We start from the raw sequence: 43531 nt of genomic DNA on the forward strand, positions 1-43531 counted from the left end.
AGGGCCGAGTCGTGGGTCTTCTCCCAGGTCCGCTGCGCCTTGTCTGGGGAGCGTCGCAGCGTGCTGGGCATATCCTCCCGCCCGGGCATCTCGATCCTCCTCCGCATCGATGGGTCTCCAGTGATCTTTCCCCACGGCCGATGCGACAAACCGGAGCTGGCCCGGGTTTACCCCCGGAGCCCGTCGGGTAGCGCAGAAGACATGGAACGCGGCAGCAGCAAGCACGGACCGAGGCTCGACGACGAGATGGAGAGCGAGGTCAGCGGCCTCGTACAGGGTCCGGGGGCGGGCGGATCGCGGGTTAACGAGTCCCGTCAGCCGGAGCCGGCGGGCGAGGACCAACCGGAGCCCACGACAGCGCCGGGCGGCGCGCTGCGCAGCGGCAACCCGCAGGGCATGAGCTCCGATGATGTCGAGGCTCGTAGCCGGCTCGGACGGTTCATCACGATGACCGCTCTGCCGGGCGACCGCGAGACCTTGGTCGCCAACGCACGGGACAACGACGCTCCGGCTGACCTGGTCGCCGAGCTGGAACGCCTGCCCACGGGAACCCGCTACCAGACGGTCTCGGAGATCTGGGCCGCGCTCGGCCACCGCAACGAAACGACCCGCTGGTAACCGGGCCGTCACCCGGCCCGCGCCGCCACGGCGGGGAGGAGGAGCTGATGAGTGGTGTCATGGAATACGTGGACGTCTCCGTCCCGGTCCGCACCGCCTACGACCAGTGGACTCAGTTCGAGGAGTTCCCACACTTCATGGAGGGGGTACAGGAGGTGCGGCACCTCTCCCCGACGATGACCCACTGGACCGTGGAGATCTCCGGGGTGCGGCGCGAGTTCGACGCCGAGATCACGGAGCAACTCCCGGACGAGCGGGTCGCGTGGCGCTCGATCGGCGGCACCCAGCACGCGGGGGTGGTCACCTTCCACCGGTTGGACGAACACACCAGCCGGGTCACGCTACAGCTCGAGTTCGAGCCGAGTGGTGCGGTGGAGCACGCCGGCGACACGCTCGGCGTCGTTGACCACCGGGCCAAGGGCGACCTGGAACGGTTCAAGCATTTCATCGAAGAGCGCAACCAGGCGACCGGCGCCTGGCGGGGCAAGGTCGACCGCCCGCAGCCCTAACCCAGAACGCTCCCCGCCGACGGCCCCCGCCACCGACGGGGGCCGTCGGCGGGTTTCGCGCGGGGTGAAGTCGGGTACCGCCGGAGGTATGACCGACGACAAGGCGTGGCGTGACGAGGAGCGGACTCCCCTGGCGGAGTTGGACCGGGCCATCGCTCGTTCGGCGATGGACGGCCAAGCCGACGACGTAACCGCAAACGACGCCGGAGAGGAGGCCGCGTTCGGGCACGGACCCCAGGCAGTGGACCGCGGCGGCCAGGCGGCCGGGACCGGCCGGGAACCGACCGACCCGGACCGGGCCTACCGCCCGTCCACAACCGGACGAACCGGACCGGACACCATGTGATCTCGAACACCGACCTTCGTCCACCGGGGTCGGTTCTCGCGACCGGCCCGGTGCCGGTGCGTCCCCGCCAACGGGACGCACCGGCGGTGGTGCGAGCGCTGACACACCCCTCGGTAGGCCCCATCTCACCTCGGCAGGACCGGGATACCGACCCGGGTCGGCCAACCGGTCGAGGAACACCGTCGCTGACCGGGCGAGGTCAACCGCCCGTTCCGCGGGTTAATCTCGTTCCCCATGCGCGCACCGTTGGAACGGGTCAACCCCCGCATGCTTGTTGACGCCGCCCGCTCGACGCTGGCGTCGCTGTCCAGCACCGTGGGCACCGACGGCCTGGCTGCGGCGGCTGCGCGGCCCGGGCTCCTCGCCCTCGTCGACCAGCACGCCGCGGCGGTCCGGGACAGCCTCGACGGAGATCGCCGGCCGCTCACCGTCGCTGCCCTGGCCGGCTACACGGAGGGGATCCGCGCCGCTGCCCGGGAGCACGACTGGCATCCGCCGGCTGGGCCGGTCGACTGGGCGGCGCCGGACTGGCTCCTCACCCGCCTACTCGCGGTCGCCGCCCTGGCCCGATCCCTGGACGCTCCCCGGCCGGCCCCGCTCCCGCCGCTCTGAACCGAATCGGGGGTGGCCACCCGCGGCGACCACCCCCGTCCTCCGGTCGCCGCTCAACGGTCGAACTGTTGGGTCTCGTCGCCCGTACCGCCCGACTTGCGACCACCGCTACCCGCGGTCGCCGCCTCGTGGGTCTTCTCCTGCGTCCGTTCCCGTTCGCGCCCGGTCCGATCGGCCATCTGCCGTTCGACGTCGCTACGGCCGGCTCCCTGGGCCTGCCGGTGCTGCTGGACGGCCCGACCTTCCTCGGCCATCCGGTTCAGCCAGCCCTCCCAGCGGCTCTGCATCGGCTTGACCAGACCACCACCGACACCCACGATCAGGATGCCGGCCACCGTGGCGAGCACGGCGATCAGCACCGGCGTGGTCACCGTGGTGGCGATGCCGACCTGGTTCAGCGCCGCGATCACACCGAGGGCCAGGATGAAGACGGCCGCCGCGTCGGCCAGGACCCGGCCGTACGTCAGACCGCCGAGCGCACCGCTGACGAGGTCGCGGACCGCGCTCGCAATGGCCGCGGCCACCACGACGATGACGATCGCCACGAACGCCCGCGGAATCCAAGCCACCACACCACTGATCAGGTCACTGATCGCGTTGGGTCCCCACACCCCGAACGCGAACTGCAGCGTGAACAGCAGTACGGCGTAGTACGCAAGCCGCGCGAGGATGTCGCTGGCGTCGTACTTGGTGCGCGCCAGGGCGCGTTTGATGCCGCCACGCTCCACGGCGCGGTCGAAGTTCACCCGCTCCAGCGCCGCGTCCACCGCTTTGAGGACGGCTCGGGCGATGAGCCATCCGATCACGAGGATCACGATGAACGCGACGGCTCTCGGTATGAACAACAGCACCGCCCGCCACATATCGGTCACGGCGGCCCCGATGTCGACCTGCCGTACCGCGAGGGTTTCCGGCATGATGCCCTCCTTCGCATGGACTACCTCGCGCGCATACCCCGTCACCGCAGCGGCACTCCGCAGCGGTCCTCGGCGTTTTCCGACCGTCGCCGGGTCGCCTTGACCTGACCCGAAGACCGTTCCGGTTAGCCGTTGCCCGCCGAACCCGTCCTGGGGATGCGGGGAGACCGGACGCGCACCGGGAACACGCCACCACGGGAAGACGATCTTGTTACGCTGACGAAGTCCGACGCCACGGCGGGCAGCGGCGCTGCCTTACTGGTCGGCCTGGCGCGCGAGAAGGGCACGGGCCAGGTCGTGGCCGGAGCGCCAGGCGGTCTGGGCGCGGGGCGGGCCAAAGGCGTCACCGGCCAGCCCGATCCCGTCGGCGTCCAGGTGATACGTCGCCGTCACTGCCACGGTCGGCCGCGCGTACCTCCACCGGTGCACGTACCGCTCCTCGGCCGACATCGGCAATGCGAGCAGGTCCCGAACGGCCAGCTCGATGGCGGAGGCAGCAGCGGCGGGCCGAGCCAGGTGCGCGGCGGCGAATTCCGGGGTGGTGTGCGCGACGAGAACCGGTGCTCCGTCACCCCGACGGTCACCGTCATCACAGACCAGTGCAAGCACCGGATGGTCGTTGACGAAGGCACCGCGTAGTCCGCCCCAACAGCGTTCCGGGAAGCGCAGCATCGCGGCGAGCGACGGCGACCAGCCCTGGGCTCGCGTGGCCCGGGTCGCGGCGGTCAGGGCCGGATCCAGCAGTGGCGCCGCCTGCGGTCCGGGCATGGCCAGCACCACCGCCGCGCAGGGCTGCCCATCCACGGTCGGGCCGGGTCCGACGCTGCGCACCGGACGGCCGAGGCTCACCGGCAAATCCTGGGCGAGCTGCTCCACCAGCGAGCGCAGCCCGCGGGGCGCGGCCCAGCGCATGGGCCCCACCACCTCCCGCCGGCCTCCGCCACGGTACGCGAGGAAGGTGTCGGTCCACTCGCGGGCCAGGCTCGCGGCCTGCCACTGCCGCATCACCGCGGCGAAGCCCGGGTCGCTGACCGTTAGGTACGCGGCGCCCAGGTCTACCGGGCGCCCCGCGAAGCGTCGGCTGGCCATCCGTCCGCCGGCCACCCGCCCACGTTCGCGAAGCTGCACCGGTACGCCCGAGCGGGCCAGTTCACGGGCGCAAGCCGTCCCGGCCAGACCCGCACCGATCACCACCACGCCTGCAGCTTTCCCGGGCACCGGTCGAGCCTACTGGTCACCGGTGCGCCGCCACCGCTGGTTCGGGCTCACCGGGGGCACGAGCACGGGTTACCCCCTCAGCCAACGGGGAACATGGATGGTTGACGAAGGAGGAGGCTCATGAACACACCTTCGCGTCCGACCTCAGCCTGGCGTCCCGGATTACCGGGCGGCGACACCATCCCCTCCGGTCCGGCGGGTCATCCGTCGCCTCCCAGTGGCGACGGCGACGGGCCGGGGATGGGGCCGCCGACGGTGACTATCGGCTCATACCCGGACTACCGCACCGCCCAGCGGGTCGTTGACTACCTGGCGGACAACCGGTTCCCGGTGGAACACACCGCCATCGTCGGCACCGACCTCACCCTGGTCGAGACGGTCCTCGGCCGGCTGAGCACCGGGCGGGCGGGGCTGCTCGGTGCCGGTACCGGCGCATGGTTCGGTCTCTTCATCGGGCTGCTGTTCGGCATCTTCACCGCCGGAAACTGGCTCGCGGTGGTCCTCGCCGGTCTGGTGATCGGTGCGATCTGGGGCGCGGTGTTCGGGGCGGTGGCGCATGCGATGACCGGCGGTCGCCGCGACTTCACCTCGGCCAGTTCGCTCCGCGCCAACCAGTACGCGGTGATCGTGGATCAGCAGTATGCCGAGCAGGCCCGGCAACTGCTGGGCCGGCTACACCTGCAGGCGCCGCAGCAGCAGCAGCAGCAGCAGTGAGACTAACGCTCGCCGCCCGGGCCTCGGCTCCCGACACGGAACGTTGATCACGCGGGCCCCGACCCGTACGACGACCGAGTGCACCCCGGCCGCCACCGGCGGCCGGGGTGCACCGTGTCCACATCAGGACAGCACGAATATGCCCGCGACGCCCAAGAGCACCATCACCAAAACAGCCACCAGCGCTCCCCGCTCCCCCTCGGCCGCCAACGGGCGGTCTTCGGTTTCGCGGTTCCTCGTCTCACCGGGCATAAACTGGCCTCCTCGATGCTCGGGTCCGATCCCGTCCGGCTGCCGGCCGACCGGGATCTCAGGTCCGAATTCAGGCGGAGACGCCCGTTGCCGCGAGGGCTGTTGCGCTCCCCGCCGGACGCACCGAGGAATGAGTTACCCACCTGGGCAGGAGGTAACCGTGCCGAACCGCCCGCGCGGCGCGGAATCTCGTCCATGACGGGTGCCGGTGTCCTGGTGGGCAGCTGGACACCGGTCGCGGCCTCCCATCAGGCGGAAGGACCGGGCACGGGCTGAGCGGGCGGCGAGGGTGGTGGCCGGGCTGCAGCGCCCGGCCACCACCCGATCACATCAGCGGGGTTCCCGCCACATCGGCCAGAACGGCGTACCGTCGGGCAACCGGAACGGTTCGCGTACCTGGTAGCCGTGCTTGGCGTACAGTTCGACGGCCAGTTCGCTGGACGCCTCCAGGTAGCCAGGCATCCGGTTGGCGTCCAACCATGCGTGGTGGTGCCGCAGCAGGGCGGTGCCCACTCCCTGGCCCTGCCGATCCGGCTGCACGGCGAGGAAGGCGAGGTGGTGATGATCGGGTTGCGGATGATTCGCGGCGAAGAGCTCATCGAGGTGGACGAAGCGATCCGTCCACTCGCCGCAGACCGCGGCGAGCCGGGCGTCATAGTCCGGTGGTGGCGGCGCCGGATCCGCCCCAATCGAGGGGAACCAAACGGCCACCCCGCTCAGATCGGTGGTGCCGAAGACCAAGCCATGCCGCATCGCTTGGTCAACCAGGATCTCGAACTGCCCGGCGAGCACCGCCTCCCGCTTGCCTTCCTCCGGCACCAGCCAGCGCGGCGCGTCGAGCACCAGGAACGCCGCGGCGATCCGCTCCGCGACCAGCTGCGTCCGCTCCGGCCCGAGACGCTCGATACCGATACCGGTCACCGCCGGGCCTCCGCCCGCTCCGGCGCCGCCGGCAGGTTGGGCGTCTCCGCCCGGATCGTGGCGGCGGCACTCTCGGCGCCGAGCCCAATCCGGGCGTAGATGCCCGGACGGTTCGACCGCAGTACCAGCCCCCAGACCACGCCCAGCAGCGCGGCCACCAGGTACGCGATCGGGACTCCCCAGCGCAGGGTGTGGTCCGCCGGGACGCCGAGCAGATCGGCGAAGTTGAGCACCGCCAGGGTGAAGACGCCCAACAACGCCACCGCGGCGAGCCCGGGTGCCACGGCCCGCCGCCACAGCGACTCCTCCCTGCCGTCACGGGCGAAGTAGGCGATCACCGCGACCGATGTGGTGGCGATCAGCAGCAGCACCCCGAACGAGCCACTGGTGCCACACCAGAAGAAGAGCTGCACGATCGGGTCCCACCCGTTGATCGCGTACAGCAGGATCACGACCAGGCCAAGAGCGCTCTGGGCGAGGGAGGCCGTGCGGGGGGCACCGCTACTCGGCGAGGTCCGCCCGAAGGCCGCCGGCAGCACCCGTTCCCGGCCGAGGGCGAACGCGTACCGGGCGGTGGTGTTGTGGAAGGAGATCATCGCGGCCACCACTGACGTCAGGAACAGCACCTGGCCGATGGTCACTACGGTGTCGCCGAGGTGCTCGGCGGCCAGGTTGAAGATCAGCGCGACACTCTGCTCGCCAGCCTGCTCGGAGATCTGGTCCGGCCCGACCGCGACGGTCATACTCCACGACGAGAGCGCGTAGAGGCCCGCGATGATCGCGATAGACAGGTAGGTAGCCACCTTCACCGTCCGGCGGGGATCCTTGCTCTCCTCACTGAACACCACCGCCGACTCGAACCCGACGAACCCGAGGATCGCCAGCACCAGCACCGCGCCGAGGCCGGGAACGAAGAGGTTGTCCGGTGCGAACGCGGCGAAGCTGACCTGACCACCGGCGGGGTTGCCCAGCTGGGCGAGGTCGAACACCAGGACCACTGCGATCTCGGCGAGCAGCAGCACAGCAAGAACCTTGCCGTTGATGTCGACCCGAAGCAGCCCCAGCACAGCGACGATTGCCCAGGCGCCGAGGGCCACCAGCCACCACTGCACGCTGACGCCGAAGAGCCGGTCCAGGACCGGTTCGGCGGCAGCACCGATGGTGCCGTACAACCCGACCTGCAGGGCGTTGTACGCGAGCAGCGCCACCCAGGCGGCGCCGACACCGGCCGGCCGACCCAACCCGCGGGAGATGTACGAGTAGAAGGCGCCGGCGTTGGCCAGCCGGCGGGCCATCGTTACGTAGCCGACTGAGAAGAGGGCCAGCAACGCGGCGACCATGAGGAAGGCCAGTGGGATGCCGAGCACGCCGATGACGCCGTAGCCGGTGGTCACCACACCCGCAACCACGGTCAGTGGTGCGGCCGCGGACAGGACGAAGAAAACCACCGATGGCACACCGAGTCGGCCGCGGGCCAGTGCCTCAGAGACGTTGCTCGGTTTTTCTATGGTTGCTGTCGAGGGCATTAACCACTCCGGTTGAGGGATGCGAAGGATCTTGTTTCGCGATCACAAGGAACCGCGTAGCACCGCCGCCCCGACAGCGGCCTCAGTCTGCGTCGCCAGTTCCTTCAATGGCGGGGGCAGTGAGGCGACCAGTTCGGTGAACCGGTGCTCGGCTCGGGGCCCGACGCTCCACAGCACCTCCCGGCTCAGACCCGCCGCGGCGATCAGCCCGAGTAGCACCGCGTCAGCGAGGGTCGGTGGGGGGTCCGACCGTTCCAGCAGCACCCGCAGGCGGGTCGCCGGCCAGGCTGCCGCGTTCGGATCCACCGGGGCATAGCTGACCTTGCTGCGCAGCAGCCGTCGGCTCTCCTGACGACGCAGCACGCCCGCCCGGGACAGCCGCTCCCCCACGGAGGTGGCGGCGCTTTGAGCGAGGAAGCTGAGCCAGATGCGCACCGACCGATGTTGGGCCTCGCCAACCAGCTGGTCGAGCACAGTGTGGGCGAGCGCATCGGCGGGCGGCCGAGTATTGACCACCGAAACGTCGCCACCAACCACAGTGATATGTCCGCCTAGGACAAGTTCACTGAGGAGGCAGCCGGCGAGCCCGAGACCCGTGGCAGCCGAATTCAGCTTCGCCTTGCCCCGGGCGTCGCCGTGGGCGACCAGGAAGAATTCGTCGGCGACCAGCAAGCCCGGCCCTCCCACCTACTCGTCCACAGTGATCGCAACTGGGCAAGGATGCACTGCACTGCGCTGAACTGCAACTCCCAACTAGGAGGGTTGCAGTCCGTATCCGTACGACCTGGGGATCTTGTCGTGACAGACTCGGAGGGTGACCGCAAGCCCGACCGTACGCCGCCGCCGTATCGCCCGTGAACTCCGCCAGCTCCGCGAGCACGCCAACATGACCCTCGATGTCGCGGCACGCCAGCTGGACATGTCCAAAAGCAACCTGTCCCGAATCGAGAACGCCCAGATTGGAATCAAGCCGCGCGACGTCCGCGCCGCCCTCGCCCTCTACCAGGTCACCGGCGCCGACGCCGAGGCACTGATCGAGATCGCCCGCGGCGCCCAGCAGCGCGGCTGGTGGCAGAGCTACAGCGACGTCCTGCCGGAGTGGTTCGAGTTCTACGTCGGCTTGGAGGCCGAAGCCGCCGCACTGCACACGTACGAAGGCGAGGCCGTGCCCGGCCTCCTCCAGACCGAGGCGTACGCACGAGAGGTTTTCCGGCACACCGCCGGCGAGGAGGGACTGGAGCGAAAGGTCGCCGCGCGCCTGCGCCGCCAGGAGGTTTTGCACCGAGACAACCCGGTGGAGCTGTCGGTCGTCCTCAACGAGGCGGTGCTCTGCCGGCCGGTCGGCGGGAACTCGGTGATGGCCGACCAGCTAGCGCACATCGCTACGGTCGCACAGTTACCGAACGTTACTGTGCAGGTACTTCCCTTCTCGGCCGGCGGGCACCCCGCCATGAGCGCGCCGTACGTCATCCTCGCCTTCGCCGACACGGCCGACGCCGCCGTGGTCTACCTGGAAAATCTCACGACAGGCCTGGCACTGGAGGGGGCGGAGCACGTTGCTGGGTATAGCCTTGTACACGAGGAGCTGCGCCGTCTGGCACTCGATCCAGCGGCATCCCAGGCACATCTTTTGGCAGCTTCTAGTAACTTTCCGTAACGTCGGCGAGGCACGCCGACATTGACGAGAGGTACGCGATGACGGCGCTCGACCGGACTGAGTGGCGCACCAGCAGCCGCAGTGTGGGCAACGGGAACTGCATTGAGGTGTCCACATCGACTGAACAGGTCGCGGTCCGGGACAGCAAGGACCGTCGCGGCCCGGTACTCGCCTTTCCCACGCCGGCCTGGCGTGCCTTCGTCTCCGGCATCGATGGGGTCCGCGGCGACTGACCCACCGGCGGTGGGACACTCCTGCCGTGTTCTCCGACGCCCCCTTTGACCTGCCGGTCCGGCCGGTGGTGCCCGCGGTGCTGGCGGCGCTGCACGCCACCGGCACCGCGGTGCTCGTGGCGCCGCCGGGCAGCGGCAAGACCACACTGCTCCCACTCGCCGTGGCCGCGGAGGTGACCGGCCGGGTGCTGGTAGCGCAGCCCCGCCGGATGGCCGCCCGCGCCGCCGCCCGCCGGATGGCCGCGCTGCTCGGCGAGCGGGTGGGGGAGCGGGTCGGGTACGCGGTGCGGGGCGATCGCCGGGTCGGACCACGTACCCAGGTCGAGGTGGTAACGACCGGACTCCTGGTCCGCCGGCTGCACCGGGACCCGGAGCTGGCCGACAGCAGCGCCGTCCTACTCGACGAGATCCACGAGCGGCAGCTCGACGCCGACCTGGCGCTCGCGTTCACGGTGGAGGCGCGGGCCGCGCTCCGCCCAGAGCTGTGGTTGCTCGGCATGTCGGCCACCCCCGACTCGGATCGCCTCGCCACGTTGCTCGGCGGTGACGTGCCCGCGCCGGTGGTGCGAGCGTCAGCGGCGGCGTACCCGGTGACCCGGATCTGGGCACCGCCGCCCCGCCCGGTCCTCCCCGCCGGCGGCGGCCGGGTAGACCCGGCACTACTCGACCATGTCGCAGCCACCATCCGGCGAGCCCTACGCGAGCACGACGGCGACGTGTTGGTCTTCCTCCCCGGCGTTGGAGAGATCGCCGCCATCAGCGCCCGACTGGCCGGCCTGCCCGCCGAGATCGCGGTCCTGCCGTTGCACGGCCGGCAGCGCTCAGCGGAGCAGGACGCGGTGTTGCGGGCTCAACCGTTTCAGCTCGACGCGTCCGACACCCCATCCCGCGCCGGCCCCGACCGTCGGCGGGTGGTGCTGGCGACATCGGTCGCGGAGAGCAGTCTGACGGTGCCGGGGGTGCGGGTGGTTGTCGACTCGGGGCTGGCCCGCGTCGCGCGCACCGACCTCGCCCGCGGACTGGGTGCGTTGGTCACCGTCCCGGTGTCCCGGGCTGCCGCCACCCAGCGGGCCGGCCGGGCCGGCCGGGAGGGCCCGGGGCAGGTGTACCGCTGTTGGTCGGCAGCACACCACGAGCGACTTGCCGCGCAGCCGGAGCCAGAGATCGCCACCGCCGACCTCACCCGGTTCGCGCTGGACATCGCGGCCTGGGGCACGCCGGACGGACACGGTCTCGCGCTACCAGACCCGCCGCCGGCGGCGGCGCTCACCGTGGCCCAGGAGTCCCTCATCGCTCTCGGCGCGCTCGACGCCGATCGGCGGGTCACCAGCCGCGGCCGGGCGATCGCCGCGGTCGGCACGCACCCCCGGCTGGGCCGCGCCCTGATCGACGGCGCCGCCCAGCTCGGCCCGGACCGCGCGGCCGAGGTCGTCGCCCTCCTCGCCGAGGAGGGGGTCACCGGCCCCCGGGACGACCTCACCGCGGTGCTGCGACGGCTTCGCGCCGGAACGGACGCCAACGCCACCAGCCGCTGGCGTGCCGAGGTACGCCGGCTGCGTACCGCCCTGCCGCCGGGACCCGGACCGACGACGCCGGAGTCCAGCCTCCCCGACGACCTGGCCGCGGGGCTGGTCGTCGGCCTGGCGTATCCGGAACGGCTGGCCCGAATCCGACGGCCGGGCGACTCGACGTACCTGATGAGCGGCGGGACCGCCGCGACGTTGGCGCCCGGGTCGGCGCTGACCGACTCGGCGTGGCTGGCGGTCGCGGTCGCCGACCGGACGCCGGGCGCCCCGGCAGCCCGAATCCGACTGGCGGCTCCGATAGACGAGGCGACCGCCCGGACGGCCGGCGGTTCGCTGCTGACCACGGTGCGCGAGGTGGCCTGGTCCGGGACGGATGTGGTGGCTCGGGAGGTGGTCCGGCTGGGCTCCCTCGACCTCGTTGAACGCCCGCTCGTCGAGCCGGACCGGGATGAGCTGTGCAACGCGCTCGTGGACGGCCTGCGTCGGACCGGACTGGGACTGTTGACCTGGACCCCGGCGGCCCGGGCGTTGCGCGAGCGGCTGGCGTTCTGCCACACGGCCCTCGGCGACGAGTGGCCCGAGGTGGATGATGCGGCGCTGCTGGCCGCGGCGCCGAACTGGCTCGCGCCGGAGCTGGCCGGCGCCCGCCGGCGGGCCGACCTGGCCCAGATCGATGTGCTCTCCGCGCTGCGCCGCCTGCTGCCCTGGTCACTCGCGGCCCGCCTGGACGAACTCGCACCAGAGCGGCTCACGGTGCCCAGCGGCTCCCGGATCCGTGTCGACTACACGGATCCGACCACGCCGGTGTTGGCGGTCCGGCTCCAGGAGACCTTCGGCTGGCCGGAGGCACCCCGGATCGCTGCTGGTCGGGTGCCCGTCCTACTGCGGCTCCTCTCCCCCGCCGGGCGTCCGGTTGCGGTCACCGGGGACCTGGCGTCCTTCTGGCGGTCCGGCTACCCGCAGGTGCGGGCGGAGCTGCGCGGGCGCTATCCGCGGCACTCCTGGCCGGTGGATCCGACGACCGCCGAGCCGACCCGGCGGGCCAACCCGCGGCGCCGCTGAGGCTTACTCCGCCACCAGGTCGGCGACGACGGCGGTGATGTTGTCCGGGCCGCCGGCGTGCAGCGCCAGGTCGATCAACTTTCGGGCGCACTCGGCCCGGTCGGGGTACCCGGCGAGCACCTCGGTAAGCGTCTCCGGGCGGACCACGTTCGACAGCCCATCGCTGCACAGCAACCAACGATCACCAGCCCAGGGGATCATCGTCGCGTAGGCCGGGGAGACCTCCTCGCCCTGCAACGCCTGGGTCACGACGGCTCGGCGGGGGTGGCTACTCGCCTCGTCCGGGGTGATGACCCCCTGGTCAACGAGGAGCTGCACGAACGTGTCGTCCCGGGTGATCTGTTTGAGCACACCCTCGCGGAACAAGTACGCCCGGGAGTCACCGACGTGAGCCAACGCGAGGCAGCTGCCCGTTCGGGCAAGGAGCAGGGCGGTCAGCGTGGTGCCCATGCCCTGGCGCTCCGGCTCCTCGCTGACGGCCTGCCGGATTCGTGCGGTCCCCGCCCCAATGGCCCGCTGCAACGCGGCGACCAGCTCACCTTCCGGGGTCGCCACGTCGAGTGGAGCAATCGAACTGATCGCCATGGCGCTAGCAAGATCACCGGCGGCCATCCCACCCATGCCGTCGGCGACGGCGACGAGCCAGCTACCTGAGTACAGGGCGTCCTGGTTCCCACTCCGGATCAGCCCACGGTCGCTCATGCCGAACGAACGCAGCTTCAAGGTCATGGGAGGCAGCCTGCCAGGCGGAGGGGCGGTTGTCTCCAGGAGGCACCCCGACCCGGCGTGGCGCGGCGAATCTCACCGTTACCGAGCCCAACGATCACCTGGCCCGCGACGCCGCTCATCCGCCTCACTCGACGTATGCTGCCACCGACTCGGTGCGGCCGTCGCCACCAACCCACACGGTCTTGGTGTTGCAGAACTCGCGCATCCCCACCGCGGCCAGCTCGCGGCCATACCCAGAGTTCTTCACCCCGCCGAACGGCAGCTCCGGAAAGGACGTGGTCATACCGTTGACAAAGACGTTCCCCGCCTCCAGGTCAATGACGAACCGCTCCTGCTCCGCCGGATCCTCAGTCCAGGCGTTGGCACCGAGCCCAAACGCGGTGCCGTTGGCCACCTCGATCGCCTCGTCGTACGACGACACTCGGTACAGCCCGGCGACTGGCCCGAAAACTTCCTCGGCCCACATCCGCATCCGCGGGGTGAGATCGGCGACGACCGTGGGCGGGTAGTACCAGCCCTCCCCCGCCGGCAGCTCACCCCCGCAACGGAGGGTCGCACCCTGGTCAACGGCGTCGCGTACCTGGGCGGCGATCTCGGCGCGGCTCCCTTCGCTGACGAGTGGGCCCACGTCGGTGGCCTCCTCCATCGGGTCACCCACCCGCAGTGCGGACATCCGCGCGGCAAACCTCTCCGCGAAGGCGTCGAACACGTCGGTGTGCACGATGAAGCGCTTCGCAGCGATGCAGGACTGGCCGTTGTTTCGGCATCGGGAAGCGGTCGCCACCTCGGCGGCCCGGTCCAGGTCGGCCGAGGGCATCACCACGAACGGGTCGCTACCGCCGAGTTCCAACACAGTCTTCTTCAACTCACGACCGGCGATCTGGGCGATCGTGCGTCCCGTACGCTCGCTGCCGGTCACCGTCGCGGCACGAACCCGCGGATCGCGGAGAATGGCCTCCACCGCGTCGGAACCGACCAACAGCGTGCTGAACGCCCCCGGCGGAAAGCCGGCCCGGCGGAAGAGGTCCGCCAGGTAGAGAGCAGTCTGGGGGACGTTCGAGGCGTGCTTGAGCAGGCCGGTATTGCCGGCCATCAGCGCCGGCGCGGCGAAACGGAACACCTGCCAGAGCGGAAAATTCCAGGGCATCACCGCCAGGATCGGCCCGAGCGGCTGATACCGGACGAAGGCCCGAGCGGCACCGACGCTGGCCGCATCGGCGGGCTCGTCAGCGAGGAATGCCGGTGCCTTTGTCACGTAGAAACGGCAGGCATTGACGCAGCCGGCCACCTCGGCCTGAGCAGCGGCGTACGTCTTTCCCATCTCCGTTGTTATCAGTCGGGCCACGTCGTCGCGTTCGGCCTCCAATAGGGCGGCGGCCATGTTGAGCCAGTCACCGCGTTCCTCGACCGTCATGTCCCGCAGTTGCCGACACGCGTGGGAACTCCGGCTGATCGCCGCCTCCACCTGCTCGGACGAGATCGGCGCAAACGTCCTCAGCGTCTGGCCGGTGGCCGGGTTGGTGGTGGCGATGGGCATCGCGAACTCCTGTCACTCGAACAGCGAATGCCGGGTGCCCGGCTCCTCCCGGCGACGAGCGCTCCGTCGCCGCTGGATGATCACCAGGTCGACGACGGCTACCACGGCGAAGAGGACGCAGAACACCCCCAGCCAGACCACCCCCGCCCGAAACGCCAGCGCGCCGAGAACCACCATCGTGACCAGGCCGAAGCTAGCGAGCACGAGGCGAAGATTGAGCGCGCTGTAGGCATGACCGACGGTGCCACGGGCACGCCGGGGCTGCGATCTCGTCATCACCTGGACCTACCCGCCCAGGGATTCGTCTAACCAGGAGCACGCCCAGGCCAGGGCACGCCTCACCACCGACTGGAAACACGCCCAGGCCAGGGCACGCCTCACCGCCGACTAGGAACACGTCCTGGACAGGCGCCTCCCCACCGGCCAGGAGCATCTGCCGGCCGGTGTTATTCCGAGGCGTGCCGGCTGGCCGTGGTGAGTCGGCTCACCACCCAGGTTATTCGCGTTACACCGACGCACCGTACGCCAGTTGATCGGGGCTTCGGCGAGGAACATGGAGGCATGACCATGACGCCCTCGATCCCAGTGACCGTCTCAGTCGCCCGACGCACCGACCCTGCTCGAACCCAGGAGATGGTGGCGTGGATGCGCGCTGGTACGGCGTTGGCGGAGGCGTTTCCTGGCTTTCTCGGCGCCGGTTGGATCCGCAGCGCCCCCGGATCCGGCGAGTGGCACATGCTCTACCGGTTCGCCGACGACGAGACACTGCGCCGCTGGGAGGAGTCACCGCAGCGGCATTGGTGGCTGGCCTCGGCACAGGGCGTCGTCGAGCACACCCAGGTGGAACGCCGGACCGGGGTCGAGGGCTGGTTCTCCCGGCGGGGGCAGGTTGTCGAGCCGGTCAGCGGGGAGCCGACCGCTCCACCACCGTCGCCGCCGCGTTGGAAGCAGGCGATGACGATCTGGTTGGCGTTCTTCCCCCTCAGTCTGACCGCGACCCTGCTGACCGGCCGATTCATCCCGGACGTCCCGGTGCCGGCTCGCGTACTGATCATGACGCTGACGCTGACACCGCTGATGACGTACGTCGTATTGCCCCGGATCACTCAGGCGCTCGGCTGGTGGCTGCACGGCCGGCCTCCTGCCCGCGGCCCACGATGAGGACCAACCGCGGAAAGCGGTGACGACCGCGGACCGCGGTTCCCGCGGGCTGGCAGGAGCGGCGTAGCAATTCGGTGCTGCATATCCGACATTGCTCGACCAGCACCCCCACCAGACCCATAGGGTGCCGAGGCAATCACTTGCCGCTAGGCCGCTTGGGGAAGTCATGCCTCGACGCTGGGTCACCGCCGTCGTCTGTCTGCTCGCACTCGTCGCACTCGCCTGCGAGAACGGCGGAGCGACATCGCCCAGCAGCAGTCCAGGATCACCCGGCACCGAGGCCGGCGGAATCGCCGCCCTCGGCGATTCGATCAGCACTGGCTTCGGTTCCTGCCTGGTAGTGACGCCATGCGACCGCAACTCCTGGTCAACCGGGAACAGCCTCCGGGTGGAGAGCCACTACCGACGGCTACTCGACCAGGATCCAGTGATCCGCGGGCAGGCGTTCAACCACGCTCAAGCGGGAGCCCGGGCGTCCGCGCTCGCCGGCCAGGCGGAGCAGGCGACGCGGGACCAACCGGACCGGATCACCGTGCTCATCGGCGCGAACGACGTCTGTCACGGCGAGGTCGCGGAGATGACCCCGGTGGAGACGTTCCGGAATCAGGTGGACCGGGGGCTGCGGGTGCTGAGTGCGGAGCTGCCGCAGGCGCGGCTACTGGTCGTCAGCATTCCGGACCTGTACCGACTCTGGGAGGTGGGGCACACCAACGAACGGGCGGTACGGGCCTGGAGTCTGGGAATCTGCCCGGCTCTGCTCGGGAATCCGACCTCCACCGACCCGGCGGATCGTTCCCGGCGAGACGCCGTACGCGAACGAGTCGTTGCCTATAACGACCAGCTCGCCGCAGCCTGCCAGGCGTACGGCTCCCGCTGCCGCTACGACGAGGGCGCCGCCCACCGGCTCCGGTTCACGCTGGACCTGGTCAACACCTTTGACTGGTTCCATCCCAACCTCGCCGGCCAGGAGCGGCTCGCCGAGGTCACCTGGGAAGCCTGGGGACGCGACGCTTGAGTCGGTGCTTCTCCGCTCCACCACATCGGCAGCCCACCGCACTGTGCTGGCGATACAACGCCTGGGACCGCGTGGCGAGCTCCTTGGTTGCCGAGGAGTTTGCCCAGGTGCCCAGGATGATGGCGACTCCCGGGAGCACCTTCGCGACCACCCGCTTGGTGGCCCGGGCACCGGCCATCTGGGCCAGCCGGGCACCGAGGCGGAGCGTCACCTGGCCGAGCGGGGCTTGGCCGGCGCTGGAGCCAAAGAGCGCATCAGCGCGCTCCCGACCGTCAGCCACCCCGAGCGCGAGCCGTGCGCCCTGGGCGGTCTTGTGTACCTTCTGCAACACCAACAGGTCAACGGCGCGGTCGTGGTGCGTGGCGTCCAGCCCGTAGGCGGCTGCGACGTGCAACACCATCCGGGCCTGGGTCCAGGCGAGGAGACCCAGGTCGATCACCAGGCCGGGTAGGCCCGTCGCCCCGGAGGCCGCCTCGGGGAACCGGGCGTGGTTGACGAACCGGCGAACCGCCTGTTCGGCCAAGGCCTCGACCGGCACCGTCCCGGGCTGCTCGGCGCGGACCCGCCGCGCCCACTGAACCGCCTCCGGACCGAGCTGGCGCACCGCCGCAAGGGCGAGGTGCTCCGGCGCGTACTGCGGGTCCTCGCGCATCCGGTCCCACAGCCCGGCTGGCGGCCCCGCAACGGCCGGGGACGGCTCGGGTTTCTGCGGCGGGCGAACGTCGGACTGACCATCGGCGGGCGCGGCATCGGTCACGGTGGGCTCCCCGGGGTCTGCGGCTGGGCGGCCTGCTTGCCAGCTTCACGGCTGACTCGGAAACGGTCAACGATGGCGTTCGGGTCGCACGACACCCCGTCTGCTGCTGCATGACAGGCGCCGCCTCCGCCACCCCCGCTCGATGAGATGTCGTCCGCTGAGGGAACGGCGGAACACCCCGATCTGGTGGATGCGGCACCAAAGCACCCGTCCACTGTGCCGGACTGGTCGGCTAGCGTACGGCGGGTTGATGCCGGTCACCGGGCTCGACCCCCGTCGGCAGGGGCGCCCCCAGCACCGCAAACTGCCATCTGGCAGTCCCAGCCGGGACTGCGGACTCGGGACCTGGCCCGGGGGCCCGGCGGAATGCCACAGGGCTGCAGGTAGTTTCCCCAACCGGGTGCCGTCCGCGCACGACGGCCCGTAGCCACATCCAGGGAGGTCCGCACCGGTGCTCGACCCACACGAGCTTTACGAACTCACCGACGATCTGCCCGACCTCGGGCAGCCCGTCCTGATCCAGGCGCTCTCCGGCTTCGTTGACGCCGGTAACGCCACCCGGTTGGCTCGCGAGCAACTGCTCACCTCGCTCGACGCGCGGCCAGTGGCCCGGTTCGACCTGGACCAGCTCTTCGACTACCGCTCGCGCCGGCCAGTGATGACCTTCGTCGAGGATCACTGGGAGTCCTACGACGCCCCGGCCCTGGAGCTGCACCTGCTCCGGGATGACGCCGATACCCCGTTCCTGCTGCTCACCGGCCCCGAACCAGACCTGCAATGGGAACGTTTCGTCGCCGCCGTGGCCGGACTCTCCGCCCGACTGGACGTCCGGCTGACGGTCGGCCTCAACGCGATACCGATGGCGGTGCCACACACCCGCCGCACCGGCGTCACCGCCCACGCCACCCGGCGTGAACTCACCGCGGGCTACGAGCCGTGGCTGCAACGCGTACAGGTGCCCGGCAGCATTGGATACCTGCTCGAGTACCGCCTCGGCGAGCAGGGCCGCGACGCACTGGGCTTCGCCGCGCACGTGCCGCACTACGTCGCGCAGACCGAGTACCCTGCCGCGGCCGAGGTGCTGCTCACTTCCGTGTCACGCAGCACCGGGCTCCTCCTTCCCAGCGACAGCCTGCGCGCCGCGACCGAGGCGGTCCGGACGGAAATCGACCGGCAGGTCGCCCAGACCGAGGACGCCGCGGCACTGGTCCAGGCGCTGGAGGAGCAGTACGACGCCTTCACCCGTGGGCGCGGCCAGCCGAACCTGCTCAACACCGGGACCGAGGCCCTGCCGACGGCCGACGAGCTCGGTGCCGAGTTGGAACGCTTCCTGGCCGAGCAGACCCGCCCCAACGACAACCCGGGCGGCTGAGCTGGTCGTCGAGGTGGACGGGCCGCTCCGCCGACCGCAGGGATCCGCGCCGGAGCACTGAGCCGGGTCCCCGCGGTCCGGCGGGCCGCGGCGCGGGCGAGGTCGGAGAGCGGGCAAGGTCGGAGAGCGCGCGAGATCGGGGAGCGGCGCCGAGCGTCCTCCCCGACTATCCGTCGGTGACACGCCCCGGGCGGGCAGCGGGCCGGCGACAGATCGGGCAGGCTGGGAGACATGCGCTTGGCGACGTGGAACGTCAACTCCGTGAAGGCCCGCCTGCCCCGGCTGCTCGACTGGCTGGCGGACACGAAGCCGGATGTCGTCTGCCTCCAGGAGACCAAGTGCCCGGACGGCGCGTTCCCGGTCGCCGAAGTTGGTGCGCTTGGCTACGCGGTCGCCAGCCACAGTGACGGCCGATGGAACGGGGTCGCCATTCTGTCCCGGGTCGGCCTCACCGATGTCACCCTCGGCTTCCCCGGCGAGCCGGGCTTTCCCGATCCGGAAGCCCGTGCCCTCTCCGCTACCTGCGCCGGGCTACGGGTCTGGTCGGTCTACGTGCCCAACGGCCGCACCCTCGACGACCCGCACTACGGGTACAAGCTAACCTGGCTCGGCGCGCTCCGGGACACGCTGGAGGTCGAGCTGACCGGCAGCGCACCGCTGGTGGTGTGCGGCGACTTCAACGTGGCCCCTACGGACGCCGACGTGTGGGATCCGGCCCTGTTCACCGGCTCCACCCACGTCACGCCCGCCGAACGGGCGGCACTCGCGGCGCTACGCGATCTGGGCCTCGCCGACGTGGTCCCAACCCCGATGAAGGGCCCCCACCCTTTCACCTACTGGGACTACCGGGCCGGAATGTTCCATCAGAACAAGGGCATGCGGATCGACCTGGTGTACGCCTCTGCTCCGTTCGCCCGCGTGGTCCGGGCCGCGTACGTGGACCGGGAGGCCCGCAAGGGCAAGGGCCCCTCGGACCATGCTCCGATCGTCGTGGACGCCGACCTTGTCCCGGCAGTGGAGACGTTTTGAGTACCCTCCGGCGACAATTCACACCACACGCCGCGTTACCAACCAATCGCCGAGGGTAGGATTGACTTTAATTGGACCGTCGGGGATATTCCTAGTGACACGTTGGCACATCGGGACGGGAACGGTTAGACCTGGGGATTCCACCGACACCGCCCCCCACAATACGCCCAGAGATTCCCTACCTTAAAGGCGCAGACGAGGCCCCGACAATGATCAATCGAACCATAGAATTCGCCAAGCACCACAGCCCCAACCTAATGCGCCGCATGGCACGTAGAGCACAGCTCGAAGCCCACAACACAAGAAAGCGGCTCATCGTCCCGGTGGCCGACCGGTGCGAGTTCGACAACATCTACCACTGCACCGTACACAAGACGGGCAGCCAGTGGATCAAGGCCCTATTCAGCGACTCCACCGTCTACCGTCACTCCGGGCTCCTCCCTTACGACCCGCGCTTCTATAAGCGACGCAAGCTACCCGTCATTCCAGCCGGCCGCGCCGGTCTAGCATTGTTTCACTCTTATCCCCAATTCGATAAAATTGCAAAGCCCGGCACCTATCGCGCGTTCTTTGTAATTCGCGACCCACGCGACATCGTTATTTCAAGCTACTTTTCGCTGCGCAACTCGCACGCACCAATGGGCGATATCCTCCAGGTGCGGAAAACTTTACGGGAAATCCCGATGAAGGAAGGGATACTCCACGTCATCAAACGCCACTCCAAGCAAAACCTCTTCGCCCGGCTTCGGTCCTGGGCGCTCGCCCCGAGCTCCGAGACCTTCCGCCTGTTCCGCTACGAAGACCTGACCGGTGAGCGGCAGCTGGAGGAGGTGGACCAGCTGATGCGGCACTGCGGGATCGCCCTGCCCTCCGCCGAGTTGGAGCCCCTGTTGTCCCGCTACAGCTTCACCAAGATGCGGAAGGACCGGGAGAGCGCTGGGAAGATCTCCCACTACCGAAAGGGCAAAGCCGGCGACTGGCGCAACCACTTCGATGACGAGGTCTACGAGGCTTTCACGGCGGCGACCGGAAACCTCGTTGAGGTTCTCGGCTACCCGGCCCGCGACGCGGTCTCCTGACCGAGGTCACCGGACCGGGCTCAGGTCATCGCGACGCGTCTCCTGACCGAGGTCCGGGCTCAGGTCATCGTGGCGAAGGCGATGACGTTGTCGGCGTAGCCGGTGCGGCCCCCCACCCAGGCTCCACCGCAGGTGATCAGGCGAAGCCCGGCCGGCCCGGAATCGCCGTACACGCGTTCGGCAGGGAGCTGATCCTTGGGGAATCGTTCCACCGAGTCGACCCGGAATCCCACGACCGAGCCGTCGGCCCGGGTCACCTCGATCGGGTCGCCGGGGCGCAGCCGGTGCAGGTCAACGAAGACCGACGGACCAGCCCTGGTGTCGACGTGACCGACGATGACCGCCGGCCCCGGATCGCCGGGGACCGGCCCCCGGTCGTACCAGCCGGTCTCGTGAGCCCGCTCCAGCGGCGGGACCGCGATCGAGCCATCCCGAGCCTGCCCCACGGGCGCGATCGGCGCGGCGACACCGATCGCGGGTACGGCGAGGCGAACCGGAGGGCTGGTGGCCGGTTCCGGTCCGGCGCCCCCGGCGGGGCGGGCAACGTCTGCCGCGCTCGCCCACTCCAGCGGGCCGGTGGTCCGGCCCAGTCCGGCGCCGGTGGCGAAGACCCCCACCAGCACCAGAAGCACGGCGAGCGGTACGACCCACGGGCTACGACGGCCCGCCGGTCGGCGGGACGCGCGGGCGGCACGGGCCCTGGTCATCGGCGGGCAGCCCCACGGAGCCGGCGGAGGGACACCAGCCACACCACCAGACCGGCCACGGTCAGCGCGCCCCCAACCGGCAGCAACAGCCCATCGAAGAAGTGGCCGGCAGACCCGCCGAACCCGGTGGCCGGACCGCGACTGGGCGTGACCGATTTGACAACCTGGAGCATCGTTGACGCGGTCTCACCGCCGCGGCACTCCAGCTTGACCCGGTAGCTGCCGGGCAGGGTTCGTTCCCGCACCATCGCCGTCGCGGTCAACAGCCCGTTGTCCGGCTTCACCTGCACGCGGCCGAAGGCGTCGGACCAGACGACCGCCGGGATGGAGTTGTCCCGGCAACTCGCCCGGATCCCGACCAGGTAGCCGGCTTTCACCGTGCTCGGATTCACCTCAACGAAGACGGTCGACGGCTTCGGTTCCTCGGGCTGCATGGGCGCGGCAACAGGGTGGACCGCACCCTCGGCGGTCGACTCCGCAATGCGGGTGGACCAGGCCGAGGCGGCTCCAGCAGCAGCCGGTCCGGCCGACACCATCTGGGCTGACGCTGGCCCAGCCGTCGCGGTTGCGGCCCCGACGGCGAGCAGCGGACCGACGACCGCGACCGCGATCGTCGCCACCAGGCCCCCGCGGGTCACCTTCACCACTGCCCCCTCCCGACCCGGCTGGGCGGCACGCACGCCCGGCCTGTCGCACGGGGAATCCCGACATCCCCGTCGCACATCACATCCGATCCGGCGCGGTCCTCGCGTACGCTCGGATCGCTGTGACCATCACCGACTCCCACCCCACCGCGCCCGCGCGGAGCATCCGGACATTTCACCCGCGACGCGGCCGGATGTCACCGCGCCAGACCAGCGCGCTGCAACAGCTGTGGCCGCGGTACGGCCTGACCGTCCCGGAGGTACCCGGCACGCCGGTGGAGCCGGCTGTCCTGTTCCCGCGCCGCGCGCCCCTGGTGTTGGAGATCGGTTCTGGGATGGGCGACGCCACCGTGGCGATGGCCTCCGCCGATCCGGACCGAGACTATCTGGCGGTCGAGGTGCATACGCCGGGAATCGCCAACCTCCTCGACCTGGTGGAGCGGCGCTCTCTGAGCAATGTTCGGATCGCCGAGGGCGACGCACTGGACCTGGTCAGCGCCCTGCCCGCCGGCTCACTCGACGCGGTGCACGTCTTCTTCCCGGACCCGTGGCCGAAGGTCCGGCACCACAAACGGCGTATCATCCAGCCCGATCACGTCGCCCTGCTGCGCTCCCGGTTGACAGCCGGTGGCACGCTGCACTGCGCGACCGACTGGGCCGAGTACGCCACAGCGATGCGGCGGACCCTGGACGCCGATCCGGGGCTGGTGAACCCGCACGACGGGTTCGCCCCCCGCCCCGAGCACCGCCCGGTGACGAAGTTCGAACGCCGCGCCCTGACCGCCGGTCGCCCGGTCGCTGACCTGATCTATCACCGCTGCTGAGGCCCCCGCGGGGCACCGAGGACCGGCCCGGTTGGCGCGGGCGGTGATGGTCGGGGCACCATGGACCCCGCCATGACACTTACCGCCGCGCTGCCGGCCAGCGCCGACCCCGACACCCTGTACGACGCGTTCGCCGGTTGGGCATCCGAGCGCGGCCTCGATCTCTATCCGCATCAGGAGGAGGCGGTCATCGAGATCGTCTCCGGTGCGAACGTGATCATGAATACGCCGACCGGATCCGGCAAGAGCCTGGTCGCGATGGCAGCGCACTTCGCCGCACTCGCCGATGATCGGACGACCTTCTACACGGCCCCGATCAAGGCCCTGGTGTCGGAGAAGTTCTTCGCGCTCTGCGAGGTGTTCGGGGCCGACAACGTCGGGATGCTCACCGGCGACGCCAGCGTCAACCCGGACGCGCCGGTCATCTGCTGCACCGCGGAGATCCTGGCCAACCTCGCGCTACGCGAAGGAACCCGCGCGGACGTCGGCCAAGTGATCATGGACGAGTTCCACTTCTACAGCGAGCCGGACCGGGGCTGGGCGTGGCAGGTGCCGCTGATCGAGCTGCCGCAGGCGCAGTTCATCCTGATGTCCGCCACGCTTGGCGACACCACCCGGTTCGTGGCCGACCTCACCCGGCGCACCGGACGCCCGACCGCCGTCGTCCAGACCGCTGAACGACCGGTCCCCCTCCTCTTCTCGTACGCGACGACGCCGATGCACGAGACCCTTGAGGAGCTACTGGAGACCCGCGAAGCCCCGGTGTACGTCGTACACTTCACCCAGGCGGCGGCCCTGGAGCGCGCCCAGGCACTGATGAGCGTCAACGTCTGCACCCGGGCCGAGAAGGACACCATCGCCACCGCGATCGGCAACTTCCGCTTCACCTCCGGCTTCGGCAAGACCCTATCCCGGCTGGTCCGGCACGGCATCGGCGTGCACCACGCCGGGATGCTGCCCAAGTACCGCCGCCTGGTGGAGACGCTGGCCCAGGCCGGGCTCCTCAAGGTCATCTGCGGCACGGACACCCTCGGGGTCGGCATCAACGTACCGATCCGCACCGTGCTCTTCACCGGGCTGTCGAAGTACGACGGAACCCGGACCCGGCTCCTCAAGGCCCGTGAGTTCCACCAGATCGCCGGCCGCGCCGGACGGGCCGGCTTCGACACCCTCGGCCGGGTCGTGGTGCAGGCACCGGAGCACGTCATCGAGAACGAGAAGGCCCTGGCGAAGGCCGGCGACGATCCGAAGAAGCGCCGAAAGGTCGTCCGGAAGAAGCCGCCGGAGGGGTCGATCGGCTGGGGCAAACCCACCTTCGAACGCCTGGTCGAGGCCGACCCGGAGCCCCTGGCCTCCAGCTTCCAGGTCAGCCACTCCATGCTGCTCAACGTCATCGGCCGCCCCGGCGACGCGTTCGCGGCGATGCGACACCTGCTCACCGACAACCACGAGGACCGCGCCGCCCAGCGCCGGCACATCCGCCGCGCCATCGCCATCTACCGGGCGCTGCGGGCCGGTGGCGTCGTCGAGGAGCTACCCGAGCCGGACGAGTCCGGCCGACGGGCCCGACTCACCGTCGACCTCCAGCTCGACTTCGCCCTCAACCAGCCGCTGTCGCCCCTCGCCCTCGCCACCATCGAACTCCTCGACCGCGAGTCCCCGGCCTACGCCCTGGACGTGCTCAGCGTGATCGAGTCGATCCTCGACGACCCGCGCCAGGTGCTCTCCGCGCAGCAGTTCAAGGCCCGCGGTGAGGCCGTCGCCGCGATGAAGGCCGAAGGCATCGAGTACGAGGCCCGCCTCGAACTACTCGACGAGGTCACCTGGCCCAAGCCCCTCGCCGAACTGCTGGACAACGCCTACGAGATGTACCGCCAGGGGCACCCCTGGGTGGCCGACCACCAGCTCTCCCCCAAGTCCGTCGTCCGGGACATGTACGAGCGGGCGATGACCTTCGGCGAATTCGTCCAGTTCTACGGGTTGACCCGGTCCGAGGGCCTCGTCCTGCGGTACCTCGCCGACGCGTACAAGACGCTCCGGCACACCGTGCCCGAGGACGCCAAGACCGAGGAACTGGTCGACCTCATCGAGTGGCTGGGCGAACTCGTCCGCCAGGTCGACTCCAGCCTGATCGACGAGTGGGAGCGGCTGCGCAACCCCTCTGACGTCGACGAGGTCGCCGTCGCCCTGGACGACCAGCCAACGGCGATTACCCGCAACACCCGGGCCTTCCGGGTGCTGGTCCGCAACGCCCTGTTCCGTCGGGTGGAGCTGGCCGCCCTGCACCGCTGGGACGAACTGGGTGAGCTGGACAGCGCCGCCGGCTGGGACGCCGCCGCCTGGGAAGACGCCCTGGAACCGTACTTCGAGGAGTACCCGGAGATCGGCATCGGGCCGAACGCCCGCGGGCCGGCGCTGCTGCTGATCGAGCAGGGCAGCGCGACCTGGACCGTACGCCAAATCCTGGACGACCCCGAAGGTGACCACGACTGGGGAATCAGCGCCGAGGTGGACCTCGCGGCCTCCGACGAGGCGGGCGCGGCGGTCATCCGGATCACCGCGGTCGGGCAGCTCGGCGCCTAGCGCCCGGCCGAGCTCAGCAGTCGCCATCCGGGTGGAAGCCGGTGCGTTCGCCGCCCGCGGGCTCGTCATCGCGGCGTCGCCAGGACTGACGGGCGGCGAAGCCCTCCCGTCGGAGCCAGTGCTCGGTGTAGACGATCCGGTCCGCCTCGATCACCACCAGGGTGTCCCGTGGCGGTTCGGCGAGCGACCGGCCCCGTTCGGCGTGCTCGTTCTCCCACCGGAACGCCGCCCAGTAGGGCTCGCGGTCGGGGTGCTCGGGTGGCAGCACCCGAGCCTCGCCGAAGAGCTGCGCGCCACGGCTGCTGGCCAGCCCGACCAGCGGGGCGAAGACACCCACCGAGACCCGCGGGTCCGCGGCGATGTTGCGCAGCTTCGGCGACCGCGGCGCGGCGGTGAACATCACCGCAAAATCGAGCGGGTAGTAGCGCACCGGGGTGGCCAGCGGCCCGTCGGGCCCGACCGTGGCCAGCACGCACATGTTCTGCGACGAGAGCAGGTTGCGGATCCGCTCCGCAAGCCGGTCCCGCGGCAGCCGCCGCGTCGGCGCGGGCTCCGCAAGCCACGGGTTCGTCAAGGGCATCGCTGCATTCCCCCATCATGCGGTGATCACTCGCGGCCACAGTATCGATGCCGAGGTCGGCGCAGCGCTCGAGAGTGGACTCAATGGGCGCGCTTCGCATGGGCGACTGTCCGACGAGCGTCCCGCCAGGCGATCCAGGCCGTCCTGAGCCGCGGCAGGGAGACGGCTTCGCCGCACCGCCTGGCGCTGAGGTAGCCGACCAGCCAGGTAGGAGCGTTCGCCTGCTTGATGGCCTGCGTCTTGGTGAGAAGGTCGCCGTGGTCGAGGGCATGCCGGCCCCGGGCCATGGCGGAAAGACCGAGTTCAGCGATCGTGGGGTCCAGCCACCACCAGGGACGCCGGTCAGCCAAGCCCCAGTAGCCGATCAACTCCGCCCGAGCCGCTGCTCGGATGTCGGCGTCCGATACCTCAGGGAAGACCTCGCCGGGCGGCCGCCCAAATACCTCGTATCCATGTCGCACCAACTCCGCCCGGGTGACCCGGGAAAGAGTGCGGTGAACGAGGCGGCCATGGGTCCAGGTGAGATGCGGTAGCTCGAGCTCCGCAACGGTCGCGCCGTCGACGTACCCGCACCCGAGCTTGACCCCCGCGCCGCTTCCACTATCGAGGCGACGGTGGATGGCAGCGAGCGCTGCCTTCCGACCGGTGTCAACGCGCCCATCCACGAGCGCGACCAGGTCCAGGTCGCTGATGCGCGGGATGTAATCGCCGGTGGCCAACGACCCGGCAACCAGCAGATCACTGACCCAACCGAGCCCTTGCAGTTCGTTGCCCAGGTCCTGGACGGCAGCGGGTGCTATCGCCATGCTGGCGAGGGTAGGAAGCACCCGCAACCGCCAACCAGGGCCGGCGCCGGGCCAGCATCATTGAGCCACCGCCGGACCGATGCGGCTGCTACCTCTCGGCAACAACCGACGTCGCGTAGTGGGCCAGGGAGCAGTCGTACCTCGGCAGATGCTTGGCCAGGGCACCGAGTGCGAGGCTCACCGCCTCTCGTTCCCGGCCAACGTCAACCAACGCCAGCGCAAGAAACGCCGTCACCGCGTCGTCCAACTCGTCGGGACCCCGGTCGACCTCCGCCGTCAACAGGTCAATGCTCTCCTCCGGGTCACCGAGGTTGCGCAGCGTGCTCGCGAGTTGAATCACCGGGCATCTTGCCACAAGGTACTAACCCCATCAGGTCTCACACCAGCTGAGGCTTCACCGCCTCACTCTCGAAGAGTTCGTTCGGCATGTCGTAGTACTTCGTTGTTCGGCCCAGGTACGCCATGCCGAGCCGACGACAGACGGCCTGGGAGGCCCGATTGTCCGGATGCGTGACCGCGATGACCCTCGTCAGACCCCTGCTAAACGCATCGGTCAGGGCCGCCGACGCCGCTTCGGTGGCGTAGCCGTGCCCCCAGGAGTCCGGATGCAGGTGCCAGCCGACCTCGACCTCGGTCGGCGTGCCGGCCGGCTCCCCTGCCGACAGCGGGATCGGCTTGAGCAGGAAATTGCCGATCAGCCGACCGTCCGCCGCCGTGGTGATAGCCCAGATCCCGTGGACCGGATCATCGATGGCGCGGCGGCGTGCGATCGAGGCGAGGGCGCTCTCGCGATCGTGCATGATCGTGGGCTGCGAACCCAAAAACCGCACGACCTCCCAGCGCGACTCGAGATCCAACAGAAAGGCGGCATCCTCGTCCTGCCAAGGGCGCAGCCGGAGGCGGTCGCTCACGATGGTGCGCATGCGCCCCATCTAGCCAACACCCGGCACCACGACTCAACCCGATTTTCCGCACTTGCGCCCGGTGCTCACAATCCGCGCCGCACCACACTCTCATGGCGATGCTGGTGCGTCGATCCAGGTGGCGCGCGCGAGCCCGCACAACTTGTCGCGCGATGGGTAATTCATCGACACGAGCCGATCACCACACCGACGAGAATGATCACGAGCACCAACGCGGTGATCAACTTCTGTCTGGTTGTCGGTGGCACCGCGGGTGGCGACTCCGCACGCACCCGGTCCCCGTCAGGCAGCGGGGGCCGCCCGTCCGGAACGGGATAGGCACGCTGCTCCCGCCTACCGTCGTCAGCCATCGCAGTCGCCGCGCAGCCCAGCAAGCACAGCCTGAAGTGCATCAAAGCCTGGGTACGAGGTGTAGTACACCCGCGCCCGGCCCACGGCACGACCATCAGCCCTCACCTTCCGCAGACGCTTGAGATCATTTTCCGAGACGACAGCCCTATCGCGGTTGATGTTGATGGGCTCGGCAAGTACGGTTCGGCGCTTAAACAGCGGGAGCTGCTGGATGGAGACTTTCGGCATGATCAACCTCCTAGCCATGAACTAATCTCACACTGAGACTGCATCCATTAGCTCATAGCCAACGGCAACCTAAATGATCCACTACAAGGCTTCCATTCTTTGTCGAATTCCACCTTCCAGAATGAACGTCAAGCACCTAGCCTGGAAGCCATCCGGCCATGTTGGAGAGACGTAGAAGATTCAGGCTTGACCGGTGAGAAGCCATGGACAGTCGGAAGCTTCAATTGGGGAGGGGTTGGGGAAATGAGCATGACAGCCGGTGAAATCTTGCTGGACGAGCTTCGCCGCGCACGCACCGCACGTGGGCTCAGTCAGGATGAATTTGGAAAGATGATCAACTACTCGGGCACCCATGTCAGCTCAGTTGAGACGGGGGCGCGCCACCCAACAAGTGGTTACGTTGCCGCCATCGACAGTGCCTTGAAGACCGGCGGCATCTACCTGCGGCTACTGGAACGCCTGTCAGACCTCAACGGCGAACCTATCTGGCTACACGAATGGATCACCGTTGAGCAACAAGCACGAACGCTGCGTTGGTGCGAAGTGGCCTGGGTGCCTGGCCTACTCCAGGTCGAGGCGTACGCTCGCGCCATCTTCGGCAGTGACGGCAGTATTGATAGTGCGGAAGTCGAGAATCGCGTCTTGGCGCGGCTGGCTCGACAGCAGTGCCTCGCCAGCGACAATCCGCCTCAGGTCGTAGCGGTTGTTGACGAGAGCGTCCTCCGTCGCCCTATCGGCGGTGCCGCTGTGATGCGCGAACAACTGTTTCATCTGGCCCAGCTCAACCAGGAGAACCGACGGATACGAGTCCATGTCGTACCCTCCTCCGTGGGTGCATACGCTGGTCTTGACGGACCCTTTGTCATCGCGACCTCGTCGGACCTGGGCGACGTGGGCTACCTTGACAACCGGCTTCGGGGTCAGGTGGTTGAGCGACCCGCCGAGGTCGCAGCGCTCCGGGAACAGTGGGAAGCCACGCTTGCCGAAGCGCTCACCCTGAACCAGTCAACCGAGTTGATGATGGAGGTAGCGAAAGCATGGACTTGACCGGCGCACGCTGGCACAAGAGCACTCGCAGCGGCAGTAACCAGGGGGCATGTGTCGAGGTTGCCTCCAACCTCGCCGACATCGTGGGTGTCCGGGACTCCAAGGACCCGACCGGGCCGGCGCTGGTGTTCGGGCCGACAGCGTGGCGGGCCTTCGTCGCTCAGCTCTCCAAGTAGCCGTAGACCCGTCCGGGCCGAGCCAACCCGACTGAGACATTAAGAGCCCCCAACCTCGAAATTGAGGTTGGGGGCTTCACTGTCCGTTCTAAGGCGTGTTCATAAGCCCGGTCAGCGCCACTCGCAGTTGATGGTGCTGGTCAGGGGACGGCCTGGATCGGGCGGTCAACTTGCCGTAGCGGGTGTGACTGGGCTCCCGATGGTGGTCCACCGGCTATGAGAGCGGTGCTAACGGGCTGCTGGATCGAACTGTACGTGGTCTGAACTCGCGATTGGGACGTCAACCGCGGGTCCACCTCGTTCGATGTCGTCTCTTGCAGGGGCTGAGTACCGGGCGGTGCGCGGTGGCCGGAGTGTGGCCAGGTGACCGTGCACCGGGTCACTCAGGCCGGCCGACGCCGGATCCACCAGAGCGAGATGAGCGACAGGGCGGCGGTCAGTGTGAGCAACACCCCGAGTTCCCGCCACTGCACCAGCCAGAACCGCCTTGCCGGCACGTAACGCTCCTCCTGTAGCAGTCCCTGTGTGCCCAGCCACTCCCGACATTCGGGTGTGCACTTTTCCTGGTTGGTCGGCCCGCGATATTCCGGTCCGCCGGGCGTGATCACGATGGTGTTCGACAGCTCCCACGAATCAGTTTCGCTCGGGAAGGCGCCGAGGCGGACCACTACGTCGTGGTACGTCTCGACCTCTAAGATCGACTCGGTGGTCACGGTGGTGATGCGATGTACGGGTTGGGCGATCAGTGGGCGTAGTTCGACGGCGCCGACCTGTGTCGCCACGACGAGTACCAGGGTCACCGCCATGGCGGCCAGGGTCTTGCGCAGCATCAGTCCGACGGTCACCCCGATGGCGAAGGCGAGGGTGGCGTAGCCGATCGGCACCACGCCACGGCTGGGGAAGACCAACGGGGTGATCAGGTGGGCGTGGGCCAGGGTGGCGTGGGCGTCGTCGATGGGTTGCGCCCAGCTGGTCAGGGCGAGGCTGAGCGCACCCGCGACGAGTGCGGCTGCCAGGCCACCGATCGACAGCTTGACGAGCATCCAGCGGCGTCGGGAGACGGTTTGGCTCCAGGCGATCCGGTACGTTCCGGATTCGAGTTCGTGTGCCACGGTCGGGGCGCCCCAGAACACGCCGACCAGGGCGGGCAGCCCAAAGGATGCGGCGATGCCGGCGAGCTGGACCCGATTGGCCACGCTCTGCTCTATCTCGTGCAGGAAGGAGGATGCCGCGCTCCCACAGTCCTCGCCGGTGCAGCCGGTGTATCCGGTGCTCACTGCCAGATCGCGGACCTGCCACCAGGTGAGCAAGAGAGCACCGAGTAGCGCGGCCAGGCAGACTGCGCCGGCGATGGCCGGAATCCGGAACTGCCGCCAGGCCAACCAGGTCATCGCTGTGTCTCCAGCACTCGTTCTGGCGTGGCGGCCGGGGCCGATTCACTCAGATAGGCGAGCAGGATGTCCTCCAGATCGAGCTGGTCGGCCTGCCAGGACGGGTCGTCGATCGGGGCGGTGCTGCGTACCACCAGGGTCGACTGCGCGGCGGTGTGCCGGTCCTCGATCAGGGTCCAGCCGAACGTTGCGACGTCAATGGACTCACGCCGGGGGCCGGTCAGGCGATGGTGGCTGGCGAGCAGGTCGTCGACGTCGCCGGCCAGCCGCACCTGGGAGCCGACCAGCACGATCAGGTGGTCACAGATTCGTTGTAGGTCGGAGACCAGATGCGAGGACATGATGACGGTCATCTCCTGCTCCGCAACCAGTTCCATCAGTGCCTGCAGGAACAGGCGGCGGGCGAGCGGATCGAGCGCCGCCACCGGCTCGTCGAGCAGCAGCAGCTCGGGCCGCTTGGCGGCGGCGACGATCAGCGCCAGATTGGCCCGCTGGCCGCCGGAGAGCTTGCCTGCCTTCTGACTCGGATCGAGGCCGGCCTGGGCGATGCGCTGCTCGGCTATCGTGCTGTCCCAGGACGGGTTCAGGCGGGCGCCTAGCCGTAGGTGCTCGGCGACAGTCAGTCCGGCGTAGACCGGGGCGTCCTGGGCGACGAAGCCGACCCGAGCCGAGCCACTGACCGGGCGCTCGCCGAGCACCTCGATCACTCCGGCGGTCGGTTCGAGCAGTCCGCAGGCCAGTTGCAGCAGCGTCGACTTACCCGCGCCGTTCGGGCCGACCAGGCCGACGACATGGCCCACCGGAACGTCAAGCGTGCAACCGGAGAGCGCGGTGCGGCGACCGTACCGTTTGGTCAGGTTCTCCGCGCGAAGCACGCTGGTCATGCCCTCGCCTCCGAGAACGCGCGAAACGTACTCAGGAACAGCGCCTCAACGCCTTCGTCGTCGAGACCCGCCTCGCGGGCCTCGACGAGCCACTGTTCCAGCTTCTGCCGCAGCGACTCCTGTGCCGCGACCGCCGGGCCGTCGAGCGTCTTCGCGATGAAGGTGCCCAGCCCCTGCCGGGCCGTGACCAGACCTTCGTACTCCAGTTCGCGATAGGCCTTCGACACCGTGTTCGGGTTGATCGCGAGCCGGGCCACCACCTCCCTCACCGTGGGCAGTCTGTCGCCCTCGTGGAGCACGCCGAGCCGAAGCGCATGCCGTACCTGCTGGATGAGCTGCATGTACGGCGCGACCCCCGACTTCGCGTTCAAGTAGAAATCGATCATCCGTCCACCCCCGTTTAACTAGCTCCCTAGTAGACTAGCTGATTCCATCAGCGCGTCAAAATCGCCAGCCCGAGCGCTGCGTGAGGCACGGATGAGGTTTCGGGCTTTGAACCGGCGTGAGATCAACGGCGGGGCGTCGTCGTTCGGATACGTCTCATCACCGACGCGATGCGGCCCAGCCCTCAGAACGCCCGGGTGGCGGGGCAAATGGGCTCGATCGGTTCCGGCAGGTGTCGGGCGGGAGGGTGGTGGTGTGGGCTGGTGGCACCGTGTTTCTACGTGGTCCGGTGTGGTGGGCGTCGGCGTGCGGCGTAGCTGAGGATGGCGCCGGCCAGGATGGAGAGGGCGGCGGTGCCGGTGGTGGTGGTGAGGTTGGGGCCGGTGATGGGTAGGTCGGGTTCGTCGGGTGGTGCGGCGATGGTGANGGTGGATGGCGGGTCGAGGCGCGGCTGCCGCTACCGTCGGCACCGCCTGACGCGGGGCAGGCTCTGCCGTGAGCGCGCGGAGTGTCGGGTCTGCGAGCCCCGCAACCACGAACAGAGGTGTGACATGGCCGTCCGGGTGGTGATCGTCGACGACCAGGCGCTGGTGCGGGCCGGCTTCCGTATGGTGCTCGACTCGCAGCCCGATCTTCATGTGGTCGGCGAGGCGATCGACGGCGCGGACGCGCTGCGCGTGCTGGACCGGGTCGAGGCCGACGTGGTGGTGATGGACCTGCGGATGCCTACCATGGACGGAGTGGAGGCGACCCGGCGGATCGTCGCCCGGCCCGCCGACCGCCGGCCCCGGGTGCTGGTGCTCACCACGTTTGACACTGAGGCGGACGCGTTCGCCGCGCTACGGGCGGGGGCCAGCGGTTTTCTGTTGAAGAACGTGCCGCCGGAGGAGCTGCTGGCCGCGATCCGGGTGGTCGCCGAGGGCGACTCGGTGGTGGCCCCGTCGATCACCCGGCGGCTACTCGACCAGTTCGCCGGCCAGCTCGGTCCCGGCCCGGCGCAGGACCCACGGCTCGCCCAGCTCACCGAGCGGGAACGCGAGGTGCTGCTACTGGTCGCCCAAGGCTTGTCCAACGCCGAGATCGCCACCCGGGTGCACATCGCGGAAGCGACCGTGAAGACCCACGTCGGGCGGATCCTAGCCAAGTTGCAACTCCGTGACCGGGTCCAAGCCGTGGTACTGGCGTACGAAAGCGGACTGATCACGCCCGGCGGATAAGCCGGCGTACGACCTGAGTCGTAGGAGTCCATCGGTCGGGCGCGACCTGGGGCGTACCAGGCTCGAGCGCGCAGGTGGAGATCGACAGGGCAGTGTCGCGCATAGCGTCGGAGGCGACCGATACACCTCTCCATACCGGGAACATCCATGTCGTCCGTCACACCCGCGACCGTCGGTGTCGCCGTCACCGCCCAAGCGCTGCGTAAGGAGTACGGCTCCGGTCAGTCCCGGGTCGTCGCCCTCGACAGCGTCGACCTCGACCTCACCGCAGGCCGGTTCACTGCCATCATGGGCCCCTCCGGCTCCGGCAAGTCCACACTGCTGCACTGCCTCGCCGGGCTTGACCGGCCCACCGCCGGCACCGTGCGGATCGGCAGCGCCGACCTCGCCCGGCTCGACGACCGCCGGCTGACCCTGCTCCGGCGGGACCGGATCGGCTTCATCTTCCAGAAGTTCAACCTGCTGCCCACCCTCACCGCCGAGATGAATATCCTGCTGCCGCAGGCCATCGCAGGCCGGCGGCCCGACCCAGACTGGCTACAGCAGGTGGTGGCTGCGGTCGGCCTGACCGACCGCCTCGGGCACCGCCCCACCGAGCTGTCCGGAGGCGAACAGCAGCGGGTCGCTGTGGCGCGGGCGCTGATCACCCACCCCTGGGTGATCTTCGCCGACGAACCCACCGGCAGCCTCGACTCCCGCTCCGGCGCGCAGGTGCTGCGGCTGCTCCGCGACGCGGTCGACACCCTCGGCCAGACCGTGGTCATGGTGACCCACGACCCAGTGGCCGCCGCACACGCCGACCGGGTGGTCTTCCTCGCCGACGGCCGGCTGGCCGACGAAATGCACACGCCGACCGCTGCGCAGGTCCTCGACACGCTCACCCGCCTCAACCCAGCCGGCGCCGGCGCGCCGTCCTCGAAGCGGTGAACGGCATGCTGCGTCTGACCCTGCGCCAGGTCCGCGCCGACGGGCGGCGGCTGCTGCTCTCCTCGCTGGCGGTCGTCCTCGGGGTCGCCTTCGTCGCCGGCACCCTGATCTCCATCGACGGCATGCACGCCGGGGCGTACGCCCGTGCCGGCGCCTTCGACCGGCACACCGACCTGGCCGCCTATGCCAGGGCGAAGCCGCTGGCGCCGAGCCTGGTCGAGCGGGTGCGCGAGGTCGACGGGGTGGCCGCCGCCGATGGGGAACTTACCGGGATCGCCGAGGTGGTCGGCTCCGACGGGCGGCCGGTGCTCGGCCACGCCATGCTGGCCGCCATCCCCACCGACCCGGCCCTGCAGTCCTACGACATGGTGGCCGGGCGGCTGCCCCGCCAGCCGGGTGAGGTGGTGCTCGACGACGCCACCGTCGTCGACCAGGGCTTCACCCTCGGCGCCCCGGTGCGGATCGGTGGGTCCACCGGCCCATCCCGCTCGTTCACCCTGGTCGGCACCGTCGACGTGGCCGGCACGACCCGGGACATCGGTCGTCCCTACGTCGGGCTGGCCGACGTGGACGCCCTCGCCGTCACCGGGAAGCGCGGGTACGGCCGGATCATGGTGGCCGCTCGGCCCGGTGCGGACCTCCAGGCGCTGACCGACCGGATCCGCACGACCATCGGACCGGGCGTGACGGTCAAGGACCGGCAGGCGATCCTCGACGACGAAGTCGCGGGCACCGTCGGCAGCCTGCGGCAGTTCACGTTGTTCCTGATGACCTTCGCCGTGGTGGCGGTGGTGGTGGCCGGTTTCGTGATCGCCAACACCTTCGCCATCGTGCTCGCCCAGCGGACCCGGCGGACCGCCCTGCTGCGGCTGGTCGGGGCCACCCGAGGCCAGGTCTTCCGGGCCGCCCTGGCGGAGGCGGCATTGACCGGACTGCTGGCCTCGGCGGCGGGTCTGCTGGCCGGCATCGGGGTGGCTGCGGGGCTCGGCGTGTTGCTGCCGGCGGTGACGGAGGGCGCACCGGTCGCCGACGGAATAACCGTCACCGCCCGTACGGTGCTGCTCTGCCTCGGCCTCGGCACCCTGCTGACGATGGTGGCCGCCGCGCTGCCCGCCTGGCAGGGCACCCGGGTCGCCCCGGTGGCCGCGCTCACGAACGCGGCCGTGCAGCCCGCCCGGCGGGCCGGCCGAATCCGGCTGACCGCAGGGGCGCTGGCAGGCGCCGCCGGAGTGGCCGCGCTGGTCGGCACCGGTAAGACCGGTCAGATTCCGCAGGTGGCCGTAGGCGGGGTGCTGGCCTTCCTGGGCATCGTGCTGCTCGGCCCGGTGCTGGTGCCGGCCCTGGTCCAGCTGCTCAGCTGGCCGGCCCGCCGGCTGTTCGGGGCCACCGCCGAGCTGGCGGTGGCGAACGCCGTGCGCAACCCCCGCCGGATCGCCGCCACCACCACCGCCACGGTGATCGGGATCAGCCTGGTGTCAGCGTTCGTCGTGGGCGCCGCCAGCGCCAAGGTCGGCATCGAACGCGCGGTGGACGCGCAGTACGGCGTCGACTTTTTGGTCCAGGCAGGCGGCGACGAACTACCCGCACCACTGGCCGGCGAACTGGCCGCCCGTCCGGAACTGGACGTGGTACACGAGCAACGCAGCCATGTCGTTGACGGCGTCGAGCTGCGAGCCGCCCACCCGGCGCTGGTCCGCCGGACGCTGACCGCCGTGGACGCCGGGGATCCCGCCGGCCTGGGCCCGGGAACTGTGCTGGTGCATCGCGAGCTGGCCGCAGCCAGGGGCTGGACGGTCGGCTCGACGGTCACCCTGGCCGGACAACCGTTCCGGGTCGCGGCGGTGGTCGACGGCTTAGACTCTATGGCCGTCAGTTCGGTCTTGGCCGGACACGTGGTCGACGTCGCCGACGCCGACTTCGCCCGCCTCTTCCCGACCGAGCGGGGCTACCTGGCCGAGGTGGCTCCCGCCGACGGCGTCTCCCCGGCCACCGCCCGGGCGGCCATCGAGTCGGTGCTGGCGAACTACCCGACGGTCAACCTGGCGGATCAGGGCGCCTACAAGAAAATGCTCACCGGAACCGTGGACCTGGCACTGACCTTCGTCACCGCGCTGCTTGGCCTGGCCGTGATGATCGCACTAGTGGGCGTGGCCAACACGCTCAGCCTGTCTGTGGTCGAGCGCACCCGGGAGAACGCCTTGCTGCGGGCAGTGGGCCTGACCCGGGGCGGGATGCGGGCGGTGCTCGCGGTCGAGGCAGCGCTCACCGCGCAGGTCGGCACCCTGCTCGGTATCGCGCTTGGCACTGGGGTGGCCGCCAGCGCGATGGCCACGGTGACCCAGCTCGGTGTTGACTTCACCCTGGTCCTGCCGTGGGGGCGGCTCGGCTTGGTCGTCGCGGTGGTACTGCTCGCCGCGCTGGCCGCCTCCCTACAACCTGCCCGCCGCGCACTGGCCCCACCAGTGGTGGAGGCGCTCGGCGCGGAGTGACCGGCTATTCCGGCCCACCATCGGTTGGGGCCGGAATAGCCGCGTCTGAACCGGATCCGCCAATCCGCTGCCCGGATTGGCGGATCCGCCTTCCAGAGCTCGGCCAGGGTATTGCCCTCCTGCTCCCGCACATGCGGGGTGATCAGGGAGAGGTGAACTCGACTGCACCAACCCGGCGCCGCCTCGGCGGTTCGTGCGCAGGAGTTCGGACTCTGACAACTGCGATCTTGGAGGCGGTGTCAAGGAATCGCGTTCGAGATTCACCACCCAGGGAGCCACTCAGGGAAGGACCCGAGGAAGGGGCACGCCTCTGGACCGAGCCAGGTCGTCGACCTGCTCGATCGAGGATGCTTAGGGAGAAAACCCCTGGCCAGGACGTTCGCCAGGGGTTGCGCTACCGCAGGGAACTCGCGGGTTGTTTGTTAGACGGCGCTTGCTGGTCGGCCGCGTTGCCGGTGTGAAACGCGCGGCGGTACGCCGACGGAGAGGTCTGCATGGTGTGGGTGAAGTGGTGGCGATAGGTGACGGCGGTGTCGAACCCGACCGCCTCGGCGATCTTCTCGATCGGGGTACCGGTGGTTTCGAGCAGGGCGAGGCTCGCCTGGATTCGTTGGTGGATTAGCCAGCGGATGGGGGTGGTGCCGGTGGCGCGGGTGAAGTGCCGCAGGTAGCTGCGCGCGGACATGTGCGCCTGGCGGGCGAGGGCGTCGATGGTGATGGCTTCGGCGAGGTGCGCGAGGGCCCAGGCCATGCTCGCGGCCACGCGCTCGTCGGCCGGGTCGGCGGTCACCGGGGCCTCGATGAACTGGGCCTGCCCGCCGTCGCGGTGCGGCTGGACGACCAGGCGCCGGGCTATCGCGTTGGCGATCGCGGCACCATAGTCGCGGCGGACGATGTGTAGGCACAGGTCGAGCCCGGCGGCACTGCCGGCGCTGGTCAGCACGTTGCCGTCATCGATGTAGAGCACGTCGGGGTTCAGGTCGACGCCCGGGTACCGCTGCCGGAATCGCTCGGCATAGCGCCAGTGGGTGGTGGCTCTCCGCCCGTCGAGCAGTCCGGCTCCGGCGAGAGCAAACGCACCGGAGCAGATCGAAACAATCCGAGCACCGCGGCGGTGTGCCCGGCGCAGCGCGGCGACCAACTCCGGTAGTGAGTCGGCGCCCACGTCGGGAACTCCGGGCACGATGACCGTGTCGGCCGCCGTGAAGGCGTCTAGGCCGTGCGGTGTGTGCAGGCTGGCCCCACCGATCACGCGAACCGACCCGGGCCGTTCGGCGCAGACGGTCAGCTCGTACCAGGGCACGTCGAACTCCGGCCGGGGTAGGCCGAACACCTCGGTAACGATGCCGACCTCGAAGACCGACATCCCTTCATAGGCGAGCACAGACACGGTGGGCCCACGCTGGGCGACCTGAACCATGGCAAAATCTTAGCGGATAGTGGCATCAGCGCCACTGGTCGCCGGCCGACCATCGCCCGAGGATCATTCTCATGTCAAACGTACTTGCCACCCCTCCCGCGCCAGCCGAACATGCCGCTGCACACTTCGCCGCCCGCCTACGCTTTGAGACCGACGTCAGCGACGTCCACGCCGACCTGGAGGCTGCCGTGGACGGCTTGGTGGTGATCGACACCCGGGGCACCTCGGCCTGGGAACGTGGGCATCTGCCCGGCGCGATCCACCTGCCGACCGCTGAAATCCCGGTACGCGCCGCACAGGTGATTCCCGCCGCGGCGGCGGTCGTCACCTACTGCTGGGGGCCTGGCTGCAACGGCGCCGTCCGCGCCGCTCTCGCCTTCGCCACACTCGGATACCAGGTCAAGGAGATGATCGGCGGCTACGAGTACTGGGTCCGCGAAGGATTCCCGGTGCAGACCGCCAGCGGTCCACGACAGCGCCCGGTAGACGACCTCACCGCGGTCGGAATTTCTTGTGACTGCTGAGGCAACCACCTGCTCCGCCACGGGCGGCCAGCCCCCACGGTGGGGCAGCCGCCAACGGTGGGCCGGCCGCCACCCACTCCCGCGGCCGGCCCACCGTCATAAACGCCGACCTCACTAGAGACCCGCTAACGATGCCGCCAACAAGAGCGGCGTCACCGCCCAGTTAGGCGGACAACTGCTCACGACCGCGGCCGCCGCTGGACTTGCCCGGCACCAGATCCGAGACCCCGCCAGATCCGGCCCGCCACCGCCGCAGCAGTTCGTACACCTGACGGCGGGAAATACCCAGCTCGGCGGCTGTGTCCGCCGCCGCATGCCCGACGGCATCGCCGTCGGGCATGCGGCCGATCACCTCGGCCCGGCATACCGCCAGCTGCCCCACCTCCGCAGGCGCGGTCAGTACTCCGCGTTCCACCACCACGCTCGGGTCGTCCATCGGCGATCCTCACCGTCGTGCACAGGAGTTCGGACTCTGACACGCCAGGCAAGATCATCATCGTCTGTTGAAGGTTCGCGTCCAGAGCCACCCCCGTATCGACCTCGATCAGGTGCCGTTCCCACGTCCGCGCCGCCGGCACCACCTTCTCCGGCAGCGCTTCTCTAGCAACCCCAGCGGGTCCACCTTCGGCGCCGGCGCCCGGCGTATTCCGGTCGGCCCCCAGACAGCCCTTTCAGCCGCAGGCTACTCGACGCGCTCAGACAGGCGCTGGTCAGCCGGACACATCGCTGATCTTCCCGCTGCCACCCGCCAGTTCGACATCCTCATCTGTCGCCGGACGTGGGTGCCGTGGCAAATCCGAGTGCGGGTGTCGGTCGGACTCGGATTGACTGTGCCGGTGGATCATCAACGGCTCAGCAGCATCGCACACTCACACCACCCGATCGCGGCCCCGATCTTGGGTGTCAATCTCGACCGACTCCTGCGCCGAGCGGACCGCCAATCGACAGCACGGGTTCTCGACCTCGGCTGCGGAGAGGGAGCTTGGGCGCTGCAAGCCCTCGCCCACTATCCCGACGGCCATGCCGACGGCGTCGACGTCAGCTCGTACGCGCTCGAACGGGCCGCCAGCGCCGCCGCCGATCGCGGCCTCGCCAATCGGCTCACCCTGCACGAGCGCGATGCGCGGACGTACGTGCCGGACGGCGATTACGACCTGGTGCTGTGTATCGGCTCGACGCACGCGTTCGGCGGATTCGCCGAGACGCTGGAGCTGGCCGGTCGGCGCGTGAACGCCGACGGCATCCTGATGATTGGTGAGGGATTCTGGCAGGTCCCGCCGACACCAGCGGCACTCGCGGCGCTCGACGGGAAGGCCGACGAGTTCACCGACCTCCCCGGCCTGGTCGACGTCGCCGAGCGGGCGGGCTGGACGCCGGTGTACGCCCATGTAAGCGACGCCGCCGAGTGGGACGACTACGAGTGGTCGTGGGTGGGGTCGCTCACCCGGTGGGCGCTGGACAATCCTGGCCATCCTGACGCGACCGAGGCGCTCGCCGCCGCCCGAAAGCACCGTGACCAATGGCTGCGCGGATACCGCAATGTTCTGGGCTTTGTGACCCTGGTGCTACGCCGTAGCTGATCGTGGTGCTTTCGCTCATGCCACGATTCGGGCCGGCACGTCCACTGGTTACTCATCGTGAGCAACGGACGTGCGTCGCCGGGACGACCGGCGCCGCAAGGTTCCCAGCGTCGTCAAGGACCTCAGCGGCGACCTGGCGGAAGTCGCCAGCGCCCCGCCCGGCAGGGCGTCCAACTCGCGGCAAGATATGTGGCCATTGCGCAGGCTCAGCGCCAATTTCCCGTCTATAGGTCGTTCCAGCCGCGTTGTGCGGCGCGTACGCCGGCTTGGAAGCGGCTACGGGCGTCGAGTCGTTCCATTAGGTTGGCGGTCATTCTTCGTATGGTGCGTAGAGAGAGGTTGAGTTTGCGGGCGGCAGCCTCGTCGGTGTGGCCGTCGGCGAGGATGCGCAGTAGTTCGCGTTCGGATGGTTCGATGCTGTGAATGTCGATGAGCTGTGCGAGGCCGATCGGCTGGGCGGTGCGCCAGATTTGCTCGAAGAGGGCGTAGATGGCAGCAACTATGCTGGGGTCATCGACCTCAATGGCGCCCTTGCGGGTGTCGGTTGCATCGAGTGGCAGCAACGCCACTCGTCGATCGATGACGACTGTCAACATTGGCAGGGTGGGGCTGGTGCGGATCTGCCCACCGAGATCGGTGAGCCAGCGTGCGTAGCCGACGACTCCACGGTCGTTGCGGTAGCTGTCCTGGTACACGCATCGAATGATGACGCCTCGTTCGAGGGCGAGTTGGTTTAACGGTTTGCTCGACTGCCTGCCATCTGGGGCCTGGGCGCCACCGGGGTTAAGCGAGACGCACTCGACCTCAGCGTTGGCCGCCAGCTCCTCTAGTCGGAAGCGGACGGCGTCCACACTTTCGTGTCGATGTACGCCCTCCTGGTCTCGGGAGGCAAGATGACTTGTTGCCATGGATTTGATAGCTGCGCGAGTGGCTTCGACCTGACGCTGACGATGTAGTACCTCCGCCTCGGCCTCAACTAGGAGCGCTGCCAGACCCACTTGTGGAGATACTGGTCGAAGGTCGCCTGACTTGTCCGAGGACGGCCGGACAAGAGCTAAATCGGCAAGTTCATCGAGCGCCGTGCGGACGGCCGTCTCGTCGAGTCCCATATGGGCGGCGAGGCCAAGGACGCCCACGTTGGGTAGCGCCAGCATGGCTCGGTAGACCTGTTCGGCCTGGCTCGACACTCCCAGTGATTCCAGCACGGACAGCTCACCCTCCCCCACGGTGGGTTAATTATGCGGGCATGATCGACGGCCTGCAAGCTGGAATCTTCTGTCGTAGACCGTGGGCAGCAAAGTGCCAGACACCTTGCTGCCAGTTTGGAAGCAGTGACATCGCAAGCCGCAGACGGAATGCTTCCAGTCAACGGAACATCGATCCGTAGGGAAGAAGTTCAGCGAACCGTCGGAAGTTAGTTGCTTCCAATTCTTGCCACAGGAGGAGTGTGTCATGAGCGTATCGATTCAGGGCTATGATTCCCCCGTTCCCGCAGTTCTTTTCCTTGAGTTGACGGTCGCGAGTTCTGCGTCGGCTGGCGGCGGTTTTGAGTGGTCTTAACCATGCGGATGGTGACCTTCGAACTCGACCGCCCGGCGCCCCTGCGGCATATCAGCGACGAGGTGCTACGGGACCTGGTTTGGGCGCATGTTCGACGTGAGGAGCAAGTTGAACACATTCGGGTACGAGCCGGGCCCGACCACGTCTCGGTTGCGTTGCTCGTACTGGCTGCTGACCACGCTTCCGCCGAGAAGGTGTCCCGGGATATCAGCAGCCGTGTACGCGCTCTGCCCGTATTCACGAATTGAAGGCAACGACCCCCGGTGATTTCAGTAGCAGAGCGAGGGAGTGGAATGGAGCTTCTAACAGGTTGTGGATTGACTAAATTGACGACGCGAACGGGTTCGAGGCACGGTAATCGCCGGGACGAACTAGAGAGCGCGCCCGCCAGTCCATAGCGCTTGAACTCATCGCAGCGCCGAACCTGAGCGCCCAGTAGCCGACCTGCGCCCGTCAGCCGCGTTCCTCGACACCGCGGCCGGCGCAACATATCCCGAATCAAGATTGACGAAAAGAGCATGACTGCCATGTTGTTTCGACGGCTAACCAGCCTGACCCTCGGCGCCGCTCTGGCCGCCGGCATCGGCCTGACCGCCGGCGTTGCCACCACCGTCACCAGCGCCCCGCAGGCAGCCCACGCTGCCTCCAGCGTGGGTGGTCAGATCACCCGTGACGAGATCCTGAGCCGCGCCAAGTACTGGTACGACAACCGGGCAAGCATCGGGTACAGCCAGACCGGGTGGTATCCGGACCAGAATGGTAAAAAATATCGGACGGACTGCTCGGGGTTCATCTCCATGGCCTGGCACCTCTCCGTTTCGGCATGGACCGGCAACCTCGACACCGTCGCAACCCAGATCAACAAGAACGACCTGCAACCGGGCGACGCCCTCAACTACAAGACCAAGCACGCCATCCTCTTCAAGCGCTGGATCAATCAATCGACCGGCACCTTCGAGTACTACTCCTTCGGGAGCTATCCGGTGAAGATCGGGACGGAAACGCTCACGGGCGGCTCCGACGGCCGGATCGACTCGCACCCGGCGAGCAATTACGTAGCGCTTCGCTATCGAAACGTCGTCGGCAACACCGAGCCGCCCGTACACAGCCCTTTCCCAGCCGATGTGACGGGTGACGGTTTCCACGACCTGATCGGGAGGAAGTCCGACGGAACGCTGCTGATGTACGCCAACAACTTCGTCCGGGACGACGGCGTCCCCTACAGCGCCTCCCAGCAGATCGGCAGCGGCTGGAACAGTGCCGACCGGATCGTCCACGCCGATGCCACCGGCGATGGTTACGCTGACCTGCTTCTGGTGAAGGCCGACGGGAAGATGATCCTGTACCCGAACAACATCGAACGCGACAACGGAGTCCCGTACAGCACCCCGGACTCCTACGAGATCGGCCACGGCTGGGACGGCTTCAACATGATCGTCGGTGCAGACGTGACCGGCGACGGCTACACCGACCTCGTTGGCCGCAAGACGGACGGA

General features: G+C 69.0%; 46 protein-coding genes and 2 pseudogenes (1 of these 48 only partly in view). 23 read left to right on the forward strand and 25 right to left on the reverse strand.

The window, feature by feature from the left end; genetic code table 11:
- Positions 1 to 89, reverse strand: partial view of a ChaB family protein gene (locus B116_RS0118600; protein WP_027660933.1) — the 5' portion only. 325 nt of this gene lie to the left of the window's left edge; the window shows 89 of its 414 coding nt (coding positions 1–89); its start codon is at positions 87 to 89; its stop codon lies off the left edge, out of view.
- A gap of 112 nt (positions 90 to 201) precedes the next feature.
- On the opposite strand from B116_RS0118600, the gene B116_RS0118605 reads away from it, so the two are divergent.
- The 4 genes from B116_RS0118605 (at position 202) to B116_RS0118620 (ending at position 2085) form a co-directional block, all read left to right on the forward strand.
- Positions 202 to 618, forward strand: a complete 417-nt coding sequence (locus tag B116_RS0118605; protein WP_018722702.1) for a DUF2795 domain-containing protein — start codon at positions 202 to 204, stop codon at positions 616 to 618.
- Positions 619 to 665: 47 nt separating this feature from the next.
- Complete coding sequence (locus B116_RS0118610; RefSeq protein WP_027660934.1) at positions 666 to 1127, forward strand: SRPBCC family protein; 462 nt, start codon at positions 666 to 668, stop codon at positions 1125 to 1127.
- 88 nt (positions 1128 to 1215) lie between these two features.
- Positions 1216 to 1473: a hypothetical protein gene (locus tag B116_RS0118615; protein WP_011905647.1), complete on the forward strand. Its 258-nt coding sequence runs from the start codon at positions 1216 to 1218 to the stop codon at positions 1471 to 1473.
- A gap of 234 nt (positions 1474 to 1707) precedes the next feature.
- Positions 1708 to 2085 carry a DUF6401 family natural product biosynthesis protein gene (locus B116_RS0118620; RefSeq protein WP_018722699.1) on the forward strand — a complete coding sequence of 126 codons (378 nt, stop codon included), beginning with the start codon at positions 1708 to 1710 and terminating at the stop codon, positions 2083 to 2085.
- Positions 2086 to 2138: 53 nt separating this feature from the next.
- Here B116_RS0118620 and B116_RS0118625 read toward each other — a convergent pair whose 3' ends face one another.
- Entirely contained in the window at positions 2139 to 3002 is an 864-nt protein-coding gene (locus B116_RS0118625) for a mechanosensitive ion channel family protein (RefSeq protein WP_027660935.1), read from the reverse strand.
- 255 nt (positions 3003 to 3257) lie between these two features.
- Positions 3258 to 4199, reverse strand: coding sequence for an NAD(P)/FAD-dependent oxidoreductase (locus B116_RS0118630; protein WP_027660936.1), 942 nt, complete (start codon positions 4197 to 4199; stop codon positions 3258 to 3260).
- Between the two features lie 261 nt (positions 4200 to 4460).
- Here B116_RS0118630 and B116_RS0118635 point away from each other — a divergent pair, with 261 nt between their 5' ends.
- Positions 4461 to 4934 (forward strand): general stress protein, encoded by a 474-nt coding sequence (locus B116_RS0118635; protein WP_188116056.1) that lies wholly within the window; start codon positions 4461 to 4463, stop codon positions 4932 to 4934.
- A gap of 582 nt (positions 4935 to 5516) precedes the next feature.
- On the opposite strand, the gene B116_RS0118645 is transcribed toward B116_RS0118635, so the two are convergent.
- From B116_RS0118645 to B116_RS0118655, 3 genes are read right to left on the reverse strand one after another with little or no spacing between them, the layout of a single operon-like run.
- The gene (locus B116_RS0118645) at positions 5517 to 6107 is read right to left on the reverse strand and encodes a GNAT family N-acetyltransferase (protein WP_027660938.1); all 591 of its coding nucleotides are present in this window, start codon (positions 6105 to 6107) and stop codon (positions 5517 to 5519) included.
- Positions 6104 to 7633, reverse strand: coding sequence for an APC family permease (locus tag B116_RS0118650; protein ID WP_026321798.1), 1530 nt, complete (start codon positions 7631 to 7633; stop codon positions 6104 to 6106). Before B116_RS0118650 ends, B116_RS0118645 begins: the two co-directional genes overlap by 4 nt.
- A 42-nt stretch (positions 7634 to 7675) precedes the next feature.
- On the reverse strand, positions 7676 to 8305 hold the full coding sequence (locus B116_RS0118655) for a GOLPH3/VPS74 family protein (protein ID WP_018722691.1): 630 nt from the start codon (positions 8303 to 8305) through the stop codon (positions 7676 to 7678).
- 142 nt (positions 8306 to 8447) lie between these two features.
- On the opposite strand from B116_RS0118655, the gene B116_RS0118660 reads away from it, so the two are divergent.
- The 3 genes from B116_RS0118660 to hrpB are packed head-to-tail and all read left to right on the forward strand — an operon-like array spanning position 8448 to position 12111.
- Complete coding sequence (locus B116_RS0118660; protein WP_018722690.1) at positions 8448 to 9290, forward strand: helix-turn-helix domain-containing protein; 843 nt, start codon at positions 8448 to 8450, stop codon at positions 9288 to 9290.
- A 38-nt stretch (positions 9291 to 9328) separates the two neighbouring features.
- Positions 9329 to 9523 (forward strand): DUF397 domain-containing protein, encoded by a 195-nt coding sequence (locus B116_RS0118665; RefSeq protein WP_018722689.1) that lies wholly within the window; start codon positions 9329 to 9331, stop codon positions 9521 to 9523.
- A 26-nt stretch (positions 9524 to 9549) separates the two neighbouring features.
- Entirely contained in the window at positions 9550 to 12111 is a 2562-nt protein-coding gene (gene hrpB / locus B116_RS0118670) for an ATP-dependent helicase HrpB (RefSeq protein ID WP_027660939.1), read from the forward strand.
- Between the two features lie 3 nt (positions 12112 to 12114).
- On the opposite strand, the gene B116_RS0118675 is transcribed toward hrpB, so the two are convergent.
- From B116_RS0118675 to B116_RS0118685, 3 genes are all read right to left on the reverse strand, one after another.
- Positions 12115 to 12840 (reverse strand): PP2C family protein-serine/threonine phosphatase, encoded by a 726-nt coding sequence (locus B116_RS0118675; RefSeq protein ID WP_027660940.1) that lies wholly within the window; start codon positions 12838 to 12840, stop codon positions 12115 to 12117.
- A 124-nt stretch (positions 12841 to 12964) separates the two neighbouring features.
- A complete protein-coding gene (locus B116_RS0118680; protein WP_027660941.1) occupies positions 12965 to 14377 on the reverse strand; it encodes an NADP-dependent succinic semialdehyde dehydrogenase in 1413 nt (470 codons plus the stop codon).
- Between the two features lie 12 nt (positions 14378 to 14389).
- Entirely contained in the window at positions 14390 to 14653 is a 264-nt protein-coding gene (locus B116_RS0118685) for a DUF6343 family protein (RefSeq protein WP_018720916.1), read from the reverse strand.
- A 285-nt stretch (positions 14654 to 14938) separates the two neighbouring features.
- Between B116_RS0118685 and B116_RS0118690 the strand changes: the two genes are divergently transcribed.
- Both B116_RS0118690 and B116_RS0118695 read left to right on the forward strand, forming a co-directional pair.
- Positions 14939 to 15538, forward strand: a complete 600-nt coding sequence (locus B116_RS0118690; protein WP_018720915.1) for an antibiotic biosynthesis monooxygenase — start codon at positions 14939 to 14941, stop codon at positions 15536 to 15538.
- 166 nt (positions 15539 to 15704) lie between these two features.
- The gene (locus tag B116_RS0118695; protein ID WP_027660942.1) at positions 15705 to 16553 is read left to right on the forward strand and encodes an SGNH/GDSL hydrolase family protein; all 849 of its coding nucleotides are present in this window, start codon (positions 15705 to 15707) and stop codon (positions 16551 to 16553) included.
- Here B116_RS0118695 and B116_RS0118700 read toward each other — a convergent pair.
- Positions 16522 to 17310 carry an EcsC family protein gene (locus tag B116_RS0118700; protein WP_033667727.1) on the reverse strand — a complete coding sequence of 263 codons (789 nt, stop codon included), beginning with the start codon at positions 17308 to 17310 and terminating at the stop codon, positions 16522 to 16524. The genes B116_RS0118695 and B116_RS0118700 overlap by 32 nt on opposite strands.
- Before the next feature lie 451 nt (positions 17311 to 17761).
- Here B116_RS0118700 and B116_RS0118705 point away from each other — a divergent pair, with 451 nt between their 5' ends.
- From B116_RS0118705 to B116_RS0118715, 3 genes are all read left to right on the forward strand, one after another.
- On the forward strand, positions 17762 to 18682 hold the full coding sequence (locus B116_RS0118705) for a proteasome assembly chaperone family protein (RefSeq protein WP_018720912.1): 921 nt from the start codon (positions 17762 to 17764) through the stop codon (positions 18680 to 18682).
- A gap of 231 nt (positions 18683 to 18913) precedes the next feature.
- Positions 18914 to 19711 carry an exodeoxyribonuclease III gene (locus B116_RS0118710; RefSeq protein WP_027660944.1) on the forward strand — a complete coding sequence of 266 codons (798 nt, stop codon included), beginning with the start codon at positions 18914 to 18916 and terminating at the stop codon, positions 19709 to 19711.
- A 209-nt stretch (positions 19712 to 19920) separates the two neighbouring features.
- The gene (locus B116_RS0118715) at positions 19921 to 20790 is read left to right on the forward strand and encodes a sulfotransferase domain-containing protein (protein ID WP_027660945.1); all 870 of its coding nucleotides are present in this window, start codon (positions 19921 to 19923) and stop codon (positions 20788 to 20790) included.
- Between the two features lie 59 nt (positions 20791 to 20849).
- Here the strand turns inward: B116_RS0118715 and B116_RS0118720 are convergent, their stop codons facing one another.
- Together B116_RS0118720 and B116_RS0118725 are read right to left on the reverse strand one after the other, a co-directional pair.
- Positions 20850 to 21497, reverse strand: a complete 648-nt coding sequence (locus tag B116_RS0118720; protein ID WP_027660946.1) for a class F sortase — start codon at positions 21495 to 21497, stop codon at positions 20850 to 20852.
- Positions 21494 to 22144: a hypothetical protein gene (locus tag B116_RS0118725; RefSeq protein ID WP_027660947.1), complete on the reverse strand. Its 651-nt coding sequence runs from the start codon at positions 22142 to 22144 to the stop codon at positions 21494 to 21496. Before B116_RS0118725 ends, B116_RS0118720 begins: the two co-directional genes overlap by 4 nt.
- A 119-nt stretch (positions 22145 to 22263) precedes the next feature.
- On the opposite strand from B116_RS0118725, the gene trmB reads away from it, so the two are divergent.
- Together trmB and B116_RS0118735 are read left to right on the forward strand one after the other, a co-directional pair.
- Positions 22264 to 22965, forward strand: coding sequence for a tRNA (guanosine(46)-N7)-methyltransferase TrmB (gene trmB, locus B116_RS0118730; protein ID WP_026321462.1), 702 nt, complete (start codon positions 22264 to 22266; stop codon positions 22963 to 22965).
- 72 nt (positions 22966 to 23037) lie between these two features.
- Entirely contained in the window at positions 23038 to 25548 is a 2511-nt protein-coding gene (locus B116_RS0118735; protein ID WP_027660948.1) for a DEAD/DEAH box helicase, read from the forward strand.
- 13 nt (positions 25549 to 25561) lie between these two features.
- On the opposite strand, the gene B116_RS0118740 is transcribed toward B116_RS0118735, so the two are convergent.
- The 6 genes from B116_RS0118740 to B116_RS26910 all read right to left on the reverse strand — a co-directional run bounded on the left by B116_RS0118740 (position 25562) and on the right by B116_RS26910 (position 28436).
- Positions 25562 to 26128, reverse strand: a complete 567-nt coding sequence (locus B116_RS0118740) for a pyridoxamine 5'-phosphate oxidase family protein (protein WP_018720905.1) — start codon at positions 26126 to 26128, stop codon at positions 25562 to 25564.
- Positions 26129 to 26208: 80 nt separating this feature from the next.
- Positions 26209 to 26934 (reverse strand): nucleotidyltransferase family protein, encoded by a 726-nt coding sequence (locus B116_RS0118745; RefSeq protein ID WP_027660949.1) that lies wholly within the window; start codon positions 26932 to 26934, stop codon positions 26209 to 26211.
- 88 nt (positions 26935 to 27022) lie between these two features.
- A complete protein-coding gene (locus tag B116_RS25365) occupies positions 27023 to 27274 on the reverse strand; it encodes a tetratricopeptide repeat protein (protein WP_018720904.1) in 252 nt (83 codons plus the stop codon).
- 37 nt (positions 27275 to 27311) lie between these two features.
- On the reverse strand, positions 27312 to 27857 hold the full coding sequence (locus B116_RS0118755; protein WP_027660950.1) for a GNAT family N-acetyltransferase: 546 nt from the start codon (positions 27855 to 27857) through the stop codon (positions 27312 to 27314).
- 161 nt (positions 27858 to 28018) lie between these two features.
- Positions 28019 to 28207 (reverse strand): hypothetical protein, encoded by a 189-nt coding sequence (locus tag B116_RS28390; protein WP_027660951.1) that lies wholly within the window; start codon positions 28205 to 28207, stop codon positions 28019 to 28021.
- The gene (locus B116_RS26910) at positions 28200 to 28436 is read right to left on the reverse strand and encodes a hypothetical protein (protein ID WP_082312861.1); all 237 of its coding nucleotides are present in this window, start codon (positions 28434 to 28436) and stop codon (positions 28200 to 28202) included. Before B116_RS26910 ends, B116_RS28390 begins: the two co-directional genes overlap by 8 nt.
- Before the next feature lie 243 nt (positions 28437 to 28679).
- Here B116_RS26910 and B116_RS0118770 point away from each other — a divergent pair, with 243 nt between their 5' ends.
- Together B116_RS0118770 and B116_RS0118775 are read left to right on the forward strand one after the other, a co-directional pair.
- Entirely contained in the window at positions 28680 to 29483 is an 804-nt protein-coding gene (locus B116_RS0118770; RefSeq protein WP_018720901.1) for a helix-turn-helix domain-containing protein, read from the forward strand.
- The gene (locus B116_RS0118775; protein WP_027660953.1) at positions 29474 to 29659 is read left to right on the forward strand and encodes a DUF397 domain-containing protein; all 186 of its coding nucleotides are present in this window, start codon (positions 29474 to 29476) and stop codon (positions 29657 to 29659) included. The genes B116_RS0118770 and B116_RS0118775 overlap by 10 nt, the downstream gene beginning before the upstream one ends.
- 383 nt (positions 29660 to 30042) lie before the next feature.
- Here the strand turns inward: B116_RS0118775 and B116_RS0118780 are convergent, their stop codons facing one another.
- The 4 genes and pseudogenes from B116_RS0118780 to B116_RS29035 form a co-directional block, all read right to left on the reverse strand.
- Positions 30043 to 31050, reverse strand: coding sequence for an ABC transporter permease subunit (locus B116_RS0118780; protein ID WP_027660954.1), 1008 nt, complete (start codon positions 31048 to 31050; stop codon positions 30043 to 30045).
- Complete coding sequence (locus tag B116_RS0118785; protein ID WP_027660955.1) at positions 31047 to 31934, reverse strand: ABC transporter ATP-binding protein; 888 nt, start codon at positions 31932 to 31934, stop codon at positions 31047 to 31049. The genes B116_RS0118780 and B116_RS0118785 overlap by 4 nt, the downstream gene beginning before the upstream one ends.
- Entirely contained in the window at positions 31931 to 32320 is a 390-nt protein-coding gene (locus tag B116_RS0118790) for a GntR family transcriptional regulator (RefSeq protein WP_027660956.1), read from the reverse strand. The genes B116_RS0118785 and B116_RS0118790 overlap by 4 nt, the downstream gene beginning before the upstream one ends.
- Before the next feature lie 275 nt (positions 32321 to 32595).
- A pseudogene (locus B116_RS29035) lies at positions 32596 to 32757 on the reverse strand (cell wall anchor protein); the annotation flags it as partial.
- A gap of 112 nt (positions 32758 to 32869) precedes the next feature.
- Here B116_RS29035 and B116_RS0118795 point away from each other — a divergent pair.
- From B116_RS0118795 to B116_RS0118805, 3 genes are all read left to right on the forward strand, one after another.
- The gene (locus B116_RS0118795) at positions 32870 to 33535 is read left to right on the forward strand and encodes a response regulator (RefSeq protein WP_027659328.1); all 666 of its coding nucleotides are present in this window, start codon (positions 32870 to 32872) and stop codon (positions 33533 to 33535) included.
- A 147-nt stretch (positions 33536 to 33682) separates the two neighbouring features.
- Positions 33683 to 34462: an ABC transporter ATP-binding protein gene (locus tag B116_RS0118800; protein ID WP_027660957.1), complete on the forward strand. Its 780-nt coding sequence runs from the start codon at positions 33683 to 33685 to the stop codon at positions 34460 to 34462.
- 5 nt (positions 34463 to 34467) lie between these two features.
- Positions 34468 to 36951 carry an ABC transporter permease gene (locus B116_RS0118805; RefSeq protein ID WP_027660958.1) on the forward strand — a complete coding sequence of 828 codons (2484 nt, stop codon included), beginning with the start codon at positions 34468 to 34470 and terminating at the stop codon, positions 36949 to 36951.
- 394 nt (positions 36952 to 37345) lie between these two features.
- Here B116_RS0118805 and ftrA read toward each other — a convergent pair whose 3' ends face one another.
- Positions 37346 to 38371 carry a transcriptional regulator FtrA gene (ftrA, locus tag B116_RS25370; protein ID WP_033667728.1) on the reverse strand — a complete coding sequence of 342 codons (1026 nt, stop codon included), beginning with the start codon at positions 38369 to 38371 and terminating at the stop codon, positions 37346 to 37348.
- A 71-nt stretch (positions 38372 to 38442) separates the two neighbouring features.
- On the opposite strand from ftrA, the gene B116_RS0118815 reads away from it, so the two are divergent.
- Positions 38443 to 38895 carry a rhodanese-like domain-containing protein gene (locus B116_RS0118815; RefSeq protein WP_027660959.1) on the forward strand — a complete coding sequence of 151 codons (453 nt, stop codon included), beginning with the start codon at positions 38443 to 38445 and terminating at the stop codon, positions 38893 to 38895.
- A 163-nt stretch (positions 38896 to 39058) separates the two neighbouring features.
- Here B116_RS0118815 and B116_RS0118820 read toward each other — a convergent pair whose 3' ends face one another.
- A complete protein-coding gene (locus B116_RS0118820) occupies positions 39059 to 39331 on the reverse strand; it encodes a helix-turn-helix domain-containing protein (RefSeq protein WP_027660960.1) in 273 nt (90 codons plus the stop codon).
- 400 nt (positions 39332 to 39731) lie between these two features.
- On the opposite strand from B116_RS0118820, the gene B116_RS0118825 reads away from it, so the two are divergent.
- Positions 39732 to 40475: an SAM-dependent methyltransferase gene (locus B116_RS0118825; protein WP_027660961.1), complete on the forward strand. Its 744-nt coding sequence runs from the start codon at positions 39732 to 39734 to the stop codon at positions 40473 to 40475.
- 224 nt (positions 40476 to 40699) lie between these two features.
- On the opposite strand, the gene B116_RS28395 is transcribed toward B116_RS0118825, so the two are convergent.
- Positions 40700 to 41680: a helix-turn-helix domain-containing protein gene (locus B116_RS28395; RefSeq protein ID WP_223874612.1), complete on the reverse strand. Its 981-nt coding sequence runs from the start codon at positions 41678 to 41680 to the stop codon at positions 40700 to 40702.
- 1005 nt (positions 41681 to 42685) lie between these two features.
- Here B116_RS28395 and B116_RS27900 point away from each other — a divergent pair.
- Positions 42686 to 43531, forward strand: a pseudogene (locus B116_RS27900) (VCBS repeat-containing protein); the annotation flags it as partial.

Source organism: Salinispora fenicalii (assembly GCF_000514815.1).
Lineage (GTDB): Bacteria > Actinomycetota > Actinomycetes > Mycobacteriales > Micromonosporaceae > Micromonospora > Micromonospora fenicalii.

What these genes read in the sequence shown, in the direction of transcription:
- B116_RS0118735 (WP_027660948.1), top strand. Translation starts at nt 23,038, where the DNA reads ATGACACTTACCGCCGCGCTGCCGGCCAGCGCCGACCCCGACACCCTG.
- B116_RS0118795 (WP_027659328.1), top strand. Translation starts at nt 32,870, where the DNA reads ATGGCCGTCCGGGTGGTGATCGTCGACGACCAGGCGCTGGTGCGGGCC.
- B116_RS0118815 (WP_027660959.1), top strand. Translation starts at nt 38,443, where the DNA reads ATGTCAAACGTACTTGCCACCCCTCCCGCGCCAGCCGAACATGCCGCT.
- B116_RS0118615 (WP_011905647.1), top strand. Translation starts at nt 1,216, where the DNA reads ATGACCGACGACAAGGCGTGGCGTGACGAGGAGCGGACTCCCCTGGCG.
- B116_RS28390 (WP_027660951.1), bottom strand. Translation starts at nt 28,207, where the DNA reads ATGGCTGACGACGGTAGGCGGGAGCAGCGTGCCTATCCCGTTCCGGAC.
- B116_RS0118695 (WP_027660942.1), top strand. Translation starts at nt 15,705, where the DNA reads ATGCCTCGACGCTGGGTCACCGCCGTCGTCTGTCTGCTCGCACTCGTC.
- B116_RS0118790 (WP_027660956.1), bottom strand. Translation starts at nt 32,320, where the DNA reads ATGATCGATTTCTACTTGAACGCGAAGTCGGGGGTCGCGCCGTACATG.
- B116_RS0118635 (WP_188116056.1), top strand. Translation starts at nt 4,461, where the DNA reads ATGGGGCCGCCGACGGTGACTATCGGCTCATACCCGGACTACCGCACC.
- B116_RS0118605 (WP_018722702.1), top strand. Translation starts at nt 202, where the DNA reads ATGGAACGCGGCAGCAGCAAGCACGGACCGAGGCTCGACGACGAGATG.
- B116_RS0118650 (WP_026321798.1), bottom strand. Translation starts at nt 7,633, where the DNA reads ATGCCCTCGACAGCAACCATAGAAAAACCGAGCAACGTCTCTGAGGCA.
- B116_RS0118680 (WP_027660941.1), bottom strand. Translation starts at nt 14,377, where the DNA reads ATGCCCATCGCCACCACCAACCCGGCCACCGGCCAGACGCTGAGGACG.
- ftrA (WP_033667728.1), bottom strand. Translation starts at nt 38,371, where the DNA reads ATGGTTCAGGTCGCCCAGCGTGGGCCCACCGTGTCTGTGCTCGCCTAT.
- B116_RS0118710 (WP_027660944.1), top strand. Translation starts at nt 18,914, where the DNA reads ATGCGCTTGGCGACGTGGAACGTCAACTCCGTGAAGGCCCGCCTGCCC.
- B116_RS0118770 (WP_018720901.1), top strand. Translation starts at nt 28,680, where the DNA reads ATGAGCATGACAGCCGGTGAAATCTTGCTGGACGAGCTTCGCCGCGCA.
- B116_RS0118740 (WP_018720905.1), bottom strand. Translation starts at nt 26,128, where the DNA reads ATGCCCTTGACGAACCCGTGGCTTGCGGAGCCCGCGCCGACGCGGCGG.
- B116_RS0118610 (WP_027660934.1), top strand. Translation starts at nt 666, where the DNA reads ATGAGTGGTGTCATGGAATACGTGGACGTCTCCGTCCCGGTCCGCACC.
- B116_RS0118755 (WP_027660950.1), bottom strand. Translation starts at nt 27,857, where the DNA reads ATGCGCACCATCGTGAGCGACCGCCTCCGGCTGCGCCCTTGGCAGGAC.
- B116_RS0118805 (WP_027660958.1), top strand. Translation starts at nt 34,468, where the DNA reads ATGCTGCGTCTGACCCTGCGCCAGGTCCGCGCCGACGGGCGGCGGCTG.
- B116_RS0118780 (WP_027660954.1), bottom strand. Translation starts at nt 31,050, where the DNA reads ATGACCTGGTTGGCCTGGCGGCAGTTCCGGATTCCGGCCATCGCCGGC.
- B116_RS0118690 (WP_018720915.1), top strand. Translation starts at nt 14,939, where the DNA reads ATGACCATGACGCCCTCGATCCCAGTGACCGTCTCAGTCGCCCGACGC.
- B116_RS0118665 (WP_018722689.1), top strand. Translation starts at nt 9,329, where the DNA reads ATGACGGCGCTCGACCGGACTGAGTGGCGCACCAGCAGCCGCAGTGTG.
- B116_RS0118785 (WP_027660955.1), bottom strand. Translation starts at nt 31,934, where the DNA reads ATGACCAGCGTGCTTCGCGCGGAGAACCTGACCAAACGGTACGGTCGC.
- B116_RS0118775 (WP_027660953.1), top strand. Translation starts at nt 29,474, where the DNA reads ATGGACTTGACCGGCGCACGCTGGCACAAGAGCACTCGCAGCGGCAGT.
- B116_RS26910 (WP_082312861.1), bottom strand. Translation starts at nt 28,436, where the DNA reads ATGCCGAAAGTCTCCATCCAGCAGCTCCCGCTGTTTAAGCGCCGAACC.
- B116_RS0118715 (WP_027660945.1), top strand. Translation starts at nt 19,921, where the DNA reads ATGATCAATCGAACCATAGAATTCGCCAAGCACCACAGCCCCAACCTA.
- B116_RS0118745 (WP_027660949.1), bottom strand. Translation starts at nt 26,934, where the DNA reads ATGGCGATAGCACCCGCTGCCGTCCAGGACCTGGGCAACGAACTGCAA.
- B116_RS0118800 (WP_027660957.1), top strand. Translation starts at nt 33,683, where the DNA reads ATGTCGTCCGTCACACCCGCGACCGTCGGTGTCGCCGTCACCGCCCAA.
- B116_RS0118720 (WP_027660946.1), bottom strand. Translation starts at nt 21,497, where the DNA reads ATGACCAGGGCCCGTGCCGCCCGCGCGTCCCGCCGACCGGCGGGCCGT.
- B116_RS0118620 (WP_018722699.1), top strand. Translation starts at nt 1,708, where the DNA reads ATGCGCGCACCGTTGGAACGGGTCAACCCCCGCATGCTTGTTGACGCC.
- B116_RS0118675 (WP_027660940.1), bottom strand. Translation starts at nt 12,840, where the DNA reads ATGACCTTGAAGCTGCGTTCGTTCGGCATGAGCGACCGTGGGCTGATC.
- B116_RS0118625 (WP_027660935.1), bottom strand. Translation starts at nt 3,002, where the DNA reads ATGCCGGAAACCCTCGCGGTACGGCAGGTCGACATCGGGGCCGCCGTG.
- B116_RS0118820 (WP_027660960.1), bottom strand. Translation starts at nt 39,331, where the DNA reads ATGGACGACCCGAGCGTGGTGGTGGAACGCGGAGTACTGACCGCGCCT.
- B116_RS0118685 (WP_018720916.1), bottom strand. Translation starts at nt 14,653, where the DNA reads ATGACGAGATCGCAGCCCCGGCGTGCCCGTGGCACCGTCGGTCATGCC.